Origin of the sequence: Pelagicoccus mobilis (assembly GCF_016595505.1) — a bacterium.
Taxonomy (GTDB): domain Bacteria; phylum Verrucomicrobiota; class Verrucomicrobiia; order Opitutales; family Opitutaceae; genus Pelagicoccus; species Pelagicoccus mobilis.
Genome location: NZ_JAENIL010000024.1, coordinates 57,672 through 112,085, shown reverse-complemented (window position 1 = coordinate 112,085; position 54,414 = coordinate 57,672). Strand labels below are relative to the sequence as shown.

Below are 54,414 nucleotides of genomic sequence, written 5' to 3'. Positions count from 1 at the left end.
CCTTATGCTTCATGTAGAAGCCGGCAGCAGCTGAGACGCCCATCGTCAAAAGGTCTGGAGAAATATCGAATGCCATAACACGAACCAATACTGGCCGTCGCAGGCGACTGTTCGAGGCAACAAGTTCACTGCCTTCAACCAAGTTTCACTGTCGGCGATTTATAACCCTTCGGGCTGCGTTACAGCACAGGTTTTCGAGGTGGCACGTACAACGCCAACGGCCCACAGCGCAGGGTTTTTGAAAGGCGTTTTTTCTGGGGACCGTTTTTGCAACCTGCCAAGCGGCGAGCGTTTTTGGAGGGCGGCGGAGCGAGGCGGTCAAGGTGGAGGCGAGCCTTGGCGAGCACTACCTTGAGGGGCGAACGATAGCGGCCAGACTGGGAAGCGACCGTGGAGAGGTGACCTCCTACAACGGGCGGCATTGCCGCTCGGAGACTGGCAGCGTAGCTGCGGGCGAATCGACGCACGAGGGGTGCGTAAGCGCCGACGGCGGCGGGCGAAGCGAGGCCGCCAAGAGCGCGGGGCCACCGCGCCAGAATGGGTGGCGGGGGGAAGGCCCCTGCTTTACTCCTGTAGGCAGGGGCCGTCTGGAACTGCCAAGCGATCGTGCCCAACAAGCGTATACCGAAAAGGCGAACAAGCGACGACTCACCAAGCACCCCGGGCGGGGGCGGGGTAGCCCGCACTAATCAGGACTGAGCAAAGCGAAGGACGTCTCTTTCGGCTCGGCTGCACTCGACTCCCCTTCCCAGCCGGGACCCGGGTGGCTAGGAACAGCTACAAGCGATAAGAGCCGAAAAGCTAAAACGCAACTGACGCTATGCGGCCAGACTATCGACAGAAGCCGCGAATGCTGGCGTTAGCCAGCGGAGCAACGGAGCCGCCCACTCCTGGATGCGTACAATACGACATTATGTACCATCTCGTGACTGAGTGCAGGCATACATGGCCAAGCGAAGGTGAGCAACGCGTGAACGAAATGGACATAATGTCAGGTTGTACGGGCGAAGCCGTACAGGAAGGATGCAGCTTCGTGTGACAGCTTTGCTGGCACTCAAGATGCAAGGGAGGTGTAGTTGCGTTACGGTGACAACCGATGAGCGGCGATGTTTTGGGGTTACTCGGATTGAGTGAGCTTTGCGAACGATGGGGGTAACTTCGAGCCCGCCGAGCAGTGGTAGCGGCAGCTATAGTCGTAGCTGAGGAACGAAGCTTAGACGGTTGCTGCTAGCTCTGCGAACGGGCGACCTCGGAGGGCGTTGAACTCAAGTTGGGCGAGCAGTCGGTGACGGTCTCGAGATCGCAGCGGAGTGCAGCGTTCCGACAACTGAGCTGGATGAGCTTGCGAAGTCTGCGAAGGCGGAGGATAGCGGAATGCAGCGAAGAGATCGAACCGGCAGCGTCTGCGGGTGGACGGGAGTTGGGTGGAGGTTGCCGCGACAGCGTCGACGACCAACGGGAGAACTCAAGATGACAGGCCCATTCTAAAGTTCAGACTTCGCAACCTCAGTATGCTGATTGTCCAGATTCGCGTCGCCGTTGACGCACTTTGAGGTACGTACGGCTAAAATGCCGAAGCCTTAGGGGGCATTTTGTAAGAGCATTCACGTACCCCTCACCGCAAGCTCAGATTGACACAGTCCGAAATTATATTAAAAAACACTAATAGGGTTTATTAGAATCGACCCTTCCTCCAACTCAAATCCTCCATGCGATGCTGCCAAAACACATACTATTGTTTACTGCAACCGTAGTCGCCATCACTAGCTGCATTAAAATCTACGGTGAAGAATTATTTGGGATACCTGAGATACCGCATGCCGGTTTAAGCGATATAGCAATTGCATCATTCAACCAAAGCGGCCCAGTAATTTACTACAACCCGAACATTGTAGCCAATACACCAAGGGCAGTGGTAGACTTTATTCGAGCGCATGAATATGGCCATCATAGGCTTAACCATGTTCAACAGCAGATGTTTCAACAAAATCCATATGCTAGAGTAGACCTAGCGAGAAAAGGGGAAATTGAAGCAGATCGTTGGGCAACAGACTACTGGATGAGCAGGGATCCGGAAGTAGTTTGGCAAACCATCCGCGCTTTTCGCGACCCTCGATACGGCAATCTTGGCAGCCTTACTCATCTCCCAACTGCTGCACGAGCAAACCTGATAGAAGCACACGCTCAGGGCATATCACGAGGAGGTGCACCAACTCGTAGGAGAGTGCCCTGCACCCACAAACTTCACCCCAACGGAGACATTTCTCCATGTGTCCACAGAGCACACTACCGAGGGGATATCATACCTTGTAGACACCCTGTGATGACAGCCTGGGGACCCCGACCAGCCCATCCAGCGGGGGATCTCGTGCCCTGTACCCATCTGGCTCATCCCCGAGGGGATATATCGCCCTGCACACACGTTGCCCATCCTAATGGTCATTGATTCAGCAATCTAGAAAATATATTTCGATGAGACTCAAAGGCAGCTCCAATACATCCACGGAACCATCCGGATGGGAAAGCAGGGCTATCTTTATATTCGGCATCGTCTTCCTATCAACTATTCTGACCCTAGCAACAGCATTCCCTGACCCCACACCATTTCAGTACACGACTTTTCGAATAGTTTTAGCCCTATCAGTTGCCGGTATAGCAGCGTTTGTACCAGGCTTTCTTCATCTCAAAATTGGCAATATAATAAAGGCAGGCGGGGCATTATCCGTTTTTTGCGTCGTATATTTCTTTAGCCCAGCAGGCTTAGTAGCTTCACCCGAGCCACCACCCCCTCCGCCAAAGGAGAATGCTAAATTAGCCATATCTTCTTGGTTGGATAAAATAGACAATGGCGATTATGCGGATGCGTGGGGAGAAATTTCATCAGAAGGAAAGAAACGGTTCTACAAAAATCTCTTCATTGAAACTTTTGAGAACCAAAGAACACCACTGGGTATAGCTGTAGAGCGTGACATCTATGGACTCTCTCAAATAAACCAGCTCCCAGATGGGACCATAGGAAACTTTGCGATATACACCTACCGTACTTTGTTCAAAAACGTAGAAAATCATCTACTCGAACAAGTGACAGTTGTTGTTGAAGAAAACGAGTGGCGAGTTCTTTTTCATATGTTTTATCCAGATCCTACCACTAATTCATTTGGTCAAATTGAAGCAATGAAAGAGGTGCTTGAATCGCACGAATCAAACCACTAAAAACACTAGATTAGATCAACCTCCGCCATCTTGGATTTTCAGCCAACCAATCGACGGCGTCCTTCAAGGTCGTTCGGTTGCCTGGCATTGGGAAACCGGCTTTTCGCATGAGATAGACGTAATTGGGATGGCGGTTGAGTTGCCAGGCTAGTTCTTTGACGGAGAGCAATTGCTCCCTTTTTGCCGTATTCATTTTCTGGGTCTTTCTAAATTTTAGGCGGCCAGGCACCGACACCGACACCCCTATATAGGGGGTGTGTCGGTGCGTCGGTCTGACAGGGCTTTACGAAGTGTCGGTCCGACGTGTCGGCGGGTGTGTCGGTGGCCTAGCCGTATGTTCTTACTCTTCTGTGACTTGGGCTAAGACGTCCTTCCCTTTTTTGGTGAGGAAGTAGCCCTTCTTTCCGAAGCGAAAATATCCTTCGCTCTTTGCTTTGGCCAAGATTCGTTCCAACGAACGCTTCGAACCGGCTTCCGATCCACCTAGTTTCTGATGGATCTTTCGGACGTTTGAAGCTCCGGATTGGATGGCTTGCAGGGCTTCGGCGATGGTGAAGTTCGTCTGGTTTCGCTTCCCTTCAACATCTGCCTTCCAAGCTTGGAGATCGAAGGCGGCATCTATTCCGTAGAGCATGGTGGTGTCATCAAGTTTGAGGCCTACGGGGTCGAAGGGCTTGGCGTCGTTGCTCTTTCCGCAACTGAAGATGATGCGGGAGGCGTCGTCGGGATCTGCGGGGGCAATGTTGATCTGGGATCGGGCTCCTGAGTAGAGAGCTTTGGACCCGAGGGCGTAGTTTCCTTTGTCCCAACCGACTGCTTGGGCGATGTTCGCCCTACCTGTTCTGCCATGGTGAACAATGACAATGGATGTGCGGGGATTGAAGCGACGGCATACTTTCGTGATCTCTCGGAGGGTGTGGCGAACGTCGGCGTCCTTGTTGATGTCGCCCACGTGGACCTCTCCGTAGGGATCGATGTAGACGACATCGGGATTAACGATCTCAAATGTATCCACCCATTTCTTACGGATATCGTCTGAACCGAGATGAATGAAGGCGTCATCCATCTCCTGCACGACATGGAAGAACATGTGGGCATCTACCTGCTCCCGCTGTTCCGGGGAGAGCGACTGAGTCATCTTCTGATACTCGGACTTTTGGCGGTAGATGCTGTTCTCGGTGCCAATGAGGAGGTGCTTGAGTGGCTCGGGGTGCGTCTTGAGTCCCGCCATGCTCCATCCGAGGATTTGAGAGAGGGCAATCTGCATAGTGACGCGACTCTTACCGGTACCTCCCTGCCCTATGATCGTAGTCAGCTGACCGAGGGAGATAACTCCATCTCCGAGGATATCTATCTTCTCGGGGATGGGAACGGAGCGGAGTTTGGATCCATTGAGGACGGTGAAGGGCTTGGGAGATGGGTGTAGTTGGTTCTCGGCGACGTGGAAGTCGGGATCCTCTATCTCCTTCCAGATTTCTATTAGGTCTGTGGTCATGGGTGGCGGGGTGTGATGGGGTTGAAGTATAGGATGTCCTGCGTCTTACCGTTATCTCGGCGTCCTCCTGGCATACGTACTAGCTTGGAGGCGTCCCAGAGTGAGGCATCGGATCCTAGATGGACTGAGTGACGGAAGAATCTGAGTTTGGACGGTTCATCAAGGGTGCGAACATCATACCAACCGTGCAGGGACTTACCTCCCGAGTATACCACCATGACGAGGGGCGTGTATTCGGAGTGTAGTGACGAGAGGATAGCTGCCTGTTCCTTCAATGTGCCCCTATCGAACTCTACAACCTGATATACCTTGGATCTGGTGGCATTATCTAAGCATCGGGAGGAGTGGTGTCCTGATTGTGTGGTGCCTGTCTCACTGCTCATGGCATTGGGAACCAAGAACTGCATAGCAGCCTCGGTGCCTCGCCATGCTTCCCGGCGTTGGGTGACGGCGCTCTTGGTATCAAGAGCTAGACACAACAAGGCGTTTTCGGAGAAAAGGAGGTCTATGACCTCGCTGGCAGGCAACTGAGTGCCTTCGCTTCCAAAGAGTATCGGGTGGTCGATGCGACGGTCCCAGGCGTCTTGGCTGAACTCGGGCCAAGGCGGGAGGCGATCCTCCTCGGCCGGTGCCGTGCGATCGTAGAAAGCTCGAGCAATAGCTCGGTCGATCTCTGGAGTGAAGTCGCGGTCGTTCCATTGAGAAGCTACGCTTAGTAGGAAGGAGCGTATCTTTTCGCGTGAAGCGACGTTCTTCGCTCGCTTGGCGACTGTGTAGAGCCAGACGTTTCGTTGCCCGGGCTCGGGTGGATTCTTGAGGGAGTCCTCAAGGGCTTTGGTTGTATTCTTTAAGATGGCCATTGGTTATTTGGTGTAGGCTTGTGCCTCGATGCCTTCTGCCGCGACTGGCAGACCAGGCATCCAAGCTGGGGTTTGGGCTAAGAGTTCGGTGACGGTTTCGACGGTGATCTCGGAGTCTTCGGGGACTTCGCAGATGACTTCGTCGTGGACCGTCCAGAGGATGCGGATACCCGCTTTGTGGATACGCAGGAGACCTTCGGCGAAGACGTCTCTTGCAGTGCCTTGTACGAGGTTTTCGGTGAGTTTGCCGCCATACCAATGAAGACGTCGCCCTCCCCGTTCGGTCGCGGCTGTGAGTCCATCGTCTTCGCGGACGTCGAAATAGCGGATGGTCCGCAAGCTCGGCAGGTACATGAAGTAAGTGCTTTCGAGATGGTACCGCATGGAGTCTTCCACGGCTTGCCAAAGACTGACGATCTTCGGGTTCGCTTTACGGAAGTCGTCGACGGTGCGTTTCGCGTCACCGATAGACATATCGAGTCCGTATCCCTTCGCCAAGGACTGGAAGGTCTTACAACCGGCTCCGTAGCCGAGCCCGATCACGCGACACTTGGCGAGGAGGTAGAGGTTCGGATTCTTGGTTTTGAGATCGCCTCCATTCCAGCCCATAGACGTTTCCGCATGGGCTTGGTAGATTGGGAGGCCGTTTCGGATCTTGTCGAGCAGCTCGTAGTCGCCGGCGATCCAAGCGAGGACGCGGGGCTCTATCTGGGAGAGGTCGGCGATAATCAGCTTGTGACCTGGTCGAGCGACAAGGCACTTGCGGGGATCGACCCCGTAGTAGGCTTCACGATTGAAGTTCTGGAAGTTGAGACCGGCGTCACCTGCCCAGCGTCCGGTTGCGATGGCTCCGAAGTACTTGAGGCCGAATGGAAGGCTTCCGTCTCGGCGACAGCGGCTTTGCATGGTTTCGAGGACCTTAAGCATGCGGTTGGCTTTCCGCCACTCGCTCATGTGCTTGAGCCATGGATACCGTTCTCCATAGCGCTCGATCCATTCTTGGGTTTGAGGGTCGTCTTCGCTGGTTGAGTTCGGAATCGGGATGCGTGCTTGCTGGCAAGCCTCGGCGAATGCCTTGGGACTGCTCGGTTTGAGACGTGGGAACCAAGGGAGGTTCGTCGCTTCGTCGTCGCGGACTTGGGTGAGCGTCTCGATGCCTTCCCGGATTCGCTTCTGGTCGAGTTGGACGCCGTACTCGCCTTGCTCGATGGTGAGCTGCGAAAGGAGGCGTTCCTTCTTCGGCCATTTGTCGCAATGCGAGATCCAGAGTTCGCAAGCGAGTCGAGCATCGTCGAGGGCGTAGTCGAGCACTGCCTTGTCGTGGCAGAGCAGACCGCCTTGCATGCCTTTCATCGCGTCACGGATGGCCTTGTTCGGCTTTTCGCCGAGGAGCTTTTCTGCGGCTCCTGCGAGGTTACGTGGGGCTTGCAGATAGACAGCCAAAGCGGCGGAGTCGTGCCACTCGCGAGGCATTATATGGGCCGGAACGATTCCGAGCTCTTTCATTCGGAAGAAGACGGCACGGTCGAAGCGGGCGTTATGCGAGATCCAGACGCAGTCGTTGAACTCTTCCCAGGGACATTCGCTCGGATGACCGACGAAGTTGCCATGTGGTCCCCAGAAGGACGCGAGGTAGCAATCGAAGCGAGGATCGGCGACGTAGGCATCTACGCCGAGGGAGCGGACATCGTATCCTTTCGAGTAATACGTTTCGGTATCGAAGCCGTAGACGCGGCGTTGTGCCGCGGTGGTGCGGGAGCCGCCGTTGGCCCCGGCCAGAAGGCCTAAGCTCATCTGGTCGGGGTCGGTGGGTTCCGGCTTGGCGTTAGGTGGACTTAGACAAACCATGATCGTGCTAGCGGCGGCGTGGGTTGACGGTGCAGTTCTCGCTGAGGGCTTGCCTCACCTCGTCGACGTCGAAGCGGACCAGGTGGCCGATCTTGACGTATGGGATCTTGCGTTGGGCCTGCATCTGGCGGACCCAGCGAACAGAGGGGCGAGAGGACTTGTCGAATAGGACTTCGAGCAGTCCGTTTGCATCAACTAGTTTGGGTTTAGATTCGGTAGATAAACTGTTTTCCATTTAGATTTTCGGTTTTGTGCACACGTGGGTGCGTTGGATTGCGTAATTGGTTTTTGAAAAGGAGGCCCGCCCGACTGTGGACGGGCCATGGTTGGAGGGTGGAACTAGAGCTTCGATCCGCCTTCGCCCTTCCGGGCTACGGCGTGACAAGGAGGTCTAGAGTTTTGATAGGTCGTCCGAGTGGACGAGTATCCAGAATCCCTTACGGTTTTTCTCTGCTAAACAGACGACAGCAGTTTTCTCCTCCTTGTCTGCGAGTTGCTTGGTTTCGTCCCAGAGCGTGACGGCGGAGTGCTTCTGACGTTGCTTGCACTCGATGAAGAGATCGGGGTGCAGCGTGTCGGAACGGGTCACCTTGGAGTTGCCTCCAGAGAGAGCGTTACGTTCCGTGTTGAAGAAGGTGGCAACGCGTCTCTCGAGGGCTTTCCAAGCCTTGTCAGGCACTCTTAGACTCCTTCCGTGGGTCGAAGCCTTTGATGTGTCGCCACATCTTACAGGCGTTTTTGAATACGTCGTACTCTTCGATCAGAAGCTCGGGAGTGTAGGAGCAGACTTCAAGGCGTCCGGGCTCCGTGGTGGAGATATAGACGTTGGCTCCGTAGACATTCGGGAGATTCTCCTCGCCCCAGTAGGTCGCGGCGTAGGCTGCGATCTGCATGGCTTGGCCGTCGTATGGATACACGGGCTGGCCGGGAGTGGTCTTGCGAGTCTTGAAGTCAATGACGCCAATTCCGCTCGCCCCGTAGCGACACGCTACATCCATTGTTCCCGCGAATCCTTCCTTGTGATTTACAAGCGTCTTCTCGCGTTCAACGAACTCGATTTGCTTCTCCTGTTTCCAGTCAAGGACGGGCTGAGTGTAGACTTGGAGGTCGTCAGCGATGGGTACGCCTTCGAAGTGTTTTTCGAGAGCATCGTGGATACGGGATCCGAGTTCCGCGGCTTCGCCAACTTGAGCAAAGGCTTCCTCGATGATGCGATCCGCGAAGTACTCGTCACTTTCGTTCTTCGTACGGTCGAGTCGCATGGAAGCGAGGGCGACTTGCCGCATCTTCCAGCGGTCGAGTTGAGGCTTGGCGAAAATTCCGAGGATGGAAGTAACGCTTGGATACAAACGCAGACGGCGAGCGTCGCGGATCGTGGTGGGACGGAGCCCGTCACCGCTCGCTCGTGGCAAGCGATGACAGGGGCTACCGTCTTCTTTGTACCAGTGGGAGGAAGAGCCACTGTCTTTTTTGAGAACTGCCATTTCTAGGTTGTCGCGTTCTAGGTTATGGGTGCTAGGACTTGCGGGAGGCGTGGCCTAGAATGGGCAGTTGTTGCCATTGGGATCGGTGGATGGACCCCAGGAGCCGACTCCGCCTTGTTGGGGAACTTGCGGTTGCACTGGCTGAGGAGCAGCTCGGGTGGGAGCTGGTGCCTGCTGTGGGAACGGTACCGGAGCATTGGCCGGGATGTGGGCCGCAGGTACGTTCGCCGGTTGTGATTGAGGTGCGGATACGGGAGCTTGTTGAGCTTGCTCCGCAGGGAAGGACTCAAGCGGGAGCACTTGGTTCTTCAGCTGCTCGATTACTGGAGCGATGCGGTTGAGGCTAGCGAAGGTGCGAGTACCGTCGCGGCTTTGCTTGTGGGCAACAGTGATCATTGCCCCCTGCCCTTTCAGTTCGCAGTAGTCCCAACCGTAGGCAGGTGGCTGACCGAGCCATGCAGTGAGGAACTTGAAGAGGTTGCTCTTGGGAGAGCCGCTGATGCGGAACTCGTAGGATTGAACCTTGTAGACGTTACCGTCCTGGCCCTTCAGACCGAAGAGGAAACGAGTCACGTCGAGCTTCTCGTTCTCGTTAGGATTCTCGAACTTCGGGCGTTCGACCCCGAATTGATCGAGGACGTCGAGACAGGTCGCGACGAAGGTTCCAGCCGGTGCAAGCTCGCCTACTTCGAAGGTGCTAGCGGAGGGTTGTGCAAGTTTTGCCATAATGATTTTCGATTCATTAGGCAGCCCCTCCTTTACTAGGACACCGCGTCTTTGTTTCTCGGAGGAGCTGCTAACACCCCCTAGGCGCGACTTTCGGCGTCACATCTGTGACATCAGGTGTCACGGATGACGAAACCATCAAAAAAAATAGATACGTGATACGACGTAAATCCTGCCTCCACCAACCGAAGTGCCCAAGTTTCGGATTGGAATTCCTCAAGGAAATGGTATTAAAGAACCGGAGGGACTCATGTGGTTTACAAGCTCCATAACCAAGCTCATATTAGCCTTTGCAGCACTCAACTTCGGCATCACTAATCTACCGGGAAAGCTCTTCGAAGTCTCTACGGTTGTCGGTTTCAGAGAGGCCCTATTAGAAGCATCAAGCAACGCTGAGGCAAATTCGATACACTTAACCGCCGGCACATACTCGACTCAAGAAGATGGCCTTGGTTCGTTCGTCTATATCTCATCTACAGGCCACAAGCTTTCCATTTATGGAGAGAGCCACGAATCAACAATCATCGACGGCGACAACAAGGACACAGTGCTGAAGCTCTCCCAATCCCAGGTTCACCTTGAGAACATCTCAGTAACCAATGGATACACCACGGGTTCAGGAGGTGGGGTAAAAGCGACTTCCGCCTACCTTACAATTTCCGAAGTACGGGTGAGTGATTGCCACGCTGAAAATGGCGGAGGCGGAATTTTCGCGAATGGCGGGATAAGTGCCTCTAGATCCACGTTCTATTCAAACAATGCGAACGGATCAACAAGTCACTTTGATAGCGGAGGGGCTGTTTCAGCGAGCCACGACGCATCTTTCATTAACTGCCTTTTCGAGGGCAATAAATCCCCCGGTGGTAGCCCTACTAGGAATGGTGGTGCCGCGATTTATGTCGAACTCGGTACGCTCTCTTCTTGGGTACAACAATGTATCTTTGTGAGAAACACTGAATCCGCGTATACGGCGGATGTATCCGTTCATCGAGGCCAGACAAACGTTTACAACTCCCTATTCATCAATGGAACAACAGCCCTAGGTTCAAGCGAAGCAAATCTGACAGTTTGGAATTCCATCTTCACTGGTGGCTACAATAAACTAGTGAGCGGTGGAGACTCCACGAGCATCTCGCTCTACAACTGCTTCATCCCATCGTCTCATAGTTTTCCTGACAACATAACCTACCTGCTAATCGACTGCCTGATTAGCGACCAATCCCCACTATTTGTGGATATGGAAAATAGAGACTATCGACTACAAGAGAGCTCCCCACTCAAAGACCGTGGTCGGTCTACAAACACAAACGAAGAGCCTATCCTACAAGAACAGGATTACGCTGGATTGACTCGCAGTTTTGGAACGGCTTCCGACATCGGCCCTTTCGAGTATTGGCCAAACAACACCTACAACGTCACAATCTCACCCTCACCAATAGCGGGAGGGATTGTAGCGGGAGGGGAAACACTAGCAGCTCAAGGAGCTACGGTAAGCATCAAGGCGACACCAGCTCCTGGATACAGATTCATCTCATGGAACGAGCCATATCAAAGCTTCGATTCTACTTTCGAACTAGTCCTAAACTCAAACGTCTCACTAGTTGCACACTTCGAACGAGACCTAAGCGATGAAGACCAAGACGGATTAACCGCATATGATGAACTAGCCATTGTTGGCACGGATCCACTAAAGGCCGATACTGATGCCGATGGAATAGATGACAAAACAGAATTCGATAATGGACTAGATCCAACGCACAATGATTCACAGGCGTTCGAGTCAATAATTGCAACCCCATCAGTCCTTGGACTCTTCAGCTCTCAGGAAGCAACATATCTCAAGATCAACGGGCAATTCGAAGAGATTGAACAAAAACCAGTATACATGCTTTCCATCTCAAAGAGCAGTGATTTGGAAACTTGGATTGTGATTGGCTCAATCGAGTTAAATGCATCCCCTAGCTACGAACCCATCTTTTTTAAATACAAGTTGGAGTGAGACGCCCCGCAGCCAACAAGCGCTCGACGGGATTATTGCCTATCCAAAGTAGCCACATGTCGATCCAATCGACATGAAAACAAGACTTGTCGATATTTTCCGGTTTTTTCGACATGAGGAAACCGACAGGCCTTCAGCCAACCTCCCATACTTCCCCCGAATCAGGCGTATAGGTGCAAGTGTACCCAGTCTTCAATCGAGTTTCGATGTGCGAGCGACCAATTGGTAGCGAGGCGAGCATACGTTTGAAGGCTCGTTGCACCGATTGGCGGGCCTTCTCCTTCTCCCCTTGCAAACGACTTCTTCCGCCTGCTCCGGAAACTTCGGCGAGATGCTTCAGAATCGAGTCCTTCTCCTCTTCTAGGCGTTCGATTTCGTCCTCGCGATCGAAGGCGATGGCTTCTTCCAGGTCTTCGTCGATGTCGAGCAAACGCTCTTTGTAACGGCGAAGAGAAGCAGTGTCGGTTGTTTCCAAGTCGGACACTTCAAAGGATTCACTAGCGGCATCGGGATTGGCCAACGCGAACGCAGAGAACTCTTCTGAAGGCTTTGCGAGCAGCTTGGCCAGAAAACGGATACCCTTCGAGTCTCCAACGGTTGCCTCCTCCCCATCGAAGACTAAACGCCATGTGGCACCCTCGCAAATCAAGGCATGCTGAGGCTTTGATGGCTCGATGCCTAGTGACAGTGGCCAGTTGATTTCAAAGCTGGTCGTATCGAAGTCCGTGATGAAGAGATTCGAGGCTTCGAGCAGCTCTTCAGTTGCGGAATCGAGATCCGGATAAACGGGAAAGACTACTACGCGAGCGGATCGGCTTCGTTCCCTAGCAAGGGCCCTCAGTCGCAACTCAAGCGAATCGAGAAAACTACTGCCTATCGAGAGATAAACGCGAAGCGTATCCTTCGATGAAATACGCTTGTCTCCCAAACGAACAAACTTCTCAGACTCCTGAAGTCCTTTGCCAACGATGGCATTTGAAGCCCGCAAGGAATCGGCAAACTTCGACGGAGAGAAGCAATACTGCCGTACATCGTCTTCGCTCAAGACTTCGAAGCCGTTTGGTTCGTCGGAGTCTTCGACGCCGAAGAGATTCCCTCTTACCTGGCGAACGATCATCCAGCGGTTCTTCTCGTCCAAATAGCTCTCAGGGATTGGCGTCTCTTCGAGGAGGCCGTTTTGAATCAGTGGTTCCCAGAGATCGGGTTCGTAACGTTGCAGCTCTCGAAAGCGAAACAAGGGCTCGCGAAGGTTGCTAACTCTACGCCAGAGAAAGGAATTGTCGTCTGAAACTTTCACTACGCAGACAAGAGCCCCCAGCGTCGAAGATAACGAAAGACCTCCATGGATCGCGTCGAGCGATTGAAGGAGATCTTGTTGGTATCGGAAAGCGTAACCGTTTTTCCACGACGGCACTCGGGAAACACGATTTTAATCTTGGCTGAAGCCAAGCGAGCATCGCCGAGCGATGGCCGAAGGTTTAACCTCTCCAGAGTCTGGAAAACGTCCTTAGAATTGAAATCAACCCGATGGGCTTCCTTGCCGTCAAACTGGCAACGTACGTCGGTGAGGGATGCATAATGGCCAGACTCCAAATCAAAGGCGAAAGCCGGATCTTTCAGCCGATCCAAGTTGATGAGGGTCTCCGCTTCCTCGGAATCAAAGAATTCGGGATCATCCAAGAACACCTTACCAAACGTGGTTCGCAGAATTGAGGTGTCCCTCTTTGTCGTGGATTCGATCTCGATTTTTCCAAAACGAGGGAAGTAGGCGATGAAATCCTGCTTCACTGGCCGGAAGATGAGAGGCTGAATGTCGATGGTCTCGTCATTCTCCTTCATCTCCAGTACCGCTTGAATCCGTTCTTCGTGGTACACGATGAAGTTCTGAACATCTCCATCCGTGAAACGCTTCACAAGAACCTTCTCCGTGCCTTTCCGAACGGCGAAAGCCTTTCTCAATGCCTTCTCGAATCTCTCCGAGTTGGCATCAATCTCTCCCAGTTCCCAAGCTTTCTTTCCGCGAAACATCGTAAACTTATCCACCCGCGAAACAGTCAAAGTATCATAGGCCACCTCGAACACCTCCGGAAACTCCGACAACACTCGCAACGCCAAGACCTCCACGTGCAGCGAGTGCACGCCTGGAATCTCCACCCCGCACTGTTCAAGGGCATCCATTAGAATCTCATGCCCCTGCTTCGTCGACAGGTCGTAGGCACGGTAGATACCTTCAAGCATCCCCTTGTATGCCACTTCTCCCCTTTTCCTGGTTCTAGTCTCCGCCTCTTGTGCTCGATGTTTCGCTTCGCTCAAGTGTCGTCGCTTCGCTCCTCGATTCCCCGCCGAAGACCGAAGCCATTCCTTGAAGGTCTCCACCGTGAGCATCTCCGGAAAGCCGTCGAGGCCCTCCTTCCATTGGTCGCAATAGCGTCGAAGAACGCCTTCGAAACACTTAAACTTATCGAGAAACCTATCGGCGTTAAACTTACGTCGAGGGGATTTGGGCATAGGGATTCCTTATCTTTGGGAGTTGTGATTACGGGTTAATCGATCCGGCAACAGCTGACCGAACCGAAGAGGAAAAGGACACTACACCAGAGCCTAGGACATTCCCTGTCCGATGCATTTTGATAGATTAGATTTTCTACAGACCAAAGAAATCCCGCTTAAGTAAATACCTTTAGCTCGCCAATCCTACAAACTTCCCCAATTTGTAAAACTCTTCCCAGAAACCATCCCCCCTTGTATGTCCGTTCCACCTCCTACAGTTAATTTCCAATTCCTCCGGAAGTCTGAGCCTCACTTGCTCAAACTCGCTTCTGGAGCGGAATCTTACTGTTTCGTAGAGCCGGACCTCTCCCTCACCCGCTCCAGGCAATTCGCCGAAGCGATCGCAGCGCTCATCCTCCAATCCTCCTCCCAACACCGCGAAGAGATCCCCGACCTTCTCAAGTCGATCAACGCTCTCCGCGACGAAGGCTACCTCAGCCGCGAGCTATGCGACGCCTTCCACACCATCCGGAAACTCGGTAACAAAGCGGTTCACACGGGCAGCGCAAAAGAGTCCTCAGCTCTCCACGCTCTCAAGCTGACTCGGGCAATAGCCGTCTGGTACCACCGACTTTCCAAACCCAATTTCAAGCCCGGCGCCTTCATTCCTCCACCTCCTCCCGAGGATCCAACCGAGGAACTCGCCAACGAACTCGCTGAGCTCCGTGAAAAATTCGCTGAAGAGCACAAAGCCCTCGAGCAAGCCGAAGCGCAAATCGGCTCCCTAGAAGCCGCACGCGAAGCAGCTTTAGAGGAGGCCCGCAAAGCCTACGAGGAACAAGCCGCCGCCCTAGACCTCGCAGCCGAAACCGAGGAAAAGCTCCTCGCCGCCCAAGAAGCCTTCCTTTCCGAGGAAGCAAAAAAGCCCGCCCCTACCAAGAAGGAAGCCGAGGAGACAAAGTCCGCGGCCAACCAAGCCTCATCCCAATTCCTCTCCGACCTCGACGAAGCCGAAACACGCGAAATCATCGACGCGAAACTTCGCGAAGCAGGCTGGGAGGCCGACACGGTCAACATCCGCTACGCTCGTGGCACCCGCCCCGAAAAGGGCGTCAACAAGGCCATCGCCGAGTGGCCCACCACATCCGGCCCCGTCGACTACGCTCTATTCGTCGGTCTTCAGCTTATAGCAGTCGCAGAAGCCAAGAAATTTGAATACGACCTTCCGCCCGTCTTAGGCCAGGCCAGACGCTACGCAAAAGACATCGACTCCAAAGGCTTCGCCCTCCCCGAAGGAAGTCCATGGTTTGAATACAAGGTCCCCTTTGCCTTCGCCTCGAACGGACGCCCCTACCTCAAACAGATCGAAGAGAAGAGCGGCATCTACTTCCAAGACCTTCGCGACGAAACCTTCTCCCCCTGCGCTATAGACGGCTGGCGTAGTCCCGAAGGCCTAGTAGCCGACCTCAAGCAAGACATTGCCGAAGCCAACGAAGACCTCTCAAACTCACCCGTCGACGATCTCCCCGGACTCCGCGACTACCAGATCGAAGCCATTTCGGAGATCGAGAAATGCATCGCCCGCGGTCAACGAGAACTCCTCCTCGCCATGGCCACCGGAACCGGTAAGACACGCACTGCCGTTTCTCTCATCTACCGCCTCATTCGCTACAAACGCTTTCGCCGCATCCTCTTTCTTGTCGACCGCGAAAAGCTTGGCGAACAAGCCCACGACGACGGCTTCGCCAACATCAAGCTGGAGTCTCTCCAAACGTTCACCGACATGTACAACGTGGCCGAGCTCGGGGACCGCACCATCGAGCCCGAGACCAAGGTCCACATCGCCACCGTCCAGAGCATGGTGCAGCGCGTCACCCACCTCAGCGACGACCCGCCTCCCCCTGTCGATCAATACGACTGTATCATCATCGATGAATGCCATCGTGGATACAACCTCGACCGCGAGATGGACGAGCATGAAATGGCGTTCCGCTCGGAAGCCGATTTCATCTCCAAATACCGCCGCGTCATCGAGCACTTCCACGCCGTCAAGATCGGCCTCACCGCGACACCCGCCGCCCACACCACCGACATTTTTGGACGCCCCGTCTACACCTACTCCTATCGCGAAGCGGTCACCGACGGCCACCTCTGCGACCACGAGCCGCCCTACCGCTTCACCACCGCCCTCGCCAAGCACGGCATCAAATGGCGAAGGGGCGAAAAGATCCAGTTCTACGACCCCAAGACCGGAGAGATGGACCTCGTCACCGCCCCCGACGAAGTCCTCAAAGGCGTCGATGAGTTCAACAAGCAAGTCATCACCAGACCGTTCAACACGACCATCTGCGAGGAAATCGCTAGCCCTGAATACTTCGACCCGAGCGAGCCTGGCAAAACCCTCGTCTTCTGCGCCACCGATTCCCACGCAGACATTTTTGTCACCGAGCTCAAGAAAGCGATTCGCAAGCAATACGGCCCGCAGCCCGACAACCTTGTAGCCAAGATCACCGGCACCGCAGTCGCAGGGGACTCCACCGTCTACAAACGCTTCAAAAACGAGGTGTATCCAAAAATTGCGGTCACCGTAGACTTGCTCACCACTGGCGTCGATATCCCCGCCATCACCCGCCTCGTTTTCGTCCGCCGCGTCAAGAGCCGCATCCTTTACGAGCAGATGCTCGGCCGCGCAACCCGCCAATGCCGCGACCTCTTCGGCGAGGGCGAGCACAAGCAGTCCTTTGAAATCTTCGACGCAGTCGATATCTACGACGCCTTGGAAGACTTCAGCACGATGCGTCCCGTCGTCCAGCGTCCCAAGGCATCCATCCCGCAAATTGTCGGCTGGATGGACGAAGCCCTCGCTGCCGAAAACGCCACTTCAGCCGAAGCCTTCCACCGCGAGCTTGTCGTACGCATCCGCCGCCTCGGTTCGCGACTCGCTGGCCGCAACGAAGAGCTAGAGTCCCGCTTCCCTCCCTACAATGCGGATACCCTCACCTCCGCCATTGCCACTTCCCCCTCTGCCGCGAGCGCCATCTTCGACAAGCGCGAGGACCTCGCCGACTGGCTAGCCAAAGTCGCAAAGAAAGGCCCTCGCCCACCCCTCATGGTCTCCGAGCACACCGACGAGATCCTAAGCGTCGAGCGAGGCTACGGAGACGGACGCGAAAAGCCCGCCGACTACCTCGATCGCTTCAACCACTGGATCGACGAACACAAGACCACCAACGAAGCCCTACGCCTCGTCCTCACCGCTCCCGCCAGCCTCGACCGCAAAGCCCTCAAGCAGCTCCTCCTCGCCCTCGCCGACGAAGGCTTCAGCGAGACCCAGCTCCGCCCCGCCTGGCGCGAGGTCAAGCACCAGGACTGCGCCGCCACCCTCATCGGCTACATCCGCTCCCAAGCCCTCGGCTCCCCGCTCATCCCCTTCGAGGAGCGCGTCGAGCGGGCCGCCCAGCAGCTCCGCTCCTCTACCGAATTCCAGTGGACGCAAAATCAGAGACGTTGGCTTGATCGCATCGTCAATCAGATCAAGAAACAGACCCTCGTCGACCGAGACAGTCTCCAGTCTGGCGCTTTCGCCTCCGCTGGCGGCTTCAACGTCATCAACAAATCCTTTTCCGGCAAACTCGACCGACTCCTCTCAGACCTGCACTCCGCGATCTGGAGCGACGACGTCGCCTAGCTCCCTTTCTCTCAATACACCACTAAATGGCCTCCCTCAGCAACGCTCTCTCCAAGACCACATTCGACATCGTCCAGAAGCTCTGGAACCTCTGCAACATCCTCCGCGACGACGGCGTACAGTACTCCGCCTACGTCACCGAGCTCACCTACCTGCTCTTCCTCAAGATGGCAGAGGAGACGCCCAAAGGAAACACCCACATCCCCGCAGAATACCGCTGGCCCACTCTCGCCGAAAAGGACGGCAAGCCCCTCTTCGAACACTACCGCAAGCTCCTCCTCGAGCTGGGCAATTCGAAAAACACCCGCGTAGCCGCCATCTTCAACAACGCCCAAACCTCGCTCCGCCAGCCACGCCACCTGCACACCTTGGTAAGCGCCATCGACGGACTCGACTGGTACTCAGCCCGCCAAGAAGGTCTCGGCGACCTCTACGAAGGCCTCCTCCAGAAAAACGCGGAAGAGTCCAAGTCCGGAGCTGGCCAATACTTCACGCCCCGCTCCCTCATCGACTCCATGGTGCGGCTCATGCAGCCAGAGCCGGGCGAAGTCATCCACGACCCCGCTGCAGGCACCCTCGGCTTCCTCGTCGCCGCTGACCACTACATCAAGGAAAAGACCGACCAACTCTTCGAACTCTCCCCCGAGCTCCAAGAGTTCCAAAAGAAGCAAGCCTTCTACGGCATGGAGCTGGTTCCCAGCACTCATCGCCTCGCTCTCATGAATGCCCTCCTGCACGACATTCATAGCGACATCTTCTTGGGCGACACCCTATCCGAAGACGGTAAGAGCCTGACAAATGCAGACCTCGTCCTCACAAATCCACCGTTCGGCACCAAAAAAGGCGGAGGCACCCCCACCCGCGACGACTTCACCTTCGACACTGCCAACAAACAGCTCGCCTTCCTACAGCATATCTACCGCAGCCTGCGCCTCCCCTCCACCAACAAGCCCGGCGGGCGTGCCGCTGTCGTCCTGCCCGACAACGTCCTCTTCGAAGACAACACCGGAGCCAAGATCCGCCGCGACCTTATGGACAAGTGCAACCTGCACACCATCCTCCGCCTCCCCACCGGCATCTTCTACGCCCAAGGCGTCAAGACCAACGTCCTCTTCTTCCAGCGCCACAAGGAAGAAACCGGCGGCACCAAAAACGTTTGGGTCTACGACATGCGGAGCAACATGCCCAAGTTTGGCAAACGCACTCCGCTGACCGAACAACACTTCGCCGACTTCGAAAAAGCCTACGGTAAAAAGCCAAATGGCACCAGCAAGCGTATCGACCAAGGCGATACAGGCCGCTTCCGCAAGTTCACTCGAAAGGAAATCGCCGATCGTAACGAGAACCTAGACTTCTCCTGGCTCCGCGACGAAAGCTCCAGCAGCAGCGACGAACTTCCCGAGCCCGATGAACTTGCCACCGCCATCCTCGAGCGACTCCAAACCGCATCCTATGAAATCAAGGCCCTACAGAAGGAGCTAGGAGCATGAGCGAGTTGCCAAAGGGTTGGGTTGAAGCCGAACTAGACAATCTCGGAGTTTGGAAAGGCGGAGGAACCCCAAGCAAAGGAAACCGATCTTTTTGGATTGGAAACATCCCTTGGGTTTCTCCTAAGGACATGAAGGCTATCGAGATTTTCGATACGCTAGATCACATTTCACGAGAAGCAGTAGAAAACTCTACTACAAATCTTGTTCCTGAAGACAGTATCCTCGTTGTTAACCGAAGTGGTATCCTAGCCCACTCATTCCCAGTCGCGATAGCACGCAAAGAGGTTTCTCTGAATCAAGACCTCAAGGCCTTGATTCCAAATCCTGCAATACTGCCAGTCTTCATTCGCGATCTACTGAGAGCTCGAGCTCAGGATATACTGAACACGTGCAGAAAGACAGGCACAACAGTTGCGAGCGTAGAGTTCGATAAACTAAAAGCGTATAAAGTCGGACTTCCACCCGCCAACGAGCAAAAACGAATCGTCAAAAAGCTGGAAGCGTGCGAAGAGCGAATCAACACCGCCCGCGAAGCTTTGGACGAAGTACCGTCATTGCTCGACCAATACAGGCAAAGCGTCCTAGCCGCCGCCTTCCGAGGCGACCTCACCAAGAAGTGGCGCCAGCAAAACCCAGACGTCGAACCCGCCAGCGAACTCCTCTCCCGCCTCCGCCAAGAACGCCGCCAAAAATGGGAAGAAGCCGAACTTGCCAAATACCAAGCCAAAGACAAAACGCCCCCAAAAAACTGGAAAGAAAGATACAAGGAACCCAATCAAGCAGAAATTCCGGCAGAACAATCGATACCGCCCAATTGGACCTGGGTTACTCTAGAGCAAATCTCCACCGCCATAACCGACGGTGTGCACAAAAAACCGAAGTATGTTTCCGAAGGAATTCCCTTCGTAACAGTGAAAAACCTAACAGCCGGCAAGGGGATTAGTTTCGAGAATCTAAACTATGTCACACATGAAGATCACGTGGAGTTCTCAAAAAGAACGAAACCAGAAAGAGACGACATTCTGGTCAGCAAGGACGGAACTCTTGGCGTAATCAGAAGGATTGAAACCGACATCGAATTCTCAATTTTTGTTTCAGTTGCACTAATCAAACCGATTTCGCGTTTCCTCGGACCGTACCTAGAATGGGCATTAAACAGTCGGTTCAGCCAAAGCGAAATGAAAGCAACGGGCTCGGGCCTCCAGCACATTCATCTTGTGGACCTACGCAAGGTACGTGTGCCTTTCCCTCCCAAGGAAGAACAAATACAAATAGCGAAAACAGTCTCCACACTTATTGACAGAATTGAGACACTGGAAACGTACCAGGCAGAATCCGTTCTCGATTTAAACAAAACCAAGGAATCAATACTAGAAAGAGCATTCCGCGGTGATCTTGTCCCACAAGACCCAGACGACGAACCCGCAATTAAGCTACTCGAAAGAATCGAAGAACAACGAGCGAAAGCCCCTAAGAAAAAGCGAACCACGAAACGAACCGCGAAAACAACTCGAATGCAAAAGCTCACTCCTGAACTCATCAAAGCTAAGATCGAATCACTCCCAGACAAATCGTTCGATTTTTCGGATTTGAGAAACGTTTTGCCCGGCAACTACGACGACATTTCGTCGATGGTAATCCAACTACTTTCTGAATCGAATCCTGTCGTTAAGCAGGTTTTCGACAAAGAACAAAAGACTATGCGATTCGAACGCACAGCATAATGAGACTTCTTCGAGTAAACATCATTAACGCAGATACCTGCGGAGGCCTCCTTGACGGCCTTGATGTACAAGTTCGAACCCCATCAAAAACCTCGGAGTTTACCCCTCTTTGCCTCATTGGGCCGAACGGAGCTGGAAAATCCCAGTTTCTCCAGATCGTAGCAGAGATTTTTCAATCCATCTTCCACACGATATCGCCTGCAGAAGAACGCGAGGAAAGTAATCCTAGCCTCCAATTCGTCATAGAATATTTAATACATAAAAACAAAGAAGAACCAGCAGATCACGTTAAAGTTTCTAGGACCTCAAAAAACAAAAAAAAAGCCACGCTTATTATTGCCGTACTTCAGAGCGATGGAACATGGAAACCAATTGATATCGAGTCCCCTAAAGCTAAAGAATTGCTCCCCACTAAGGTTGTTGGGTACACTTCTGGCGACAACGAAACCTTAAGTCTCCCATTCCTACATAGCAGAAGCGGTTATGCTGAAGAGGTGGGTACTCAAGCACTGATCGCGACGAAGGAAACTACAGATCTTCCAGACACGAGGTTGATGCTCATAGACTATGGTACGAATCTTGAGGTTCTCGCCGCGAACCTGCTACTTGCCTCCTCTTCACGTAAACGAAAGATACTCGAACATAGCGGAGTCTCAACCCTTCACACGTTTCGATGTATCATCCAGCTAGCGCACACCGCTGTACCTAAAATCAAAAAGTCCGGCAGCAGTAGAAAAGGTATTCAACTAACTGACGAACTTGAGGAGATAATTGAGAGATTAGGAGAGTGCTCGACCTGTCAAAATTACGACGAGAAAGATGAATGTTACACTTTCGATTTCTTCGTAGATGACGAGATGTCGAAGGCATTCAGCGAATTTTGGAAAACCTCATTGGAGCTGTATGTGTCGTTGCACAAACTAGCGATGCTTAACGACCTTGCTATCCCCAAAAAGGCAAGAGTGAGGTTCAAAAAGCAGATAGAAGCTAGACGATTCGCCGCACGGCTTCCAGAGCCACAAGATGAGGATAAGGTATTTCGGTTTGAGCGCGTAAGTTTCAGAAAAAACGGAAGCGCTGAAACAGTTGATTATGTTTCACTCTCCGATGGGGAACATCAACTTGCACAGCTCTTGGGCACATTTAGCATGGTTTCGTCTCCAAACGTATTGTTTTTGCTCGATGAACCAGAATCACACTTCAATCCCAAATGGAGAGTTGAATTCGTTTCGCGGATACTGGATCTGCCAACCCCGAACGGCACTCGACGCAAAGATTCCGAGGCATCTAAACAAGATGCCCTCCTAACTACTCACGCTCCCTTCGTCCCTTCAGACCTCAAGAAAGAGCAAGTTCTGATTTTCAGCAAAGACGAAAAGAGCGGAGAAGTTGAAGTTCGCACTCCGCGTTATGAGACCTTTGGCACAACTTTCGATTCCATACTCGACGAGTGCTTTGACATTCGCCCTCCCATCTCACGAGAACCCCAAGATGAGATAGAACGGCTAAGGAAGAGCACGGACCCTGACGAGATTCGTTCAGCCATGGATCGATTGGGATATTCAGTAGAAAAGGCTTTCTTAGCAGACCGTCTCCGTCAGTTAAGCAACAAAGATTAGATTCGAAGATGCTGTTCGCTTACCCAATCGCAGCCACCGAAGAAAACTGGATACACGTTACCCTCGTTTCGCTACTGACCGATGTGCATACTAAACTAAACAGTGGAAACGAACCAACAAAATGGCCAGATTGCTTGCCAGAAGCACACCGAGATTCACTCAAGCTCAAAAGGTCCCTACGAAGTTCACTAAAGACCTACATCGAAGAAGTAGCGAAGTTAGATAATCCGGATCGCGATCGTATCCAAAACTGCTTACAACAGCAGAACGAAATAGAATCCCTACTTGCTGGTACTTCAAATTGCGAAACAATAGAAGACCTCCCTGAATCGATCCAAGGCCCTATCAAAGAACTATTCGATTGCGGCTTTAAGTTCGTCAAGGAACTCGGCATTAGAGACCGTCACTACTGCAGGATTTACGACGACCTGGCAGACAAAGATTGCCCATTTTGCGGAATCGAACCATTTGATGCCCCCGTTGGGAGCTCTCCGAAAATTAGGCCAAAGCTTAAGAAGGTAGCAGAGGATCTCGACCATTACCTCCCAAAAAGCAAATACCCATTTGCTGCCACGAACCTAAGAAATTTAGTTCCCTCGGGAAAGAAGTGCAACGGAATCAAGCACGATCAGGATACTCTTCACGATGAAGGTGGAAATCGATCGCAAGTTTTCGATCCTTATCAGAGCGAGCCAATTTCTATTTCACTAATTGAATCAGAGCCCTTTGAAGACGCTGAGAGTCAAACACCCGATTGGCGAATATCCTTCGAACCCCAATCGCCAAAATGCGAAACCTGGGATCGCTTATTTAATATCTGCGAGAGATGGATTGAGAACGACCTCCAGCCACACTACATGAAATGGTTGAAAGAGTTCGCTCTATGGTGCCGAAAACGTATTCCAGAAGAGGAGATAACGCGTGACTCCCTTCTCACAAAACTCGAGCAGTACTACACTGATGAGCGTGACTCTAATCGAGCTGGTAGAGAAAGGTTTAGAGCCTTAGTCATAGCCATGATTCTGCATCATTGCAACACAGGCAATGAGCGACTAATTGAATTTATTACAAACGCTATCCGATACTCTTTACCTCCCAACAGGATCCCAATTCGAGAATGAAGAAAAGCGGACTAAACCCAGCAGAAAAACTGCGAACTCTCGAATCGTTTGCATTCCCGGATCCACGTGAAGAAGGTTTTAAAAGAGGAATTTCCGATCAAAACTGCTTGAGTGCTGAGAATCAAAAGCTCCTCGGTAAACGTATCCAAATTATCGATCAATTCAAACTAATCGACACTGTCCCGGAAAAAGTCCAAGTCCAATTTGAAACCGCCAAGAATCTCTACCTCTACGCCTGGTTCGTCTATCGCTTTTATCCAGTCGCGGAACGACAAGCCCTTTCGACCTTGGAGATGGGATTACGCGAAAAGCTCGATCCACTGATTCCCACCTACGATAAAACCAAGAAACAAGCTAACTATCGCAATCGATTCGGAGACCTAACCTTGGCTCCCCTCCTCCGCTACGTACACGACGAGAAGCTTGTTGTTAACGAGGATTTCGAACTGTGGTGGCACCGAGTAAAGATGAACGCCAAAGCACGTCGCAATCGAATGCACACGGAAAAGCTCCTAAACGAAGAGGTCGATTCCATCGTTTTCGATGACGATGACTTCACCATCGAAGGACAAGACAAAGATTACGACTATTTCGGCCCTCTCACAAAGTCGCTTCCCAGATCCCGCAATACCCACTCCCACGGCACATCTTCGATTATGCCACCAGGAACGATCATCTTCGAAATCACCCAAACCATCCTAAACAAGATCTACTCCTAAGCCGCAGCCTCCAACTCATGACCGGCAAAACTCTCCAAATCTACCTCCCCGAAGGAACCCCTTCCGGCATCCGTATCGCCGAACTCACTACGCGAATCGTTCAGGCAATCGCTATACCGCGAACAAAGCTAGAACACTTCTTCACTCGCTCTGAGGCCGACCACATAGCCACTTACTTCCTCTTTGGAGGTGATGACAGCGACTCCAAGCAAATCGCTTACATCGGCCAGACAGAGGACCTCAAAGCTCGTCTCAAATCCCACGATGCAAAGAAGGACTTTTGGACTACCGCAGTCGTATTGATTTCACGGACACACTCTTTCACCCAAGCCCATATTAAGTGGCTGGAGTGGCACTCCATCGCACAAGCGACCGAAGCCAACCGCTACCGCCTCGACAACGGCAACGCCGGCAGCGAACCCTTCGCCACCGAGCCCATGAAGGCCGATCTCCAAGAGATCTTTGAAACCGGTTCTCTCCTCCTCGAAAGCCTCGGCTATCCCATCTTCAAACCCCTCGTCGAAAAACAAAGTGCCGGAGTCCCAGAAGAAGAAAAAGAGCTATGGTACCTTGAGGGCCCCGCAGTGAAAGCAACTGGCCTTTTTACTTCCGACGGTTTTATCGTGCTCAAAGGCTCTCTGGCCCGAGCCGAATTCACACCTAGCGCCGCCGCCTCCCCCTTCGCCAAAAAACGGGACCGCATGGTCGAAGAAGGAATACTCGCCGAAGCTGGCGAATCGTACGAGTACCAGGAAGACTTCAACTTCAATTCACCCAGCGGCGCCGCCGCCGTTACCCTCGCCCGCCACTCCAACGGCTGGGCCGACTGGAAAGATAAATCCGGCCGAACTCTCGACCAAGTGAAGCGCCAACCATCTCAATAAATGGATACCGCAGAATCTGATTACGCCGCGATTAACGACCTCGTCGTCAATTGTCCGGAACTCGCCCAACTTGAGGAGAAGCTTGGTGGGTTTAACGTTTTTCAAGTATTGAAATTCGAATACGGAGAGATTCGCCATTCGAATATGCTGGCGTGGCTACTCGATCCTAGCGAATCGCACGGGCTCGATGATCTCTTTCTAAAGAAATGGCTCATGCGGACTCTCCACGAGCTTCCTGAGTTCGGGATGAGCAGCCTCTCCCCTATCGATGTTGATTCCTGGACGCTTCTAAATGTGGAGGTGAGGCGTGAATGGTTCCATATCGACCTACTGCTCGTTCTAGAACATGCGAGTGGTGAGCAATGGGTCGTCGCCATCGAGAACAAGGTTAAGTCTACCCAGCACTCTAACCAACTCACTCGCTATCGGGAGATCGTCGAGAAGCATTTTCCCAGGGCATCGCAAAAGCTCTATCTGTTTCTGACCAAAGACCCCGAAACGCCAGAAGACAGCGCGTATCTGCCCTCTTCATACGACCAGGTGCATCGAGCACTGTCCGAAGCCATAAAGTCGAAGGGTTCCTCAATCGGTGAAGAGCCCGCAATGCTCATCCGCAACTACCTTACTCTCCTCGAAGAAAAATTCATGAACGATTCCGAAGTCGCCCGCATCGCCCAAAAGATTTACCAGCAACACAAACGCGCCCTCGACGTCATCTTCGAACACCGCCCGGACAATCTGAAACTCGTATCCGACGAGCTGCAAAGACTTCTGCGAGAGAACGCTAGCGAGCTTGGAATAATCCCAACTGCATCATCTAGGAGCTATTTGAGGTTTGTGCCTAGCTCTTGGGATGTACCGCAGAACACGAACGGGACCGCATGGGGTAATTGCGAAAGAACAGTACTTTTTGAGATCAACCTAAGAGGTAAATCACCTTACCTATTGGTGATTGCTGGCGATGCCCCCAAGTCTTGGGTCGAACCAATTTGGGAAAAGACTGCAAAGCCTCCATTCAATCCTGGTAGACGCAAAAAGGTAATGCCCAAGAGATGGGTTACACTTCACGTTCACACAAAGCGGTTGAAGCTGTCCGAGGAATCTCTCGAATCAACTCAAGATGCCGTCGAGCGAATCTACAAATGGATCAAAGACGCTTTGGTAGACAAAGGCATGAAGGAAGTGATCTCAATCCTAGCCGAAGAAATGAAGACACTGGAAGTGGGATCGGCGGTATAGGAGTAGACTAGAATGAACTGGCTCAAACGACTTCTCGGAAATAAAGCGTCCCAAGCGAGCGAATCCTTAACAGACGAAACAGCAATGAATGCTCCTCAACAGGCTTCACATTTGCGCGCAAAGCCTGCTGTTTTCCTAAGTCAGACGAGCAATAGTCGTTTTACGAAGCTAGGTGGCCTTCCGCTCATGCCTCCCGATCTAGAGTGGCCTACGTGGGAGGAAAAGCCCCAATCGTTCCTTGCACAGATAGACTTGAGCGAAATTAATCAAACGCAGGCGTCCTTCCTTCCTAGCTCGGGCTACCTCTACTTTTTCTACGACCAGGAGCAAGGCGTCTGGGGATTCGATCCCAAGGACCTAGGAGGTTGGCGAGTCCTCTACACGGAAGCGGCGATTGAAACATTCACTGAACGTCCAGCCCCAGCGGGGATGGAAGAAGAGTACATCTATAAAGCAAAAGCGATAGCACCGAAGCTTATCGAAACGCTGCCAGACGCCCAACTCCTCCCGAACTATCCGCAAGGAGATGACGAGGAGTGGGATGCATACGAAAACAAGCGGGCCGCCCTCTACGAAAACCAGCCTCGCCACCAGATGTTCGGCTACTGCTCACCTGCGCAAAACGCGGAAATGGACGTCGAGTGCCAACTCGCCTCCAACGGGCTCTACCTAGGAGACGCAACTGGGTACAACGATCCACGAGCAAGTGAGCTCAAGAAGAACGCCCACGGGTGGAAACTACTTCTTCAACTCGATACCGATGACGATACCGAGTGGATGTGGGGCGACGTCGGCATGTTGTATTTTTGGATACGAGAATCCGACGCACGATCTAAGGATTTCTCCAAAGTCTGGATGATCTTCCAATGCAGCTAATTCAAGGAATGAAATCAATCGTACAAATACTCACATCATTCATCGCTGCATCGGCGTTCGCTCTGGTCGGTTGCAGTAAGGCAACACCGGAAAAAGCTCTCGAAAACGAAGTTAGGTCACTCACGAACGCATGGAGAGGATTGGAAGCAATCGAGAAGTTCAATTCCAGGAGTAGCGACATCACTCCGACTCCAAGAACACTAAGCTATGTAAGCCTCGCCTACTACAATGAGGATGACATTGCGAACTGTCACAAGTTTGCCGATCAGGCGACCGATCTAAACGATGAAGACGAGCTTGCCGCAATGCTCTATATCTTGACTTCCGGAAAACTGAAGAAGTTCGAGAAGGCCCATTCCATAGCTCAGAAGTGGCTTAAAAAGCCTGAGGCGGAAGACATCATTCAACAGATCATAATCTTCTACAACGACACTGAGTCATATGAGCACGCACTCGAAGCCTCTTCAGTAGGCCTTAAACGACTACCAAAAGACGATACAATCGCCGGCACACACGCTCACACCCTAGCAATGATAAAAGGACGAGACGCGATGCTAGGTTTCGTCCAAACCTGGACTTCCAGAAACAGGCCTACTGCTTACTTTTGGGAGAACGTAGGACGAGGACTCTACAGGTTGGAGCAATACGACGAAGCAGTCACCTACTTCAACAAGTCCCTATCAATCGATCAGGAACAAGCTGATGTCGTTCAGCTAATTGCAGAATCGTTGCAACATGGCACTCATGACCTAGAACAACTAGCAAAGATCGCTGAATGGTCTAAAAATCGACCCGACTCGGCGAAGCTGCAAAATCAGATCGCTGTCGTGTACTACCTCGGTGGAGACAAAGAGAAGGCTCTCGAACACATCGAAAATGCGTACAAACTTGAACCGACAAACGCCCAGTACATCAAAAACCGAAACACCGTCTTGGGTTCGTTCAAGCAAGCGGATCAGAACTGAGCAGCCCATACTAAGCACCCATAAATGCGGCAACTCTTTCAGCGACATCTAGAATCGATCAATATACCTGGAAGCGGGAAAGCAAGTTCCTATCTTCGGGCGCTGGACTTGCTTAGCGAAATGCTAGCGCATGAGCCTCTAGGCTTTCCGGACTGCCAAGACATTTGGGCCGTCACGTCGATCAAGCGACTCGAGGAGCTCTACGAAACAACCAATGAGCAAAAGCACCTTGGACGGTCCAGCATTTGGATTATTCGGGGTATCCCTCGAAGTTATCTTCAAAACGGATACTGTACGGCCGCAATTCGTGCGTATCAGGAATTCTTGATACAACACGCCTACGAGAACGATCTACTCGAACGCTACGCGAACTTTGTTGGAGAAGCTCAAGCATTGCCTAAACACCTCGACCGGAAGCTCACCGTCCCTAAAAACCTCTTAGACGAATGGCAGGGACAGGAAGGCAAAGAAACACTCCGAACCATCAAAGCACGCTTCAATCAAAACGTCTTCCGAAAGATCACCCTCGAGAACTATCAGAACGCTTGCTGCATAACTGGCAATCCCCTTCCCCAACTCCTAACTGCCAGCCATATCAAGCCCTGGGCGGCCAGCAAGGCCAACGAGAAGCTCAATCCGGCAAACGGCCTTTGCCTTGCGAAAACCCAAGACGCAGCTTTCGACAAAGGTCTCATCACCCTGGACGAAAGGCTTAGGGTCGTTCTCTCAAAGAGTATCCGCGATCACATGACAGTCCAATCAATCAAGGAGAATTTCATTCGATTAGAAGGGAAAGAAATCACGCAGCCACTACGGTTCCCCCCATCCCAGACCTTTCTAGAATACCACCGCGAAACTATCTTCGTTGCATAACAGATCGTCAGCTCACAATGGAGCTCATGAAAGATCCCAGATTCCGAGATGAGCAACGAACACAGCAACAATAATAAACGGCGAATCATTCCCGAAACCATCCCTCTCGCGACCGAGGACGAAACGCTTCACCCAGAGGCGGAACGCATGGAGGAAGAAATCAAAGCGGACACCCCTTCCCCCGGTGGTTACTGCCGCACGGACGGCAACGATAAGTCTTTTCGGATTATCGTATCGCAACAGACTCGCAGCAAAGCGATCCGCTTTCTTCATCCCCTCATTTGCACACTGGAGGAATTTGGGATCGAAACTGGAAATATCGAAAAACACAAACGGTACGGATTCTCGAAACAAGGGGCCCTCGCCTGGATCGAAATCGAAGAGCAGTACGACAAGAAAATACCTGACCTAACCAAAAGCTACAATCTCACGTACTCCGGCAATCCCCGCTACGAACACATTTTGAACGGACGATTAAAGTTCCGACTCGATTCTGAGGAGGGTTTCCCCGGGCAACGCTCCTGGAATGAAACCGCGACTCAACCAATTGAATGGATCCTCGCACGCGTGATTGAAAACATAATACAATCATTTGACAAACTCATCCCCTGGGAGCGAGAAAGGGAGGCACAAAAGCGGCGATGGGCCGAAGAAGCCAAGGAGGAAGAACGACGACGCCTAGCCTACAAACTCGAAGAGGAGCACAAACGTACCCTACTCCAAGCGGTCGAACTAGACCGCCGATCCCAAGCTGTCGCCGATTTCGTCGCCAAATGCGAAAGACGCTGGAGAGATTCCCAGAGCCAAGCCCTGACACCCGAACAAGAGAAATGGCTCCTGTGGGCCTCTAAGCGAGCCACAAGGCTATCCCCCTTCACCTACGGCTATCCCAAACCCGAAAAGGACTTCCCAATCGATCTAGAAGAGTGGGACAAGAACACCCCACTCCCCGAACCAACACGACTCCCCAGCTGAGAAGAGGCTATGACTTGGCAGCATGAGCGGCAGCCCTTTCCGCTTCCTTCTCCTCCTCCCTCACGTTTTAGCAAACTCTGCATGTAATTGCTCTTGCAAGCCTCCTAGAGAGCAAACAGTTTGTCACAAATAAATACACTTTTTCGTGACACTATTTCCATCCTTAAAGTGACGTTATCCATTGATAAAAAGCTAATTAGCCAAATAAGAGGCAAAGGGAGAGGTTCCGTATGGACTTCCGCCGATTTCGCCGACCTCGGAGAACGGACGGCGATAGCCAAGGCCTTGTCCCGTCACGCGGCGGCGGGGGATATCAAACGGATCGGGCGAGGACTTTACGCCTTCCCTCAGACGCACCCCGTCCTCGGGGAACTGACGCCCTCCATCGAAACCATTGTCGAGGCCTTGAAAGGGCGAGACCAGGTACGGCTCCTTCCCACCGGAGCCTATGCCGCCAATCTACTCCACCTGTCCGAGCAAGTGCCGGCTCGTGTCGTATTCCTATCGGATGGCCCCAACCGAAAAGTCGAAGTGGGCAAGCTTGCAATCGAACTCAAGCACGTAACCCCCAAGCGCGTGGCCGCTGCCGACCGCGTTTCAGGTCTGATCATCGAAGCGCTCCGCTACATCGGCGAAGACAACGTAAGCGATCAAAGCGTGGCCACCATCGCCAAAGCGATCGACGCGCGACAAGCCAAACAACTCATCGGCGACCTGCGACTCGCGCCGGCATGGATGCGTCCGCACCTTCGTGCGATCGCAGAGAAGAAAGGGGCTGCAACATGAACACATTCGCCACCCTACCGGCCAGCGAACGGCAGCTCTATTTCCAGCAATACCAAGGTACCCAAGGAATCGATACAACGATAGTAGAGAAAGATTTCTGGGTATGCTGGCTGCTTGGCATCCTGTTTCGAACGGAACCCCTTTCGCAAAACTGCGTTTTCAAAGGAGGTACCTCTCTTTCGAAAGTCTACAACGCCATCCATCGGTTCTCGGAAGACATCGACCTCTCCGTCGACCCCGGCTTTCTGGGCTGCGAAGAGAGCGTCCTCGAGGACGCGGAGCTATCCAACACAAAGCGGAATCGATTGAGCGAAGCGCTGCAAAAAGCCTGTGCCGACGCGGTCGAAAGCCAACTCCAGCCGCTCTTGGAAACCGAGATCTCCAACATCCTAGGCGAAGTCGAAGGCAACGAGCCTTGGCTAAGCTACGAGCTAGACGGAGGCACGAACTCGCCCGTCCTGCTCTTCCACTATCCATCCGACCGAAAAGCGAAAGAAGGCAGCTACATACCGCCCTGGGTGAAGCTCGAATTTGGCTCGCTCACCGACCAACGCCCCACCGGTTCATGCGAAGTGACCGCCATGATCGACGAACTCGCCCCCGGGCACTTCGCCGACAGCAAAGCTCAAGTCGTGGCCCTCGAGATCGAGCGAACCTTCTGGGAGAAAGCGACCATCCTCCACGCCGAACACCATCGCCCGAACCTCAGAAACCGCGACCGCTTCTCGCGCCACTACGCCGACTTCGCAGCCCTCTGGGACAATCCCGTCCGCCAAAAAGCGATCCAGAGCGACGAACTCCTAAACCGCGTCGTACAGCACAAATCACGTTTCTTCCGTTCCTCTTGGGCGAACTACGATACCGCCAAACGAGGCACCTTCAAGCTCCTCCCCAAGCCGGAAGCCATCGAGAACCTCAAAAAGGACTACAAGGCGATGGAGCAGATGTTTTTCCGCACGCCGTCACCCTTCGAGGAGATTTTGGATACGCTACGAGAGGCAGAGAAGACGCTAAACGAATAGACGAAACCAAGCGCGAAGGGAGATCATACCTTCGCTGCAGCTTCCTTTCGAGCCTCTTCTTCTTTCAACGCCCCAACCTCCTCCTGGGTAGGCTGCTTAATCGCCCAGAACCGTTTCGACTCGTTTTCCGCCACCATCTTGAGGTAGTGACGGCGAACGATAGCTTCAGAGTTACCGGACTGTAGCGCTGTATTCCCTACGCTTTTAAACTTGGCCACATGCATCGAAATGAAGGTGTGGCGAAGCACATCGTGACCGAGCTTTTTCTCTGCTCGAATCCTCTTCAAACGACGCTCGAAGTTAGTGACGGCGATTGACGCCTTCTCCTTGGCAAAAGGCTTTAGCCATTCCGCTAGGTTAGGTTGAATGTTGATCGTACGATATTCTCCGGTCTTCGAAATATTCGGCGGGATGCGAATGACCTTGTTACGGAAATCGATCAAATCCCAAGCCTCAGCCCCCATCTGAGCGATCTTGCCAAGCTCGCCGGTTGGATACTGTGGACGGATACCCGCAAACAGCGCCAAGGCGAAATAAGGCACCATCTCAGCATCCTTCCACGCCACATAGTGCATGAGGTCTTTCGATTGTTTGAAATCGAGAATGTGCGGAATCCCCCGCTCGATCTTGAACTTCGGCAAATCGGAAGCAGGGTTGTCCTTTATCCATTCCCGAGGCTTGGCCTTGCACCACTCGAAGAAGGAATGAATGTCAGCTCGAAAATTATTCTGAGTCTTCGGCTTCCAGCTCTGTCGATCGATGTAGTCCTGCAAATGCTGAAGCTTAATTTCATGGATGAGAAGGTCCTTGGTCACATCCGCAAAGCGGCTCAGAGAACTCCTAAGCTGCTTGATGGACCTTTCCCTGACCCCAGTCGACCGCTTCCAGTCATAGAACTCATCTAGCACGTCCGAAACTAGGTTGTAGGAGACTGGAGCCCGATAGTGCTTCAGGTAGTAGTCGACCGCCTTCAAAATCGAATGAGTCGCACCAAGGCGGGCATAGGCCGCCTGAGCGTCGGACAATTGACGATCCGTCAGAGTAGTAATCGCAGCTCGAAACGTCTCATTCTTTATAGAGTCCAACTCCTCCTCTTGCTTGTACCCCTCAGCCAGAGGCCGCGTCTTGAAGTTCTTGCGAACCCGCACTCCATTAACGGTACCCGAAACACGCCATGACAATTTGCCAGAGGGATTTTTAAACTTCGCGACACTAAGCTTAACAGGGGTATTCATAGGCTCAAATTTGCCCGAAATTTTGTCAAATTCAACGCAAATCATTGACTATCAATGCAACTGTCAGGCTCATAACCTGAAGGTCGCTGGTTCAAATCCAGCCCCTGCACCCATGAAGGCCGATCTCCGAGAGGAGGTCGGCCTTCTCTTTTGACTCTCTTCCAATACCTTAGACAGGATCGGACTCAGACGGGGAGCCCCGTAAACGAACTAAACACTCCCCACCGGCGACGTCTATCAGCCCGCCGGTTGCCCAATAATGAGGCGAGTGAGCTCTCCACGAGACCAGGGGCCAGAAAATCGGACGCATGAACAACACAGCGAGGAACCGAAAACAATTTCAACTCAGTCCGATGGTACTTTCACTAGCCAGACTTGGTCGATACTGTACACATCGCCAGCACGAGCGCTGTCAGCGAACCAGAAAAACAGACGGGCATCATTTAAGAAACTAGCAAACCCAGTAGTAGTGAAGCGGATTTTGTGCATCTGCCACTCCGTGCTTAATTCAACCAACTCCCGATTTAGTCCATAACCCGTGTATGGAGAGCCGTGCTTGGAGAGCGAGACCTTCAGGTTTCGCTCGGAACTGCACTTCGCAGCAAAGCTAAGCTCGTACTCTGCATAGGGATCAAGCGGAACTCCCTGCTGCCACAGCTGAACGTTATCGGCATCGGAATCGACGGTAACTCGTGCGTATCCACTCGAACCATCGTATCCTGAACTCGAGTACTCTGCCCTTCCCGAACCTGAGGTATAAAAATACCAATTAGCGAGATCAGGTTCATACTCCCCGTTTTTCAATACATTCTCCCCATCTGGCTTGGGCCCAGTACTGGGCTGAGACTCGACTATCGCTAGACAAACATCGTCAATGCAATAGACATCTCCCGCTAGAGCATCATCAGCCAACCAGAAATAGAGCCGGCCATCGGAAACAGCACGATTAAAGCCGCTCGTTCTAAATCTGACTTTATGCAAGGTCCACTCGTCCGACAAATCGACACGTACCCGATTTAGTCCATACAAGGTGTAAGGACTCGTGTGCTTAGAAAGGGAAACCCTCACAGCTCGTCGCGAGTTGGACTTAGCAGCAAACCGTAACACGTACTCGGTATCGGGCTCTAACACAACCCCCTCTTGCCACAATTGAATGTTCGAGGCTTTTTCGTCGATTTCCAGTCGAGCGTATCCAAGAGACCCGTCGTATCCACCATCTCCCCACAGAGAGCGTCCATCTCCTGAAGTATAGAATTTCCAAGCGGAAAGGTTTTCCTCGAAATCACCATTCCCAAGAAAATTGATTTTCACTTCCGGCTCTGGATCAGGTTCTTGAATCTCGTCCGCCCTAAGCAGACATACATTGTCGATGCAATATTGATCCCACGGCTCTACATCGTCAGCGAACCAAAAGTAGAGCCGAGCATCTGAAACGCTTGAGCCGAACCCTTTTGTAGTGAAAGGGATTTCGAACTCCTTCCAACCAGTCGAAAGATCAATGTGGCGACGATTCAACCCGTAATTCGTGTAGGGCGTCGTATGCTTAGATAGCGAAACGCGCATATCGTTTCCCGTATTCGATTTAGCAGCAAACCGCAGTACGTATTCAGTATCAGGATCCAATGACAATCCATACTGGAAAAGCTGGGCATTCGTCATTTTATACTGATCAAAATACAAATGAGCATAGCCGCTAGACCCTAGATATCCGGGACTCCTAATTCGAGCACTTCCCCCTCCATCGACAACGAAGCTCCATTTACCAAGGATAATATCAAAATCACCATCTTCAACGATATTATTCTTCTCATCATCACTGGGCTCAGGTTCGGTTTCGCCTTTCTCACCTAGTTTATGCAGACTGACAGAATCAATTTCGTAAAAGGCGTCACCAACAATTTCAGAAGAAAAGGAAAACCAAAGACGCGCGTCTACAACACGGGAGGAAAAGCCTCTCGTCTCAAAATCCACCGTATACAATCGCAGGCCGTCTTCCTCTTCATCGACAAGATCCACCTTCACGTTTCTTAATCCGTAGTTGGTGTAGGGACTAAAGTGCTTAGTCAGATTTACACGAACATCCTGCCCTGCCCGAGAGCGAGCGGCAAACGACAAACGGTACTTACAATAGGGTTCCAACGAGATTCCGTACTGATAGAGCTGCATGTTCTCCCTCGCAGTGCTGGAGTCCATTTTGAAGGTCAATCGTCCATGAGGATCCACTCCCGTATACACTCCCGCCGGATAGCTGCTCCCATTGTGACCAGGAAACTGGTAGTAGCCCCAAAAGGACATTCCGTATTCGAAGCCTCCATTCGAAACAAGATTCGGACCAATTGGCATTAAATCTTCCTGCGGCTCCGGCTCACTATCGACTGGAGTCACTTCGAAGAGTCCCACCTCATCCAGGAGATAAAGCACATGGTCAGGTACGCCAGAGGCGAAGGAAAACTGCAGACAAGCGTCATCAACTTCTTCCGTAAATCCGCTCGAAGTAAACTCGACCGTGAAGACTCTCATTCCTTGCACAATCGCCATATTTGCCCCAGTCAACGAAACCTGATGTTCATCAAGCCCATAGTTAACGCCTGGTGCCGACTCCTTGAATACAGAGACTCGCATATCACTCAAATCCCCAATACTCGGATTGGGTGACCAATCAGTCGCATCCGCCATAAAGACCAAGCGGTAGTCAGTATTTGGCTTCAAGCTAATTCCTGATTGCGATACGTAGTACAGCAGATCAGGATCCCAGGCGTTGACAAGAAGCCCAAGCCAGTCAGTGCCGAAACCAGAGAACAGCTCAAAGTATCCACCAATTGGATCGAGAATTCCAGCCACCGATGTAATCCAGTTCTCCCTACCAACACTGAAGTCTCCATTTCTGATCAAATTTGGACCAAGCGCAAGCTGAGGAATCTCGCTGGAATCAGGTTCCTCCTCTTCCTCGTCACTCTCAGGCAGCGGAGTACCCTTGGGAACAATCTGAATGTTGTCTAAGTAGGTTAATTCCAAATATCGAAGGGCTGGAGGATCATCGATCCCGAAGCATAGAACCGCATCGTCAATCACCTGACCGCTCCCACCTGTTTTGAATGCGATACGATACGTCTTCCATCTATCCTTTAGACTGAACAATTGCCTTTCGATGCCATAGGAGACATCAGGCTTTCCATCTTGGTATAAGGAAATCCACATTCCCCTCCCCTTGTAGGAATAAGCGGCAAACCGAAGTTCGTATTCAGTATTTGGTTCCAAGCTAATGTCCCTCTGCCACAATTTTGCTCCTTCTGTATACGGAGGCTTCCACAAGACCATCGCACCCTTAGATTCAATTCCCGGACAAGCCAGCATCGAAATCGCATTTCCAGCAGAGCTCGGATCGCGTTCATCCACACCTGAATCAAATTCCCACGATGAATCGTTCGATTCAAAACCGCCATTTTTGATAATCGAATTCCCATCCTCATTAGAAGTCTTCGTAACAATCGGAGGAAATGAACCTCGGGGCTCGCCAAACTGTATCCAAATTTCACCTTCTGCACTTACTTTCAATGGATCATTGCTTCGCACAATAGCCGCCAGTCTGAGTCGATATTTGGTTCCAGCTTTTAAGACGCCGTAAGTCAGTCCGCCACCAGAGTGAGGACCATAGGCAATACGTTGAGTAATTTCAGTGCTACCGGTGTAGCGGACTCGACTTCGCCGGGAGGAATCACCGTGGTACTCGTTGTACAACAAGTATTCTGGAAACAGATAATCAATAAACTCTCCAAAAGTCCCTCCGATCGCCCAATCCGAAGGGGTTACCTCTGCGAGGATCTCCGCCTCTACTTCATCTCGGTCAAGCATAGTAGTACTCAGATGTCCAACGACGGAAAACGATACATCCCGATCGACCATAAACTCAATAAATCCGTCGCCACCCACTGAACTACGATTCTCCTCTCGAAGGTACCCCTGAGCCATCTTCAAATCAATGTTGCACAATCCTAGAACAGCCCCCCCTTCGTAACTATCAAAGAATAGCTCTGCAACCGCGCTCGAGCTAGTCACGGCCCTATCCGAAGCGTAAGCGATAAATGACCGAGACTCTATCCACTCAGGGTCCTCAACCGTTAATCGGTCTTCGTGCCGCAACAAGCCAGGCAAACCCGGCCTAACGCGTTCTTCGGCGAAAGTGCCGATAGATCCCCCTTGATCATCTACAGTAGAGAGGAGATCGCCTGTGTCGCTGTAGAATGTGAATTCGATAGATGAGCCTGAATTTGCAAAGATCCCAAACGCAAACACACCGGTGAGAGTTAGATTTCGTATTTTAATCATAGTAACAGTTGGATTAATGGATACAACGAGATGGTTAGACTGAGAATTAATATATTACATAATAGGTATACATAGGGTTATAGTTTCACCTGTTTTGAACACAGAATGCCTGCACAGATCTCTTCATACGAACGCACCCACTAGCGTCCGAAAAATACGCACAGTGCTTCGTCAGCACATAGCTAATACAATGACGTTTTAGGCTTTGACCTAACAGGCCGCTCTAACGAAAACCTACGACAACTGGCGTTCCGCCATTTTTGCGATCGAGGCTCCGATCGAAATCGAGGCGGTCGCCGCGGGGGATGGCGAGTTGCATACGTGAATCACACCTTTGGACTCCATGATGCTGAAGTCGTCTATCAACTGCCCTTCAACACTGCAGGCTTGGGCTCTCACGCCTGCGCCGCCGGGCTCGAGGCAATCTTCCGTGATCTCCGGCACCAAACGCTGGAGAGCATGCACAAAGGCGGATTTGCTAAATGACCGGTAAAACTCGCCGAGGCCCGTTCTCCAGTACTTACCAGCGACCTTCCTGAAACCAGGCCAGCTGAGAGCACTCCAAGTATCTCGCAAGCTAATGTCGGTTTTGCGATAACCTTCCCTGGCAAAGGCAAACACTGCATTTGGCCCACACTCGACGCCTCCATGAATCATACGTGTGAAGTGTACACCGAGAAACGGGAACGCCGGATCAGGCACCGGATAGATAAGGTTGTTCACCAAACTATAAGCTGATTTTTTGAGAGTATAGTACTCCCCTCGAAACGGGGTAATGCGAAGAGGCAAATCGCGCTCTGTCAGCATCGCGAGCCGGTCCGCATGGAGTCCGCCACAAGCCACCAGCAGTTTCGAACTGAAGGTCTCGTTTTCCGAAGCAATTTCAATCAGCCCGTTCGAGGAGCGCTCGATTGCAACCACTCGGGTATCAAGCCTTATCTCACCACCGGCCGATCGTACGCGTTCCGCGTATTTACGAGAAACCTCCTTGTAGTCGACAATGCCGGTTTGCGGAACAAAGAGTCCCTTGATCCCCGCGCAATGAGGCTCGATTTCCCGAATACCATCCGCATCCAACTTACGGATACCGTCGAGGCCATTGGCCTGCCCCCGGCTTAACAGCTCGTCCAACCACGGAAGCTGCGACTCCTCAGTCGCCACCACGACTTTGCCGCAAATGTCATGCTTGATCCCCTCTTCACGGCAAAATGAAATCAAGGACTCATAGCCTTCGCGACAGTGTTGAGCTTTAAGCGAACCCGGTTTGTAATAGAGTCCGGAGTGAATCACGCCGCTATTGTTCCCGGTCTGATGACTCGCCAGACTCGACTCCTTCTCGAGCAGCGCGACGCGTGCCTGAGGCATATCCTCCAATACCTTCATAGCAGTGGCCAATCCCACGATTCCGCCACCCACCACAATTAAGTCATAGGTTCTAGTCCCTCTCGTTCTCGTCTGTTGCTCGACAGTATTTGACTCAGGCTTTTGACACACGGTCTGCGTTTGCATGATCTTATTTTATTATAGGCTCGGCGTTGAAGCAAACACCCCATCGCATTTATTCATATCTTCTTGAAGTCCCAGTACCGAGTAGGAACGCAGCTAAAAAGAGCATTCCCTGGAACCATCGGTTTCAGGTACGAAAAAACCGCCCGGAGGCGGTTCATTGTATTTTCAGTTGGTTCTAAAACGAGAACTGGTAACGGCTCATGAATACAAATATGAACCGCCCGAAACGATGGGTTCTAATCTCAAAAACGCTCAGCTGCGACCATACGCCTTAGCCGATTGGGCAGAGACCGTTTGATCCGGTTCGCTATCCAATTCACTCGATTGAACTTTGTCCGCAATGAAAGCAGTTTCGAGTTATTAACCGTTTGCTCCCGTACGAGCAAGTCGTGCTGATTCGCCCACGAGAGCAAATCCTGCCTGTATTCCCCCGCCTGCTGGAGGCCCAAAGTCGCATACAGCTTAGACGGCGTCGCCGCAAACGGAGCGATATCGCTCTCGGCCAGAGCGGGCCAAAGCGCCGCGGCCACCCCAAGGTGGTCGGTATTGGAATAATCGTCGAACACGATGATGCCACCTTCCTTCAAAAGCTCACGTGCGAGTTTGATGTCGTGCGCCACGGCCTCCTGGGTGTGGCTTCCGTCAATGTGAATGAACCGGTAGGTCCCCTTCGCAAGATCGTCCCTAACCTCCGTAGACGGGCCACGATGAATCACAGGGTTTGAGTCGTGATACCTCAGGTAGTGGCCAAGAAAGTCATCCGTTGTCGGCAATTTAATTGGCCCCGCTTGCTCGAGTTCGCTTCGCCCCGTTTCCGTCTTCGGAAGCTGCCCGAACAAGTCGTTTACATGCAATTGCTCAGAACCAAATTTGAGAAAACCTAGCAAAACTGCAGAGCGACCGTACCACACGCCTATCTCCAAGAGATCGCCCTCAACCCCCAAATCATGCTGCTCCCTGCAGCAATGAGCGAACAGCTCAGCGTCGAGCCGGGAGAAATATCCGGGCACCTCAAAAAGATGCTCCATGTAGGACTCCGCCGTGTCTCGCGCCACCGCAACCTCGCGGGTGTTAGTCGATAGGTTGAGGTAATCTTGAGAATTCTCTGTCTTATTGCTCATGGAACATAGGAGGGTTGGATTCAACCACGGCACAGTTCGTCGCCATCATCGAGATAGCCAAAGGTATCCGTGGAAAGAGTTGCGGGTTTCGTACAGAATAAGGTCAAACAGTAGTGACGTTTAGAGCCCTGTACAGCGGCTCGGAGAGGTTTTAGGGGAAAATAGTGGATTCACTGACTAATCGTGCAGTTTTACGGGATTACAGCTCGGTCAACACGACATCATCGATGAAGTACCGGTCGCCCGCCCTTGCATCGTTTGCAAACCAGAAGGATAGCCTTCCATCCGTGACTGGAGAGCTGAAGTTCCGAGTATTGAACTCGATGGTGAAACTTTGCCATCCGGAGGTGAGATAGGCTCTCACCCTGTTGAGACCGTAGTTCGTATAAGGAGACGAATCCTTCTGAAGCGACACTCTAAAGTCGCGTCCAGAATTCGAATACGCATTGAACGTCAGGCGATAATTCGTGTTTGGCTGAAGCGGCAAGTCATTCTGGAAAAGCTGAATATTCGATGCCGCGTTGTTCACTGCAACCTGCACGGCGTTGGCGCTAGAGAATCCCGGACTGACGACTGATGCTCCACCCGATCCACTTGTGTAGAATCGCCATGGGGTGACGGCTCCAGATTCAAAGTCTGGATTTTGCAGAGCATTTGGCTCAGGATCGCCGCTCGGAGCGGGCAAAGTCGTTCCGGTTTCCGCATCCGACAAACCAGAAGCGTTAGACTCGTCGTCAACTGCCAAAACTTGATATTGATACGATGTATCCGCCGTTAAGCCAGAGTCGTTGTAACTTGTCGAAGAGCTCGTACCAATGAGGGCTGAGTCCCGGTAAACTCGATATTCCACAACTGATCCATCATCTGTAGATGCATCCCATGTCACGCTAATCTCGGTTTGCGAAGTCCCCAAAGCAGCGAGGTTTTGCGGGATCGACGGCGGTTGACTCGGTGCTGGAATGACAACCGTCTCTCCACTAGATGGAGCCGATTGGTTACCCGCCAGATCATAAGCCGCTACAGTGTAATTGTGGCTATTTCCAGGCACCGGACCCGAGTCAACAAAGCTGGTTGTAGACGTATTACCGATCAGTCCTCCATCGCGATAGATATTATACCCAACCACGCCTACGTTATCGGTAGAACCGCTCCAGTTGAGTTGAACCTGAGAATCCGACAGCAACGTCGCGGAAAGTCCAGCGGGCACGCTCGGAGCTTGGGAGTCAGGAGCGACTGCCGAATCCACGGGAGCCAAAACGATATCGTCGATGTAATATCGATCCCCTGCCCTAGCGTCGTCGCCTAACCAGAAATAGAGGCGGCCATCGGACACAGGTGAACTAAAGTTCTTAGTCGTGAACTCGATCGTAAACACCTGCCAATCCATAGTTAGATAACTCCGGACACGATTGATTCCGTAATTGGAATACGGCGACGAGTGCTTGGTCAGCGAAACCCTAAAATCTCTTCCCGAAGTCGAATACGCAGCAAACGTCAGTCGGTAATCCGTGTTGGGCTCGAGAGGGACATCGTTCTGGTATAGCTGGATATTCGATGCATTCGAGTTGATCGTCAGCTTTACGGCATTGGAACCCGTGTATCCAGGACTAACAACTGAAGCTCCGCCTGAACCGCTCGTGTAGAATCTCCAAGTCGGCAGAGATCCCGATTCAAAACCAGGATTCTGCAAAACGTTTGGCCCAGGTCCTGGAGCTGGCTCAGGTTCTGGTAGAGTCGTTCCACGAGCGACCCCAGAGAGTCCCGAAACGATCGAAGTATCGTCTACCGCCTGAACCTGATAGTCATAGCTCGAGTCCGCGACGAGACCGGAGTCCGTGTAGCTGGCATTCGAACTTGTTCCTACTTGTACTGTGTCACGGAAAATCCGGTACTCTGAAACACTGCCATCATCAGTGGATGGATCCCACGTTAGGTTGATCTCCGTCTGAGAAGCCCCAGTAGCTTGCAAGTTCTGAGGAACCGATGGAGGCTGGTTATCAGTCGGGACTTCAACATTAGCTACATTTGAAGGCAGGGACTTGTTTCCAGCGAAGTCGAACGCAACCACCGTGAAATCGTGATCTGCCCCAGGGGTCAGGTTCGAATTGGTGAAACTATTTCCGACTGTATTGGATAGTTGTATACCATCACGTAGAATACTGTATCCGATAACTCCGATGTTATCGGTAGAGGCGTCCCACGACAATTGGGCTCGTGTATCGGAAATCAAGGAAGCGGTCAGAGAGCCCGGAGACGTTGGCGGTTCGGTGTCGTTCGGATTAACAGGCGTTACTGAAGCGCTCTGCAACGCCACGATCTCCGCATCACTTAGTCTCCTCAAGTGAATCTGAACATCGTCAATCAAACCGTCGAAACCTTTGCCACCGTGCGGCTGGTTGCCAATCGCAGCAGGAACCGAAACATCCTGCACAAGATCGCCCGACATGGCGATCGCTGAGTCGAACGCTCCATTCACATACAAGCGAATCCAATTACCATCGTAGCTGGCAGCCAAATGCGTCCATTCGCCTGCGATCAGGTTCGTATTTCCTACCAAGGTCTGGGTACCGATGATGTCTGTTTTAATCCGTACGCGGGCTTTAACGCCGCCACTTCCTAAAAAGGTGCTCAGCATCCACAAGTGATCCTCTTCGCTATCACTAGAAGCCTTTGATAGTATCCGGGCATCCAGCACGTTAAACGAGTCAGGCTTAATCCACGCGGACATAGTGAACGCAGTACTCGGAATATCCATGGTTCCTAGGTCGACCTGACCAGAGCCCACGCCGAGCTCGATTCCTCGGCCAAATTTTCCAGCAGTAGAACGCAACACTCCACTAGAGAGCACCCCATCATTTCCATTTTCCGAACGATCATAAGCGAGAGCGCCACCGGTTTCTTCGAATCCCAAGCCTAGCCAAAGGTCCGTATCCACAATTGGAGGACTACCAAACCCGTAGACTACTTCATTGGAGGAGTCCGAGAAATTGCCATCCAAGTCGACAGCCAAAACTCGGTAGCGGAAGCTATTCCCTGGAATCACTGTATCGTCAGTGAAATTTGTAGTAGAACTTTGGGCGAACGGTATCGCGTTTCGGACAATCTGATAATAGGCGATCCCCGTATTATCCGTCGACTCTGGCCAGGAGAGGTAGACTTCGCCTCCGCTCAGAATGCTTCCCTGCAAGTTGTGCGGAGCAGTTGGGGCGTCAGTATCTTCGCTCAACTTGTTGACAATCACATTACCGAAAGTTGCTTCGACATAGTGAGCTACCAACATCATCGAGCCCTTGCTAAGGCCTTCCTCAGCTTGCCGTGTTATCCCCCACTCGCTCGGTTCCGCCTGTCCCAGCGGCCAGACCTTATAATGATACAGGCCGGGCCCATCCGCAGACGTCGTCTCCACTCGCATCTTGAAAATGTAGGTGGTTTCCAAGGGTAGAGTCATTCCGGGGTATCCAGGGAACTTATCAGTGCCTGTCTCGAAAATCTGGAAATGATGCCCGCCTCTTGCACCTTCCTCGTACCAACCGTGAACTCCCATGGCGCCTATCGGCCTCCACTCAGTTCCAGGTTGCTCTGTACCCACTTGGCCATGACCATCCCATCTCAACATGATACCGACCAAGGGTTCTAGCGGAGCATCTTGCGGATCGTAACCATGAACAGTGATGGGTACGGTCACCTCGTAGTCCGTCCAATCGATATCTCCTATCGCGATCAGTCGATCGTAATGCGATTCAACGACCTTCACACCACTAGGAACCAGCTCCCACTTGCCGTCTACTACTTGGGCGACATCATCAATCGTCGACGCCTGAGACCAATTCACCGTGTAAGGCAACGGCCATACATTGTTGATCAAAACGTTAACGCTTATGTCTTTGGAATACTGAGCCCCGCCGATTCCAGTCGCGGTGACAGTCACTACGTTTAAGCCATCCTGCAAGTCAGGGAACGGAATCTCGACATTGAAATCACCCGGACGAGCCAAGCGGATATTTTCATCCGGCCCCATAGACAGAGCCCCCTTTGGCACACCGTTGAGAGCGTAGCTCAGCGATTCGATTTGATCCGGGATAACAACGCTTCCGAGAATGTTGATCTGCGCTTGAGGAATACCCCTTATCCCGAACTTCTGCGAGTCGCCGTACCAGATATCGAATACAGCTGATCCATCAACCGGAGTGAACACCGCAGTTGCGGAAAGATCTCCCGCGACCGTAACAGAGAGCGGATTATCCGTACTGTCCAAATCACCACTCCACCGATCGAATACCCAACCGGAATTCGGAGTCGCCGTGAGCGTTACCTGTTGTCCGGCCTGATAAGCCAGTTGATCAGGGCTTTTGGCGACCGAGCCGAGCCCCGATACGTTGACATCAATCGCTCCATTCGAAGCCGTTAGCGGGCTCAACACAACATCATCAATGAAATAACGGTCCCCTCCTTTCGCATCACTGCCGAGCCAAAAGTAGAAACGCCCATCCTCAACCGGCGAGTAGAAGTTCTTCGTCGTGAAATCGATCGTAAACGTCTGCCATTCCTGAGTCAGGTACGCTCGTGCCCGATTGAGTCCGTAGTTGGTATAGGGCGACTTATTTTTCTGCAAAGAAACTCTCAAGTCACGCCCAGAGCTCGAATAGGCCGCAAAGGTCAATCGATACTCCGTGTTTGGTTCGAGCGGAACATCATTTTGATAGAACTGGATGTTCGAGGCTGTCGTATTAATCGTTAGCTTCGCCGCATTGTTCCCAGAGTAGCCGGGGCTCGTAAGAGACGCGTTCCCAGACCCACTGGTATAGAACCTCCATGGAAGCATCGTGCTGGTCTCGAATCCCGGCTCCTGAAGCGCGTTCGGTGGCGGAGCGAAAGTCATTCCAGTCACTGCAGCGGACAACGTTGAAAACAACACATCATCATCAACCGCTTGCACTTGGTATTGGTAGCTTGAGTTACCAGCCAATCCAGAGTCGGTGTAGCTAGTAGTCGCAGCCGTACCAATAAGCAGCGAATCCCTGAAAATCCGATAGCCAGTCACAGCACCGTCATCAACTGAAGGATCCCAGGAAAGCCCAATTTCCGTTTGCGAGACTCCTGCAACAACCAGGTTCTGCGGAGTCGTCGGCGGTTGATTGGAAGAGCTCGTATCAATTACCGCCAGATTTGATCCAAGCGATTGATTACCGGAACTGTCGAAGGCCACAATCGAGTATTCGTGAATCGAGAATGGCTCCAAGCCATGATCTACAAAGCTTGTGCCCGCTGTGCTACCGATCTCCACTCCATCCCGCGTAACGATATACCCGAGCACTCCCACATTATCCGTCGCCGCACTCCAACTCAGCTGAGCTTGCGTCTCCGATAGCCGGATCGCAGTCAAGGAACTCGGGACACTCGGATTCTCGGAATCCGTTGTACCCGTAGAATTGACCGATTCATTCAATGCCGCGAGCACGTCCGCCCCACTCAATGCGCGACGGTAGATCCTAACATCGTCTATAAGCCCATCGAACGCCTTACCCCCAAACGGATGATTGCCAATCGTAGCAGATACCGTTGTATCCTCAAATACATTACCGACTCGAGGCATCGAACCATCCAAGACGCCATTGATGTAGATACGCATCGTCGCCCCATCGTAAGTAGCCGCAACATGCGTCCACCCCCCGACAGGAATAGAAGTCGAGCCGACCAGGGTACTCGTCGCGAAGGAACCGAAGGTCTTCAGGCGAAAACGTAGTTTTGTCCCACCACTACTGATCGTGCTTAGCATCCAGATATGGTCATCCTCCGCCGTCCCCGTCGCTTTGGAAATTATCCGGGCATCGCTAATGCCAAAGTCATCGGGCCTGATCCATGCAGCGATACTCATCGCCGTAGACGGAATATCGAGATTGCCTAAATCCACATGCCCACTCACACCGTTAAACTCCAAGGCTCGACCAAACCTGCCGTTGGCAACTCTCATCGCGTTGCCAACAAGCAAACCATCGTTGTTGTTGTCGGTGACATCCAAAACCGAATCTCCCGTTTCCTGTTCAAAGGGCATACCCAGCCACAGGAACGGATCGTATCCAGCCGAAGGAGTCGTCACAAGGATCATGGGCGACATCGCGGAAGGATTGCCCGCCAAATCAACTGCCCGCACGGCATAGAAATAGGTTACCCCCGCGCTCAAACCAGAGTCGGAGAAACTCGTTCCACCCGTAGAACCGATTTGTACCCCATTTCTGTATACGCGATAAAACGCGAGTCCGAAATCGTCTCCGCTCAAAGGCCAGGTCAAATCGACCGAAAAAGCGGAGCTAGGAGTCGCGGTCGGCCGTTGCGGCGTTTCTGGAGCCGTATAATCCGCGGGGGTAGTGAGCGTCTTGCCTCCAGACAGCCCCGAAACATTGCCAGCGTGATCTACCGCAGCGATTGAATAAATGTATGTTGTCTCCGGAACTAAATCGCCATCCACATACGTTGTGTTCAAAGTCGTATTGATCGCGATTCCATCTCGATAGATCCGATAAAAAACAACGTCCGACTCACCTGAAATAGCATCCCAGCTCAGTGTAATCGTTCCATCAGGAGTATTACCTCCATCCAGATTTCCCGGTACCGCTGGAGCTGTGGTATCACTCGAAGCCGCCGCTCGCTCTGCTATTTGCGCCTCATACAGTGAACGTGGCCAGGTCACCACATCCGAAACCAGTTTCACCAGACCTATCGTTCCCGGGAAGTTATAGCTCCCCGAGATGCTTCCGAGGCAACCGATCGCGTAGTTTTGCGCTGAACCTGGCGGATCCTGTAGGACAATCCGATTTCCGTTCGCAGTCGCATCACAACGCCAAGCGACACAATTGGCGGCCGCCCATCCCTGAGCATTCCCCGCATCCCCTCTATTGCCAAGCAAGAGAACGGTTCCGTTCTGGGTTGGAGTAATCGCTTCTCCAGTGAAAGCGATGCTATCGAACAGTACCCCTGTAGTCCATCTTTGGTGACACTCACTTGAAGTGATGTTATTCTCCGCTTCGCAGTCGAGGAAGACAATCCCGGAGTCGTTCGCGTGCCCGTTGGTCACAAAGGCATGCCTCGCGTTATTCGCGTAGCAATTTTTGAATAGGATAAGCTGGGCCGAATTCGAATGGAAATTGTACCGCCTAGCCCCGCCGACCAAAGAATGAGGTTCAACGGCGCTACAATCTTCCACCGTACAGTGAACCGCTCCAGAGAAACGGAAACCGGCATCCCAAAAGTGTCTGGTCGTCACTCTACGCGCCCAGCAATCATCGGCACCCCGCCAATGAACTGCGATTCTCGCCTGCGTTTCGTCGGACTCACTTTCGGTAACGATGTTTATGGTGAAGTCCTCAATCCCTATGTTCTCGTTTATCGCAGGCCGGTCGTACTTATAAACCCACAGTGAGGCGAGCGACCAATCCAAATCCATGAAGACCGGAGCATCGACCGTCAATACATGCCCGTCGATATTCGTAATGATCCTCCGGTACCGAACATCCTCCCAATTGTCCTGAAACTCCCACGGCGTTTCGTTGATCACTCCCCCTTGATCCACCGACTCAAACCAAGCGCTTTTCGCTTCGTGCCAAATCACAATTTCATCTCCAACGCTGTAATCAGAAGCATCTTCGATTGCGAAGCTATAGGACCCTATAGGAATGAACGAAGTCGTGATCGGTTGAATCGTGTCGGGCACTTGAGTCTTCCAATCATCATAGCTCCCCCCTCCGATCAGCAACGCATATCCAAAGGGATCAGAACCATCAAAATCGATAACAGAAACATCCTGCCCTTCCCCCCTCAATACGACTCCATCGCTCGCAATTCGCAGCTCGGTTGTCACCTCATACGTTCCCGCAGTCAGAAGAACGGCTCCTCGATACCCGTTGGCCTGAATCGGCATCGCTGAAACCTGATCTATAGCATTCTGAATACGCTCAGTGTCATCGCCCACCTCCGGATTAACCGTTAAAACCGTCGGGACATCGTTAGGTAACGGCACTCCTCCACCTTTGTAGCCAGCATGGCTAAAGTTAGGTAGAGATTGCCAATGAAATTGGCCGCTTACAGACGCAGTAAAGCTAACAGCAGCGGCTCCAAGGGCGAGAATGGAGGTCCAGCATTGTCTTAGCATTGGAGTAATCCAATCCCCTGAGGAATCGGTTATGTGGTTTAGGATTTACTATCAATGAATGCCGCAAACGCGGCGACATTCACACTTCGATGAGATCGGCCTGGATGCCCATATCGATCAACTGCGCTTCCACTTCGGAGCGATAGATCGGATTCATGAGGATCACGACATCAGGCTTCTCGGTTATCAGGAACTCCGGTGATACAATCAGCTGTCCCGTTCCAGCCAAATGGAGCCCCTGTTTGTGCGGGTTTATGTCGACAACATGCGAAATCAAACTGTCGATATTGAGCATGTTGAGAAAGCTAACGGTCTTGGCCCCACCACCCCAGATCACGACACGCTTTTCCTTAGCGCGGTACTCTGCAAGACGTTTGCTCCACTTCGAAATTCGAGCTTCGAGTTTCGCCGAAAACGAACGAATCAATTGAGCGAGGTCATTTAAATCGTTTCTCACAGCAATATCAGTCGTGGCGCTAGATTTCGCCACCCGCGTCTCTAGGCTCAGGAACTGTTCCTGGTACGTCTCTTCTGCATTGAGAATTTCAAACCCTTTCCTTCGAAACAGAGTAGTCAAAGATTCGATACTGAAGTAATTGCAGTGCTCATAAATGATGTCCCAAACGGACAGTTGCTTCAGTATCAGGCGTATGTTTGGAACTTCGAAATACACGATCGTATCGTGCCTATCTCCAATCGTATGGCGAACGGACGTGATAAAAGAATCAGGATCCTTGATGTGTTCCAACACATGCCTGCAACAAACCAGATCCCCCTGTTCATCCGTGTATTTCTCGCCGTAAAAATCTTGCACGTAATTGATTCTTGAAGACGCAGAACTCTCGAACCGTTCGCCTTCATAGCTCGGATCAAACCCGATACCTCCGTTATTACCTTGCTCACAAAGCAGTGACAGAAAATGCCCCTTTCCACAGCCTAGCTCGACCACCTGCTTGTTTCGAATCTCGTACTTATCAACGAGCCTCTTAGCCAGATCATTGGCATAGCCTTGAAAGACAGTCGAAAAATCCAACGAATTGTCGTATCGCTGCGAGTACTCTAGAAGACTCTCGTCAAACGCCCGGTTCCACACGAATCCGCAAGAACCACAAAAAGCCAATTGAAAGTCCCCACGCTCGCACGAGCACGCTTCAGCTTTCGACGGCCATTGCACTCCGATCGAAACCGGCATGGAAGGTAGGGTAAGAAATTCCTCACACTCTTCTGAGTGGCAAATAGGACAGGTCGCGCTCATAGCAATCGTTCGCTCCAAAATTGGTTATTTCTAGGTTTTGAGGTATAGCAAACACGAGAACTCATTCTCCCATCACGGAGAATGAGGTTCACGTATCCACACGAGTTGTGATTTAAAGCAGGTACTCCTTATGCGGCGTTTCGCGCTTCGGTGAGCGTCTGCGGTTCAGAGGAGTTTAGACAGGAATAATATCGGGGCTCAGCCCCATGCCGCTCAGTTGGGCTCCAACTTCCTTGAGGTAGATCGGGTTCATCAGAACAACACAGTCCGGCTTTTCCGTTCTTAATGCCTCCGGACTCTTAACAGCGTGCCCGGTGCCCGGAACGAACTTCCCATGCTTGTGCGGATTGATATCCACAACAAAATCGATCTGCTCGGTAAGTCCAAGCGTGGTCAGGAAGGAAACCGCCTTGGAACCGCCGCCCCAGAGGACGGTTCTCTTACCGTCCGCACGTAGCTCGTTCAAGCGACCGAGCCAACTCTCCTTCTGGATTCGAAAACGCTCCGCAAAGCGCCTCATCTCCAAGCGAACGGACTCCAGATCATCTTCGCCTGCCAGCTTAGGACTCGGTTTCCCAGAGTTAGGTCTACCGGCTATGACGATGTACTGATCATCGTATTCAAGTTCCAACTCCAACGGATCGAACCCATGCTTACGGAAGAGACGAGCAAGAGAACCGGTAGTGAAATAGGAACAGTGCTCGTAATAGATGTCCCAGAAAGCCGCCTCCTTCAATACGCGGTACACGTCTGGCAGCTCAAAGAGCAATACCGTATCAGGCCGGTCGCCGATCGTCTTGCGAACCATCCGCATAAAGGAACTGGTAGGCGATATGTGCTCCAAGGTATGGCGACAACATATCGCATCCGCCGACAAATGCGTGTAGCGTTCATCATAGAGATCCTGGATGAACGCCAGATGAGACGAAACTGGCGTATCCAATCTTTCGGGAACAAAGGCCGGGTCCATGCCAATGCCTTCGCCAGCGCCTTCCTCAACCATCATCGCCAGAAACTCCCCTTTGCCACAGCCAATCTCAAGTACCGTCTTCCCATGAAGATCATAGTCCTCCACCCAACGCCGAGCGAGCTTGCGGGCGAACGAGCTAAAGGTCGGAGAAAAGCCCTGCGATTCCTCGCAGGAAGTCGAGTATTCATGGACTTTCGGATCAAAGACCATGTTGGAAACAAACCCGCAGCATGGGCAGAAACCGAGTTTCAGGTCACCCTTCGGATAGTTCGCTGCATGATCCCGCGTCGGCATCAACAGTACCGAGTGAACAGGAATTCCCTTCACTTCATAGAACGGTTCCATCTTCGCCGATTCGCAATTTGGGCAAACCGACTTCGTATTCCCCGGATTCTCCAGCAAGGCAGACTGTGACCCAGCTTCGAGTTTCTCTGTTATAACTGTCATCGGACTCTGGAGTTAGACGATGTGGACTTCGGGCACGGGAATGATAAACTTCCCGCCACGCTTTCTGTATTCAGATTGCTGATCCAGAATCTCCTTGGAGAAATTCCAAGGGAGCAAAACCACATAGTCAGGCTGGTCTTCCAGCAGTTTTTCTACCGGGAGGATTTCAACATGGACTCCCGGCATGAGCCAACCGTGTTTATGCGTGTTTCGGTCCACTACATAATCGATCGTCGAAACATCCAAACCGGCAGAGTTCAACATGATGGTGCCCTTTGCCGCCGCACCGTAGGCCGCCACTCGCTTTCCTTCCTCACGAAGTTCCGTCACCGTTCGATACAGGTCTTCGCGAATGGACTGAACCCGTCGAGCGAAGTCCCGGTAGTAGTCGATCTGAGTCATGCCCAAATCCTGCTCCTCCTTTAGGAGCCGCTTGAGATCACTCGATGGATTCTCGACCTTCTCGATATAATAACGGACCGAACCTCCATGCGTCGGCAAGCGCTTCGCATGATTCAGATAGAGACCGTGACGGCGCATCAATTGATCGACCGAAGTTAAAGAGAAGTAGCATAGATGCTCATGATAGATCGTATCAAACTCACAATGATCGACCAAGTCTCGAGCGTAAGGGGCTTCGATAGCGACCACACCGTCCGGCTTCAAAAGCGTGTGAATTCCTTCCACAAAGCCGTGGGTGTCCGCCACGTGAGCAAGCACGTTGTTGCCAATGATGACATCCGCTTGTTTGCCTTCGGACTTCAGCTTCTCTGCAACCTCCGAGGAAAAGAATGTATTCAAAGTAGGAACACCGATTTTCTCCGCAGCGGCGGCTTGCCTTGGAGCGGGGTCGATACCAAGTACGGGCACCCCTTTCTCGACGAAATTCTTAAGCAAATATCCGTCATTGCTCGCAAGCTCCACGACCAAACTCGATTCATCAAGTTTACGGGACTCAATCAGATCCAACGCATTTCCACGACAGTGTTCGAGCCAAGCCGGCGAGAACGATGAAAAGTACATATAGTCCGGACCGAATAGAAACTCGGGCGAAACAGTCTCCAAGATCTGCATCAGCGAACACTCAGGACAGAATCCAACATCGAGAGGGAATCTACGTTCTTCCTCATCAAGTTGATCCTTGCGGAGAATCCTATCTGAGGGCGGCATCATCCCTAGATCCAAAACCGGCAACAAGCCAACGTGACCGCATCCGCGACACTGAGCATCGTTGCAACGTTCTTGGAAAATCGATGATTCGGTCGTCCCCTCCAATGGCGTGATCGTATTTAGCGTCAGACCCTTCATCGTGCGCTCCCTCCTGCAAGTTCAACTTCAACTTGGAAGCGTAGATTTTTGTCTATGTCACCACGCTCTATCAGCGAACGAATGTGAGCGAGCCTCTGATACTTAGGACCTTCGAATTCTTCGAGGGTCACATCGTGTTTGCAGTACGCTTCGTAGCACTGCTCCACGCCCTTCTTAACCGTCCACTGCGGTTTATAGTGAGTAAGCGTCTTGATCGCTTTTTCGAAACTCACCCGATAGCAACGCGTATCCGCCGAGGCTCCAGATGCGAAACGCAAGGTGGAGTTAGGAACTACGTCACGCACGATCTCCGCGATCTCTCTGACGCGGTAGTTCTCATCTGGAACTCCGATGTTGAATGCTTGATTGAATACAGCATCCTGCTCTTCCTGCAACACGGCAACGAAGGCTCTCGAAATGTCCTCGATGTGAACCAAAGGCCGCCATGCGCTACCATCACTCTTGAGGTGCACCTTTCCAGTAGTGTAAGCCCAAGCCGTCAGATTGTTTACGACCAAGTCGAACCGCAGACGAGGCGACACACCATAGGCGGTCGCATTGCGCAAGTAAGTCGGACAGAAGTTGTCGTCCGCAAGCTCGGCAATGTCAGCCTCCGCCAGGACTTTCGAGTTCCCATAAGGCGTGACCGGATTGAATTCCGAAGACTCATCGATCAAGCCCTCCCCTCCCGCGCCATAGGTACTACAAGAGGACGAGAAGACAAACCGCTTCACTCCAGCCTCCTTCGAAAGCTGAGCGAGTCTCACTGAGCCTAGATGGTTGATGCTGTAGGTGAGATCTGGATCAATATCGCCAAGCGGATCATTGGAAAGCCCCGCCAGGTGCAGAACTGCGTCGAATCCCTTCAGGTCGTCAACTGTGACATCACGGATGTCCTTTCGAATATGAGGGATGTCTGGCACATTCTCTCCAAAGGTGCTCGCTCGAAAAAGGTCACTGTCTAGCCCGACAATATCAAAGCCCTTTTCTTGGAGCATGGGTGATAGAACGGTGCCAATATAGCCTAGATGGCCGGTAACAAGTACATGCATAATATATATAGGGTAACTGGTTATTATTTCTAAAAGAGTTGACGCTGCCCTCAAGGGGCGGCGGAGGACGAGGCTCTACCTCGCTGCAGTGGCTATCTTCGACTTCTCCCAAGTGTTCCAAGGCGCATCGCCCTTTTGCCACATGGTCTCCAGGTAGTTCTTATCTCTCAATGTATCCATACATTGCCAAAAGCCTTCATGCCGATAGGCCATCAATTCCCCATCTCGGGCCAGTCGCTCCATCGGCTCCTTTTCCCATTGGGTTTCATCTCCCTCGATATAATCGAAAATCTCTGGCTCGAGTACGAAGAAGGCTCCATTAATCCAACCTTCAGCGGCTTGAGGCTTCTCGGAAAACTCGCTCACCGCATCGCCATCAAACTTCATATGGCCAAAACGGGCCGTTGGTCGCACAGCGGTAACTGTGGCCAGCTTTCCATGCGATCGATGAAAATCTAGAAGCCTGTCGAAGTTGACATCTGAAACGCCATCACCCCAGGTCAGCATGAAGCGTTCGTTTCCGATGTAAGGTTGCAGTCTCTTGATACGGCCACCAGTGAGCGTGGAAATCCCGGTGTCGATCAACTCGACATTCCAGTTCGGAGCATTGTTCTTGTGACGAACTACAGTTCCCTCGCTCAACTGCACCGTCAGGTTGCTTTCGAGCGAACAATAATCGAAGAAGTACTTTTTGATGCACTTCCCCTTGTATCCTAATGCGACTACGAAATCGTTGTAGTCGAATTCTGAATAGAGCTTCATGATATGCCAGAGAATCGGCATCCCGCCAATCTCTACCATAGGTTTAGGTTTCACAGTGGTTTCTTCGGAAAGCCGACTTCCGACTCCCCCAGCTAGGATGGCTACTTTCATAATGTACTATATTTTTGAATTCAGTGAGGAGGTTAGAACGATACACTGTAGAACCGTCAGTCTACATGCATACCGA

At 52.1% G+C, this 54,414-nt stretch carries 37 protein-coding genes; 16 read left to right on the top strand and 21 right to left on the bottom strand.

Features of this window, described 5'->3' with window-relative positions; translation table 11 throughout:
- Positions 1 to 1,213: 1,213 nt before the first annotated feature.
- The gene (locus tag JIN87_RS14005) at positions 1,214 to 1,456 is read right to left on the bottom strand and encodes a hypothetical protein (RefSeq protein WP_200356201.1); all 243 of its coding nucleotides are present in this window, start codon (positions 1,454 to 1,456) and stop codon (positions 1,214 to 1,216) included.
- 1,016 nt (positions 1,457 to 2,472) lie between these two features.
- Here JIN87_RS14005 and JIN87_RS14000 point away from each other — a divergent pair.
- On the top strand, positions 2,473 to 3,213 hold the full coding sequence (locus JIN87_RS14000) for a DUF4019 domain-containing protein (protein WP_200356200.1): 741 nt from the start codon (positions 2,473 to 2,475) through the stop codon (positions 3,211 to 3,213).
- Between the two features lie 10 nt (positions 3,214 to 3,223).
- On the opposite strand, the gene JIN87_RS13995 is transcribed toward JIN87_RS14000, so the two are convergent.
- From JIN87_RS13995 to JIN87_RS13960, 8 genes are all read right to left on the bottom strand, one after another.
- Positions 3,224 to 3,406 (bottom strand): hypothetical protein, encoded by a 183-nt coding sequence (locus JIN87_RS13995; protein WP_200356199.1) that lies wholly within the window; start codon positions 3,404 to 3,406, stop codon positions 3,224 to 3,226.
- A 147-nt stretch (positions 3,407 to 3,553) separates the two neighbouring features.
- Positions 3,554 to 4,708, bottom strand: coding sequence for an AAA family ATPase (locus JIN87_RS13990; protein ID WP_200356198.1), 1,155 nt, complete (start codon positions 4,706 to 4,708; stop codon positions 3,554 to 3,556).
- A complete protein-coding gene (locus JIN87_RS13985) occupies positions 4,705 to 5,568 on the bottom strand; it encodes a hypothetical protein (protein ID WP_200356197.1) in 864 nt (287 codons plus the stop codon). The genes JIN87_RS13990 and JIN87_RS13985 overlap by 4 nt, the downstream gene beginning before the upstream one ends.
- A 3-nt stretch (positions 5,569 to 5,571) precedes the next feature.
- Positions 5,572 to 7,416 carry a DNA polymerase gene (locus JIN87_RS13980; RefSeq protein WP_200356196.1) on the bottom strand — a complete coding sequence of 615 codons (1,845 nt, stop codon included), beginning with the start codon at positions 7,414 to 7,416 and terminating at the stop codon, positions 5,572 to 5,574.
- A gap of 7 nt (positions 7,417 to 7,423) precedes the next feature.
- Positions 7,424 to 7,651, bottom strand: a complete 228-nt coding sequence (locus JIN87_RS13975) for a hypothetical protein (protein WP_200356195.1) — start codon at positions 7,649 to 7,651, stop codon at positions 7,424 to 7,426.
- A gap of 156 nt (positions 7,652 to 7,807) precedes the next feature.
- Entirely contained in the window at positions 7,808 to 8,095 is a 288-nt protein-coding gene (locus tag JIN87_RS13970; RefSeq protein WP_200356194.1) for a hypothetical protein, read from the bottom strand.
- Positions 8,088 to 8,900 (bottom strand): hypothetical protein, encoded by an 813-nt coding sequence (locus JIN87_RS13965; protein ID WP_200356193.1) that lies wholly within the window; start codon positions 8,898 to 8,900, stop codon positions 8,088 to 8,090. The genes JIN87_RS13970 and JIN87_RS13965 overlap by 8 nt, the downstream gene beginning before the upstream one ends.
- Positions 8,901 to 8,954: 54 nt before the next feature.
- Positions 8,955 to 9,626, bottom strand: coding sequence for a hypothetical protein (locus JIN87_RS13960; protein ID WP_200356192.1), 672 nt, complete (start codon positions 9,624 to 9,626; stop codon positions 8,955 to 8,957).
- 190 nt (positions 9,627 to 9,816) lie between these two features.
- On the opposite strand from JIN87_RS13960, the gene JIN87_RS28805 reads away from it, so the two are divergent.
- Positions 9,817 to 11,625: an InlB B-repeat-containing protein gene (locus JIN87_RS28805; protein ID WP_200356191.1), complete on the top strand. Its 1,809-nt coding sequence runs from the start codon at positions 9,817 to 9,819 to the stop codon at positions 11,623 to 11,625.
- Between the two features lie 133 nt (positions 11,626 to 11,758).
- On the opposite strand, the gene JIN87_RS13950 is transcribed toward JIN87_RS28805, so the two are convergent.
- The gene (locus JIN87_RS13950; protein WP_200356190.1) at positions 11,759 to 12,922 is read right to left on the bottom strand and encodes a hypothetical protein; all 1,164 of its coding nucleotides are present in this window, start codon (positions 12,920 to 12,922) and stop codon (positions 11,759 to 11,761) included.
- Positions 12,922 to 14,133 (bottom strand): hypothetical protein, encoded by a 1,212-nt coding sequence (locus JIN87_RS13945; protein WP_200356189.1) that lies wholly within the window; start codon positions 14,131 to 14,133, stop codon positions 12,922 to 12,924. Before JIN87_RS13945 ends, JIN87_RS13950 begins: the two co-directional genes overlap by 1 nt.
- Before the next feature lie 238 nt (positions 14,134 to 14,371).
- On the opposite strand from JIN87_RS13945, the gene hsdR reads away from it, so the two are divergent.
- From hsdR to JIN87_RS13875, 14 genes are all read left to right on the top strand, one after another.
- Positions 14,372 to 17,803 carry a type I restriction-modification system endonuclease gene (gene hsdR, locus JIN87_RS13940; RefSeq protein ID WP_200356188.1) on the top strand — a complete coding sequence of 1,144 codons (3,432 nt, stop codon included), beginning with the start codon at positions 14,372 to 14,374 and terminating at the stop codon, positions 17,801 to 17,803.
- 26 nt (positions 17,804 to 17,829) lie between these two features.
- On the top strand, positions 17,830 to 19,293 hold the full coding sequence (locus JIN87_RS13935) for a class I SAM-dependent DNA methyltransferase (protein ID WP_200356187.1): 1,464 nt from the start codon (positions 17,830 to 17,832) through the stop codon (positions 19,291 to 19,293).
- A complete protein-coding gene (locus tag JIN87_RS13930) occupies positions 19,290 to 21,017 on the top strand; it encodes a restriction endonuclease subunit S (RefSeq protein WP_200356186.1) in 1,728 nt (575 codons plus the stop codon). Before JIN87_RS13935 ends, JIN87_RS13930 begins: the two co-directional genes overlap by 4 nt.
- On the top strand, positions 21,017 to 22,636 hold the full coding sequence (locus JIN87_RS13925) for a restriction system-associated AAA family ATPase (RefSeq protein ID WP_200356185.1): 1,620 nt from the start codon (positions 21,017 to 21,019) through the stop codon (positions 22,634 to 22,636). Before JIN87_RS13930 ends, JIN87_RS13925 begins: the two co-directional genes overlap by 1 nt.
- Positions 22,637 to 22,644: 8 nt before the next feature.
- Entirely contained in the window at positions 22,645 to 23,757 is a 1,113-nt protein-coding gene (locus JIN87_RS13920) for a hypothetical protein (protein ID WP_200356184.1), read from the top strand.
- A complete protein-coding gene (locus tag JIN87_RS13915; RefSeq protein WP_200356183.1) occupies positions 23,754 to 24,476 on the top strand; it encodes a hypothetical protein in 723 nt (240 codons plus the stop codon). The genes JIN87_RS13920 and JIN87_RS13915 overlap by 4 nt, the downstream gene beginning before the upstream one ends.
- Before the next feature lie 17 nt (positions 24,477 to 24,493).
- Complete coding sequence (locus JIN87_RS13910; protein WP_200356182.1) at positions 24,494 to 25,360, top strand: GIY-YIG nuclease family protein; 867 nt, start codon at positions 24,494 to 24,496, stop codon at positions 25,358 to 25,360.
- Complete coding sequence (locus JIN87_RS13905) at positions 25,361 to 26,599, top strand: PDDEXK-like family protein (RefSeq protein ID WP_200356181.1); 1,239 nt, start codon at positions 25,361 to 25,363, stop codon at positions 26,597 to 26,599.
- A gap of 12 nt (positions 26,600 to 26,611) precedes the next feature.
- Positions 26,612 to 27,475, top strand: coding sequence for a YwqG family protein (locus tag JIN87_RS13900; protein WP_325176388.1), 864 nt, complete (start codon positions 26,612 to 26,614; stop codon positions 27,473 to 27,475).
- A gap of 8 nt (positions 27,476 to 27,483) precedes the next feature.
- Positions 27,484 to 28,440: a tetratricopeptide repeat protein gene (locus tag JIN87_RS13895; protein WP_200356179.1), complete on the top strand. Its 957-nt coding sequence runs from the start codon at positions 27,484 to 27,486 to the stop codon at positions 28,438 to 28,440.
- Positions 28,441 to 28,560: 120 nt separating this feature from the next.
- Entirely contained in the window at positions 28,561 to 29,313 is a 753-nt protein-coding gene (locus tag JIN87_RS13890; RefSeq protein ID WP_200356178.1) for an HNH endonuclease, read from the top strand.
- Positions 29,314 to 29,361: 48 nt separating this feature from the next.
- A complete protein-coding gene (locus tag JIN87_RS13885) occupies positions 29,362 to 30,288 on the top strand; it encodes a hypothetical protein (protein ID WP_200356177.1) in 927 nt (308 codons plus the stop codon).
- 168 nt (positions 30,289 to 30,456) lie between these two features.
- Entirely contained in the window at positions 30,457 to 31,074 is a 618-nt protein-coding gene (locus tag JIN87_RS13880; protein ID WP_200356176.1) for a DUF6088 family protein, read from the top strand.
- Entirely contained in the window at positions 31,071 to 32,096 is a 1,026-nt protein-coding gene (locus JIN87_RS13875) for a nucleotidyl transferase AbiEii/AbiGii toxin family protein (RefSeq protein ID WP_200356175.1), read from the top strand. Before JIN87_RS13880 ends, JIN87_RS13875 begins: the two co-directional genes overlap by 4 nt.
- Before the next feature lie 23 nt (positions 32,097 to 32,119).
- Here JIN87_RS13875 and JIN87_RS13870 read toward each other — a convergent pair whose 3' ends face one another.
- The 10 genes from JIN87_RS13870 to rfbF form a co-directional block, all read right to left on the bottom strand.
- Entirely contained in the window at positions 32,120 to 33,331 is a 1,212-nt protein-coding gene (locus JIN87_RS13870; protein ID WP_200356174.1) for a tyrosine-type recombinase/integrase, read from the bottom strand.
- A gap of 345 nt (positions 33,332 to 33,676) precedes the next feature.
- The gene (locus tag JIN87_RS13865; RefSeq protein ID WP_200356173.1) at positions 33,677 to 37,657 is read right to left on the bottom strand and encodes a carbohydrate binding domain-containing protein; all 3,981 of its coding nucleotides are present in this window, start codon (positions 37,655 to 37,657) and stop codon (positions 33,677 to 33,679) included.
- Positions 37,658 to 37,891: 234 nt separating this feature from the next.
- The gene (lhgO, locus tag JIN87_RS13860; protein ID WP_200356172.1) at positions 37,892 to 39,166 is read right to left on the bottom strand and encodes an L-2-hydroxyglutarate oxidase; all 1,275 of its coding nucleotides are present in this window, start codon (positions 39,164 to 39,166) and stop codon (positions 37,892 to 37,894) included.
- Positions 39,167 to 39,408: 242 nt separating this feature from the next.
- Positions 39,409 to 40,287 (bottom strand): class I SAM-dependent methyltransferase, encoded by an 879-nt coding sequence (locus JIN87_RS13855; protein ID WP_200356171.1) that lies wholly within the window; start codon positions 40,285 to 40,287, stop codon positions 39,409 to 39,411.
- Positions 40,288 to 40,486: 199 nt separating this feature from the next.
- On the bottom strand, positions 40,487 to 48,433 hold the full coding sequence (locus JIN87_RS13850; protein WP_200356170.1) for a LamG-like jellyroll fold domain-containing protein: 7,947 nt from the start codon (positions 48,431 to 48,433) through the stop codon (positions 40,487 to 40,489).
- Between the two features lie 79 nt (positions 48,434 to 48,512).
- Positions 48,513 to 49,625, bottom strand: coding sequence for a class I SAM-dependent methyltransferase (locus tag JIN87_RS13845; RefSeq protein WP_200356169.1), 1,113 nt, complete (start codon positions 49,623 to 49,625; stop codon positions 48,513 to 48,515).
- A 238-nt stretch (positions 49,626 to 49,863) separates the two neighbouring features.
- A complete protein-coding gene (locus JIN87_RS13840) occupies positions 49,864 to 51,105 on the bottom strand; it encodes a class I SAM-dependent methyltransferase (protein ID WP_200356168.1) in 1,242 nt (413 codons plus the stop codon).
- A gap of 12 nt (positions 51,106 to 51,117) precedes the next feature.
- Positions 51,118 to 52,413 carry a class I SAM-dependent methyltransferase gene (locus JIN87_RS13835; RefSeq protein ID WP_200356167.1) on the bottom strand — a complete coding sequence of 432 codons (1,296 nt, stop codon included), beginning with the start codon at positions 52,411 to 52,413 and terminating at the stop codon, positions 51,118 to 51,120.
- Positions 52,410 to 53,465 carry an NAD-dependent epimerase/dehydratase family protein gene (locus JIN87_RS13830; protein WP_200356166.1) on the bottom strand — a complete coding sequence of 352 codons (1,056 nt, stop codon included), beginning with the start codon at positions 53,463 to 53,465 and terminating at the stop codon, positions 52,410 to 52,412. Before JIN87_RS13830 ends, JIN87_RS13835 begins: the two co-directional genes overlap by 4 nt.
- A gap of 75 nt (positions 53,466 to 53,540) precedes the next feature.
- The gene (gene rfbF, locus JIN87_RS13825) at positions 53,541 to 54,338 is read right to left on the bottom strand and encodes a glucose-1-phosphate cytidylyltransferase (RefSeq protein WP_200356165.1); all 798 of its coding nucleotides are present in this window, start codon (positions 54,336 to 54,338) and stop codon (positions 53,541 to 53,543) included.
- Positions 54,339 to 54,414: the final 76 nt, after the last annotated feature.

Coding starts and splice junctions, on each gene's coding strand:
- JIN87_RS13935 (WP_200356187.1), top strand. CDS start 17,830: ATGGCCTCCCTCAGCAACGCTCTCTCCAAGACCACATTCGACATCGTC.
- hsdR (WP_200356188.1), top strand. CDS start 14,372: ATGTCCGTTCCACCTCCTACAGTTAATTTCCAATTCCTCCGGAAGTCT.
- JIN87_RS13930 (WP_200356186.1), top strand. CDS start 19,290: ATGAGCGAGTTGCCAAAGGGTTGGGTTGAAGCCGAACTAGACAATCTC.
- JIN87_RS13855 (WP_200356171.1), bottom strand. CDS start 40,287: ATGAGCAATAAGACAGAGAATTCTCAAGATTACCTCAACCTATCGACT.
- JIN87_RS13890 (WP_200356178.1), top strand. CDS start 28,561: ATGCTAGCGCATGAGCCTCTAGGCTTTCCGGACTGCCAAGACATTTGG.
- JIN87_RS13910 (WP_200356182.1), top strand. CDS start 24,494: ATGACCGGCAAAACTCTCCAAATCTACCTCCCCGAAGGAACCCCTTCC.
- lhgO (WP_200356172.1), bottom strand. CDS start 39,166: ATGCAAACGCAGACCGTGTGTCAAAAGCCTGAGTCAAATACTGTCGAG.
- JIN87_RS13960 (WP_200356192.1), bottom strand. CDS start 9,626: ATGGCAAAACTTGCACAACCCTCCGCTAGCACCTTCGAAGTAGGCGAG.
- JIN87_RS13995 (WP_200356199.1), bottom strand. CDS start 3,406: ATGAATACGGCAAAAAGGGAGCAATTGCTCTCCGTCAAAGAACTAGCC.
- JIN87_RS13885 (WP_200356177.1), top strand. CDS start 29,362: ATGAGCAACGAACACAGCAACAATAATAAACGGCGAATCATTCCCGAA.
- JIN87_RS13900 (WP_325176388.1), top strand. CDS start 26,612: ATGAACTGGCTCAAACGACTTCTCGGAAATAAAGCGTCCCAAGCGAGC.
- JIN87_RS13945 (WP_200356189.1), bottom strand. CDS start 14,133: ATGCCCAAATCCCCTCGACGTAAGTTTAACGCCGATAGGTTTCTCGAT.
- rfbF (WP_200356165.1), bottom strand. CDS start 54,338: ATGAAAGTAGCCATCCTAGCTGGGGGAGTCGGAAGTCGGCTTTCCGAA.
- JIN87_RS13980 (WP_200356196.1), bottom strand. CDS start 7,416: ATGGTTTGTCTAAGTCCACCTAACGCCAAGCCGGAACCCACCGACCCC.
- JIN87_RS14000 (WP_200356200.1), top strand. CDS start 2,473: ATGAGACTCAAAGGCAGCTCCAATACATCCACGGAACCATCCGGATGG.
- JIN87_RS13965 (WP_200356193.1), bottom strand. CDS start 8,900: ATGGCAGTTCTCAAAAAAGACAGTGGCTCTTCCTCCCACTGGTACAAA.
- JIN87_RS13925 (WP_200356185.1), top strand. CDS start 21,017: ATGAGACTTCTTCGAGTAAACATCATTAACGCAGATACCTGCGGAGGC.
- JIN87_RS13845 (WP_200356169.1), bottom strand. CDS start 49,625: ATGCCGGTTTCGATCGGAGTGCAATGGCCGTCGAAAGCTGAAGCGTGC.
- JIN87_RS13870 (WP_200356174.1), bottom strand. CDS start 33,331: ATGAATACCCCTGTTAAGCTTAGTGTCGCGAAGTTTAAAAATCCCTCT.
- JIN87_RS13865 (WP_200356173.1), bottom strand. CDS start 37,657: ATGATTAAAATACGAAATCTAACTCTCACCGGTGTGTTTGCGTTTGGG.
- JIN87_RS13975 (WP_200356195.1), bottom strand. CDS start 7,651: ATGGAAAACAGTTTATCTACCGAATCTAAACCCAAACTAGTTGATGCA.
- JIN87_RS13835 (WP_200356167.1), bottom strand. CDS start 52,413: ATGAAGGGTCTGACGCTAAATACGATCACGCCATTGGAGGGGACGACC.
- JIN87_RS13840 (WP_200356168.1), bottom strand. CDS start 51,105: ATGACAGTTATAACAGAGAAACTCGAAGCTGGGTCACAGTCTGCCTTG.
- JIN87_RS13915 (WP_200356183.1), top strand. CDS start 23,754: ATGAAGAAAAGCGGACTAAACCCAGCAGAAAAACTGCGAACTCTCGAA.
- JIN87_RS13985 (WP_200356197.1), bottom strand. CDS start 5,568: ATGGCCATCTTAAAGAATACAACCAAAGCCCTTGAGGACTCCCTCAAG.
- JIN87_RS13875 (WP_200356175.1), top strand. CDS start 31,071: ATGAACACATTCGCCACCCTACCGGCCAGCGAACGGCAGCTCTATTTC.
- JIN87_RS13830 (WP_200356166.1), bottom strand. CDS start 53,465: ATGCATGTACTTGTTACCGGCCATCTAGGCTATATTGGCACCGTTCTA.
- JIN87_RS13905 (WP_200356181.1), top strand. CDS start 25,361: ATGGATACCGCAGAATCTGATTACGCCGCGATTAACGACCTCGTCGTC.
- JIN87_RS13895 (WP_200356179.1), top strand. CDS start 27,484: ATGAAATCAATCGTACAAATACTCACATCATTCATCGCTGCATCGGCG.
- JIN87_RS13920 (WP_200356184.1), top strand. CDS start 22,645: ATGCTGTTCGCTTACCCAATCGCAGCCACCGAAGAAAACTGGATACAC.
- JIN87_RS13850 (WP_200356170.1), bottom strand. CDS start 48,433: ATGCTAAGACAATGCTGGACCTCCATTCTCGCCCTTGGAGCCGCTGCT.
- JIN87_RS13990 (WP_200356198.1), bottom strand. CDS start 4,708: ATGACCACAGACCTAATAGAAATCTGGAAGGAGATAGAGGATCCCGAC.